At 40.2% G+C, this 57,671-nt stretch carries 50 protein-coding genes and 2 pseudogenes (2 of these 52 cut by a window edge); 45 read left to right on the top strand and 7 right to left on the bottom strand.

Annotated elements, in window-relative coordinates:
- The 6 genes and pseudogenes from sstT to LJE12_RS03200 all read left to right on the top strand — a co-directional run.
- On the top strand, positions 1-406 hold the final stretch of the coding sequence (gene sstT, locus LJE12_RS03225) for a serine/threonine transporter SstT (RefSeq protein WP_227226683.1). 821 nt of this gene lie to the left of the window's left edge; the window shows 406 of its 1,227 coding nt (coding positions 822-1,227); the start codon falls outside the window, past its left edge; its stop codon occupies positions 404-406.
- Between the two features lie 133 nt (positions 407-539).
- Positions 540-665 (top strand): annotated as a pseudogene (locus tag LJE12_RS03220) (sporulation transcriptional regulator SpoIIID); the annotation flags it as partial.
- Positions 666-720: 55 nt separating this feature from the next.
- Entirely contained in the window at positions 721-1,098 is a 378-nt protein-coding gene (locus LJE12_RS03215; RefSeq protein WP_008707145.1) for a TnpV protein, read from the top strand.
- A 130-nt stretch (positions 1,099-1,228) separates the two neighbouring features.
- The gene (locus LJE12_RS03210) at positions 1,229-1,597 is read left to right on the top strand and encodes a BlaI/MecI/CopY family transcriptional regulator (RefSeq protein WP_008707144.1); all 369 of its coding nucleotides are present in this window, start codon (positions 1,229-1,231) and stop codon (positions 1,595-1,597) included.
- A 4-nt stretch (positions 1,598-1,601) separates the two neighbouring features.
- The gene (locus tag LJE12_RS03205; RefSeq protein WP_331466060.1) at positions 1,602-3,632 is read left to right on the top strand and encodes a M56 family metallopeptidase; all 2,031 of its coding nucleotides are present in this window, start codon (positions 1,602-1,604) and stop codon (positions 3,630-3,632) included.
- Between the two features lie 30 nt (positions 3,633-3,662).
- Complete coding sequence (locus tag LJE12_RS03200) at positions 3,663-4,094, top strand: winged helix-turn-helix domain-containing protein (RefSeq protein ID WP_020993285.1); 432 nt, start codon at positions 3,663-3,665, stop codon at positions 4,092-4,094.
- A 30-nt stretch (positions 4,095-4,124) separates the two neighbouring features.
- Here LJE12_RS03200 and LJE12_RS03195 read toward each other — a convergent pair whose 3' ends face one another.
- Positions 4,125-5,168, bottom strand: coding sequence for a DUF6076 domain-containing protein (locus LJE12_RS03195; protein ID WP_025577902.1), 1,044 nt, complete (start codon positions 5,166-5,168; stop codon positions 4,125-4,127).
- A 316-nt stretch (positions 5,169-5,484) separates the two neighbouring features.
- On the opposite strand from LJE12_RS03195, the gene LJE12_RS03190 reads away from it, so the two are divergent.
- The 9 genes and pseudogenes from LJE12_RS03190 to LJE12_RS03150 all read left to right on the top strand — a co-directional run.
- A complete protein-coding gene (locus LJE12_RS03190; RefSeq protein WP_008707138.1) occupies positions 5,485-5,709 on the top strand; it encodes a helix-turn-helix domain-containing protein in 225 nt (74 codons plus the stop codon).
- A 180-nt stretch (positions 5,710-5,889) separates the two neighbouring features.
- On the top strand, positions 5,890-7,128 hold the full coding sequence (locus LJE12_RS03185; RefSeq protein ID WP_008707136.1) for a hypothetical protein: 1,239 nt from the start codon (positions 5,890-5,892) through the stop codon (positions 7,126-7,128).
- A 21-nt stretch (positions 7,129-7,149) separates the two neighbouring features.
- Positions 7,150-7,854, top strand: a complete 705-nt coding sequence (locus LJE12_RS03180) for a CHC2 zinc finger domain-containing protein (RefSeq protein WP_022388632.1) — start codon at positions 7,150-7,152, stop codon at positions 7,852-7,854.
- Complete coding sequence (locus LJE12_RS03175) at positions 7,763-9,112, top strand: virulence-associated E family protein (RefSeq protein WP_227226691.1); 1,350 nt, start codon at positions 7,763-7,765, stop codon at positions 9,110-9,112. Before LJE12_RS03180 ends, LJE12_RS03175 begins: the two co-directional genes overlap by 92 nt.
- Before the next feature lie 307 nt (positions 9,113-9,419).
- On the top strand, positions 9,420-9,596 hold the full coding sequence (locus LJE12_RS03170; RefSeq protein WP_022388873.1) for a hypothetical protein: 177 nt from the start codon (positions 9,420-9,422) through the stop codon (positions 9,594-9,596).
- Between the two features lie 128 nt (positions 9,597-9,724).
- Complete coding sequence (locus LJE12_RS03165) at positions 9,725-11,398, top strand: RNA-binding domain-containing protein (protein ID WP_022388874.1); 1,674 nt, start codon at positions 9,725-9,727, stop codon at positions 11,396-11,398.
- Between the two features lie 102 nt (positions 11,399-11,500).
- Entirely contained in the window at positions 11,501-13,153 is a 1,653-nt protein-coding gene (locus tag LJE12_RS03160) for a hypothetical protein (protein ID WP_227226681.1), read from the top strand.
- A 119-nt stretch (positions 13,154-13,272) separates the two neighbouring features.
- Positions 13,273-14,808 (top strand): recombinase family protein, encoded by a 1,536-nt coding sequence (locus tag LJE12_RS03155; protein WP_161233946.1) that lies wholly within the window; start codon positions 13,273-13,275, stop codon positions 14,806-14,808.
- Positions 14,795-14,944, top strand: a pseudogene (locus tag LJE12_RS03150) (sporulation transcriptional regulator SpoIIID); the annotation flags it as partial. The gene LJE12_RS03155 and the pseudogene LJE12_RS03150, both read left to right, overlap by 14 nt.
- Before the next feature lie 474 nt (positions 14,945-15,418).
- Here the strand turns inward: LJE12_RS03150 and LJE12_RS03145 are convergent.
- The gene (locus tag LJE12_RS03145; protein ID WP_227226680.1) at positions 15,419-16,732 is read right to left on the bottom strand and encodes an IS30 family transposase; all 1,314 of its coding nucleotides are present in this window, start codon (positions 16,730-16,732) and stop codon (positions 15,419-15,421) included.
- 312 nt (positions 16,733-17,044) lie between these two features.
- Here LJE12_RS03145 and LJE12_RS03140 point away from each other — a divergent pair, with 312 nt between their 5' ends.
- The 11 genes from LJE12_RS03140 (at position 17,045) to LJE12_RS03090 (ending at position 30,009) form a co-directional block, all read left to right on the top strand.
- Entirely contained in the window at positions 17,045-18,373 is a 1,329-nt protein-coding gene (locus LJE12_RS03140) for an IS200/IS605 family accessory protein TnpB-related protein (RefSeq protein ID WP_195277924.1), read from the top strand.
- 228 nt (positions 18,374-18,601) lie between these two features.
- Positions 18,602-18,853 carry a hypothetical protein gene (locus LJE12_RS03135; protein ID WP_055150349.1) on the top strand — a complete coding sequence of 84 codons (252 nt, stop codon included), beginning with the start codon at positions 18,602-18,604 and terminating at the stop codon, positions 18,851-18,853.
- A gap of 181 nt (positions 18,854-19,034) precedes the next feature.
- On the top strand, positions 19,035-19,871 hold the full coding sequence (locus tag LJE12_RS03130; protein ID WP_025577894.1) for an alpha/beta hydrolase: 837 nt from the start codon (positions 19,035-19,037) through the stop codon (positions 19,869-19,871).
- Positions 19,872-20,376: 505 nt separating this feature from the next.
- The gene (locus LJE12_RS03125) at positions 20,377-21,630 is read left to right on the top strand and encodes an ABC transporter substrate-binding protein (protein ID WP_025577891.1); all 1,254 of its coding nucleotides are present in this window, start codon (positions 20,377-20,379) and stop codon (positions 21,628-21,630) included.
- Positions 21,631-21,682: 52 nt separating this feature from the next.
- Positions 21,683-22,579: a carbohydrate ABC transporter permease gene (locus LJE12_RS03120; protein WP_025577890.1), complete on the top strand. Its 897-nt coding sequence runs from the start codon at positions 21,683-21,685 to the stop codon at positions 22,577-22,579.
- Positions 22,576-23,406 carry a carbohydrate ABC transporter permease gene (locus LJE12_RS03115; RefSeq protein WP_025577888.1) on the top strand — a complete coding sequence of 277 codons (831 nt, stop codon included), beginning with the start codon at positions 22,576-22,578 and terminating at the stop codon, positions 23,404-23,406. The genes LJE12_RS03120 and LJE12_RS03115 overlap by 4 nt, the downstream gene beginning before the upstream one ends.
- A gap of 27 nt (positions 23,407-23,433) precedes the next feature.
- The gene (locus tag LJE12_RS03110; protein ID WP_025577887.1) at positions 23,434-24,423 is read left to right on the top strand and encodes a LacI family DNA-binding transcriptional regulator; all 990 of its coding nucleotides are present in this window, start codon (positions 23,434-23,436) and stop codon (positions 24,421-24,423) included.
- Between the two features lie 50 nt (positions 24,424-24,473).
- Complete coding sequence (arfA, locus tag LJE12_RS03105) at positions 24,474-25,991, top strand: arabinosylfuranosidase ArfA (protein ID WP_025577886.1); 1,518 nt, start codon at positions 24,474-24,476, stop codon at positions 25,989-25,991.
- Positions 25,992-26,166: 175 nt separating this feature from the next.
- The gene (locus LJE12_RS03100; protein ID WP_195277925.1) at positions 26,167-27,669 is read left to right on the top strand and encodes an alpha-N-arabinofuranosidase; all 1,503 of its coding nucleotides are present in this window, start codon (positions 26,167-26,169) and stop codon (positions 27,667-27,669) included.
- A gap of 142 nt (positions 27,670-27,811) precedes the next feature.
- On the top strand, positions 27,812-28,084 hold the full coding sequence (locus LJE12_RS03095) for a DUF6171 family protein (RefSeq protein ID WP_008707104.1): 273 nt from the start codon (positions 27,812-27,814) through the stop codon (positions 28,082-28,084).
- The gene (locus LJE12_RS03090; protein ID WP_227226679.1) at positions 28,081-30,009 is read left to right on the top strand and encodes a glycoside hydrolase family 127 protein; all 1,929 of its coding nucleotides are present in this window, start codon (positions 28,081-28,083) and stop codon (positions 30,007-30,009) included. The genes LJE12_RS03095 and LJE12_RS03090 overlap by 4 nt, the downstream gene beginning before the upstream one ends.
- Before the next feature lie 96 nt (positions 30,010-30,105).
- Here LJE12_RS03090 and LJE12_RS03085 read toward each other — a convergent pair whose 3' ends face one another.
- Positions 30,106-31,029: an ArsR/SmtB family transcription factor gene (locus tag LJE12_RS03085; protein ID WP_227226678.1), complete on the bottom strand. Its 924-nt coding sequence runs from the start codon at positions 31,027-31,029 to the stop codon at positions 30,106-30,108.
- Positions 31,030-31,215: 186 nt separating this feature from the next.
- Here LJE12_RS03085 and LJE12_RS03080 point away from each other — a divergent pair, with 186 nt between their 5' ends.
- Both LJE12_RS03080 and LJE12_RS03075 read left to right on the top strand, forming a co-directional pair.
- Positions 31,216-32,172 carry a glycoside hydrolase family 43 protein gene (locus LJE12_RS03080; RefSeq protein ID WP_025577880.1) on the top strand — a complete coding sequence of 319 codons (957 nt, stop codon included), beginning with the start codon at positions 31,216-31,218 and terminating at the stop codon, positions 32,170-32,172.
- Positions 32,173-32,216: 44 nt separating this feature from the next.
- Positions 32,217-33,791, top strand: a complete 1,575-nt coding sequence (locus LJE12_RS03075; protein ID WP_227226677.1) for a glycoside hydrolase family 43 protein — start codon at positions 32,217-32,219, stop codon at positions 33,789-33,791.
- A 53-nt stretch (positions 33,792-33,844) separates the two neighbouring features.
- On the opposite strand, the gene LJE12_RS03070 is transcribed toward LJE12_RS03075, so the two are convergent.
- Positions 33,845-34,768, bottom strand: coding sequence for an ArsR/SmtB family transcription factor (locus LJE12_RS03070; RefSeq protein WP_227226676.1), 924 nt, complete (start codon positions 34,766-34,768; stop codon positions 33,845-33,847).
- A gap of 394 nt (positions 34,769-35,162) precedes the next feature.
- On the opposite strand from LJE12_RS03070, the gene LJE12_RS03065 reads away from it, so the two are divergent.
- The 4 genes from LJE12_RS03065 (at position 35,163) to arfA (LJE12_RS03050) (ending at position 40,154) form a co-directional block, all read left to right on the top strand.
- Complete coding sequence (locus tag LJE12_RS03065) at positions 35,163-36,557, top strand: ABC transporter substrate-binding protein (protein ID WP_025577875.1); 1,395 nt, start codon at positions 35,163-35,165, stop codon at positions 36,555-36,557.
- Positions 36,558-36,823: 266 nt separating this feature from the next.
- Entirely contained in the window at positions 36,824-37,723 is a 900-nt protein-coding gene (locus LJE12_RS03060; protein WP_330366414.1) for a carbohydrate ABC transporter permease, read from the top strand.
- A gap of 1 nt (position 37,724) precedes the next feature.
- Entirely contained in the window at positions 37,725-38,600 is an 876-nt protein-coding gene (locus LJE12_RS03055) for a carbohydrate ABC transporter permease (RefSeq protein ID WP_172678313.1), read from the top strand.
- A gap of 30 nt (positions 38,601-38,630) precedes the next feature.
- The gene (arfA, locus tag LJE12_RS03050; RefSeq protein ID WP_216460687.1) at positions 38,631-40,154 is read left to right on the top strand and encodes an arabinosylfuranosidase ArfA; all 1,524 of its coding nucleotides are present in this window, start codon (positions 38,631-38,633) and stop codon (positions 40,152-40,154) included.
- Positions 40,155-40,223: 69 nt separating this feature from the next.
- On the opposite strand, the gene LJE12_RS03045 is transcribed toward arfA (LJE12_RS03050), so the two are convergent.
- Positions 40,224-41,051: a MurR/RpiR family transcriptional regulator gene (locus LJE12_RS03045; RefSeq protein ID WP_055199871.1), complete on the bottom strand. Its 828-nt coding sequence runs from the start codon at positions 41,049-41,051 to the stop codon at positions 40,224-40,226.
- A 402-nt stretch (positions 41,052-41,453) separates the two neighbouring features.
- On the opposite strand from LJE12_RS03045, the gene nagB reads away from it, so the two are divergent.
- The 3 genes from nagB to LJE12_RS03030 all read left to right on the top strand — a co-directional run bounded on the left by nagB (position 41,454) and on the right by LJE12_RS03030 (position 44,228).
- On the top strand, positions 41,454-42,197 hold the full coding sequence (gene nagB / locus LJE12_RS03040; RefSeq protein ID WP_055199870.1) for a glucosamine-6-phosphate deaminase: 744 nt from the start codon (positions 41,454-41,456) through the stop codon (positions 42,195-42,197).
- A gap of 43 nt (positions 42,198-42,240) precedes the next feature.
- Complete coding sequence (nagA, locus tag LJE12_RS03035) at positions 42,241-43,344, top strand: N-acetylglucosamine-6-phosphate deacetylase (protein ID WP_227292076.1); 1,104 nt, start codon at positions 42,241-42,243, stop codon at positions 43,342-43,344.
- A gap of 182 nt (positions 43,345-43,526) precedes the next feature.
- Positions 43,527-44,228, top strand: a complete 702-nt coding sequence (locus LJE12_RS03030) for an N-acetylmannosamine-6-phosphate 2-epimerase (protein ID WP_227292073.1) — start codon at positions 43,527-43,529, stop codon at positions 44,226-44,228.
- Positions 44,229-44,409: 181 nt separating this feature from the next.
- Here LJE12_RS03030 and LJE12_RS03025 read toward each other — a convergent pair whose 3' ends face one another.
- Entirely contained in the window at positions 44,410-45,267 is an 858-nt protein-coding gene (locus LJE12_RS03025) for a MurR/RpiR family transcriptional regulator (RefSeq protein ID WP_227292071.1), read from the bottom strand.
- A 259-nt stretch (positions 45,268-45,526) separates the two neighbouring features.
- Here LJE12_RS03025 and LJE12_RS03020 point away from each other — a divergent pair, with 259 nt between their 5' ends.
- From LJE12_RS03020 to LJE12_RS02985, 8 genes are all read left to right on the top strand, one after another.
- Positions 45,527-47,086, top strand: coding sequence for an ABC transporter substrate-binding protein (locus LJE12_RS03020; RefSeq protein ID WP_119234974.1), 1,560 nt, complete (start codon positions 45,527-45,529; stop codon positions 47,084-47,086).
- Positions 47,087-47,201: 115 nt separating this feature from the next.
- Positions 47,202-48,164, top strand: a complete 963-nt coding sequence (locus LJE12_RS03015; protein WP_227292069.1) for an ABC transporter permease — start codon at positions 47,202-47,204, stop codon at positions 48,162-48,164.
- A 14-nt stretch (positions 48,165-48,178) separates the two neighbouring features.
- The gene (locus tag LJE12_RS03010) at positions 48,179-49,072 is read left to right on the top strand and encodes an ABC transporter permease (protein ID WP_082433155.1); all 894 of its coding nucleotides are present in this window, start codon (positions 48,179-48,181) and stop codon (positions 49,070-49,072) included.
- A gap of 11 nt (positions 49,073-49,083) precedes the next feature.
- Positions 49,084-50,112 (top strand): ABC transporter ATP-binding protein, encoded by a 1,029-nt coding sequence (locus tag LJE12_RS03005; RefSeq protein WP_055199864.1) that lies wholly within the window; start codon positions 49,084-49,086, stop codon positions 50,110-50,112.
- A 1-nt stretch (position 50,113) separates the two neighbouring features.
- Positions 50,114-51,127 carry an ABC transporter ATP-binding protein gene (locus tag LJE12_RS03000; protein ID WP_055199863.1) on the top strand — a complete coding sequence of 338 codons (1,014 nt, stop codon included), beginning with the start codon at positions 50,114-50,116 and terminating at the stop codon, positions 51,125-51,127.
- Positions 51,124-51,579: a YhcH/YjgK/YiaL family protein gene (locus tag LJE12_RS02995; RefSeq protein WP_055199862.1), complete on the top strand. Its 456-nt coding sequence runs from the start codon at positions 51,124-51,126 to the stop codon at positions 51,577-51,579. The genes LJE12_RS03000 and LJE12_RS02995 overlap by 4 nt, the downstream gene beginning before the upstream one ends.
- Positions 51,580-51,700: 121 nt before the next feature.
- A complete protein-coding gene (locus tag LJE12_RS02990; RefSeq protein ID WP_227292067.1) occupies positions 51,701-52,618 on the top strand; it encodes a dihydrodipicolinate synthase family protein in 918 nt (305 codons plus the stop codon).
- Between the two features lie 66 nt (positions 52,619-52,684).
- Positions 52,685-54,127, top strand: coding sequence for a hypothetical protein (locus tag LJE12_RS02985; protein ID WP_227292065.1), 1,443 nt, complete (start codon positions 52,685-52,687; stop codon positions 54,125-54,127).
- A 140-nt stretch (positions 54,128-54,267) separates the two neighbouring features.
- On the opposite strand, the gene LJE12_RS02980 is transcribed toward LJE12_RS02985, so the two are convergent.
- Entirely contained in the window at positions 54,268-55,146 is an 879-nt protein-coding gene (locus LJE12_RS02980; RefSeq protein ID WP_055199859.1) for an ROK family protein, read from the bottom strand.
- Positions 55,147-55,429: 283 nt separating this feature from the next.
- On the opposite strand from LJE12_RS02980, the gene LJE12_RS02975 reads away from it, so the two are divergent.
- On the top strand, positions 55,430-57,343 hold the full coding sequence (locus LJE12_RS02975; RefSeq protein ID WP_227292063.1) for a beta-N-acetylhexosaminidase: 1,914 nt from the start codon (positions 55,430-55,432) through the stop codon (positions 57,341-57,343).
- Between the two features lie 115 nt (positions 57,344-57,458).
- Positions 57,459-57,671 carry the 5' portion of a cytidylate kinase-like family protein gene (locus LJE12_RS02970; protein WP_227292062.1) on the top strand. Its footprint extends 444 nt past the window's final position, so 213 of the gene's 657 nt are visible here — the first part of the coding sequence; its start codon is at positions 57,459-57,461; its stop codon lies beyond the right edge, outside the window.

Below are 57,671 nucleotides of genomic sequence, written 5' to 3'. Positions count from 1 at the left end.
GATGGGACTGGACAGAGATACTTATTCTGTAACCATTCCGCTTGGTGCAACTATTAATATGGATGGTGCGGCTATCACTATTACGGTTATGACAATGGCAACTGCATTTACTCTTGGTATTCATGTAGATATTCCGACAGCAATTATCCTGAGTCTTCTTGCAGCTCTGTCAGCATGTGGCGCTTCCGGTGTAGCCGGCGGATCACTTCTTCTGATCCCGATGGCATGCTCTCTGTTCGGAATTTCAGATGACATTTCCATGCAGGTTGTTGCAGTAGGATTTATCATTGGCGTAGTTCAGGATTCTGTAGAAACAGCTCTGAACTCTTCTTCGGATCTTCTGTTATCTGCTTCCGCAGAATTCAGACAGTGGAGACTTGAAGGGAAAGAGATTAAATTTAAATAAGATTGCAATGAGCGAAACGGTCGTCCGGTATGGACGGCCGTTCTTTTATAAGGCACAACTATAAAAACGATTGCTACATATTCGGAAATTTCTGTGCATACACTGTAAAAACAGCGTCTTCGGAGGCTTATCCGTGAAAGATTATATCGAGGAGCGGGCAGTGGAAATTGCAAATTATATTATTGATACAAAGGCAACGGTGCGTCAGGCGGCGAAGAAATTCGGGATTAGTAAGAGCACTGTACATATGGAAGTAACAATATAGAACGGTTCGTTTGGGTAATAGAATAAGAAAAACCAAGGAGGAACGAACCATGAAGGATTTGAAAACAAGAATTACGGAGAATGGCATTGATTATGTACTTGTCGGGGATTATTATATCCCAGACTTGAAGCTGCCGGAGGAAAAGCGATCTATCGGTAAGTGGGGACGAATGCACAGGGAGTATCTGAAAAAGCAGTGCTACGGTAGATATTCCAGTTTACTGCTGACCGGAAAACTTTGGAGCTATCTGGAGGATTTGGACGAACAAGCGGAGGAACGGTTTACGTGTATTGTTGATCAGATGAAAGCGGCTGAGGGAGTGACGGAGGAATTGAAGCGGAAAGATGCTATGCTTTGGGTACAACGGTGTAATAATATTAGAAACAGAGCAGAAGAAATTGTACTGAACGAAATGGTTTATATTTAGTATGGAGCAGTCAGCCGAAAGGCTGGCTGTTTTTCTTTTCCTAGCGACAGAAAATGATTGACAATGTTATAAGACTGTGGTAGTCTGAAAACAAGAACAGACTACTGTAGTCTTATAGGAGGCGAAACAAGTGACAGAGGAAAATATCAAACTTTTTGATTCGGAATTAAAGGTAATGGATGTTCTGTGGAAGGATGGTGACGTGCCAGCGAAATATGTTGCAGATACTTTAAACAGAGAAGTCGGCTGGAATAAAAACACAACGTATACATTGATTAAGCGGTGTATCAATAAAGGCGCGATTGAACGAACGGAACCGGGATTTATGTGCCATGCGCTTATAGCAAAAGAACAGGTACAGGATCTGGAAACAGATGAACTTATTGATAAGATATATGATGGATCTGTTGACAAGTTGTTTGCGGCACTTCTTGGCAGAAAAAAACTTTCTATGGAGCAGATTAAGAACCTGAAGCAGATCGTCAGTGAATTGGAATGAGGTGATGTATATGAGCCTGCTGCAAATGAGTTTTCTGGGAACGGTTATTATTTTACTTATTGTGGTATTAAGGACTGTGCTTATCAACAGATTACCGAAGAAAACATTTTTGATTTTATGGTGGATTGCATTAATACGGTTATTAGTTCCATTTTCCATAAAATCAGTCACAAGTATTTATTCTCTGTTGCAGAGTATTTATTCTGATATAAACCCAGTGAGAACGGCGCAAACGACAACATTTTTACCCATTCATGGGAATATGCCTGAGATAGCAAATGGATTATCAGAGGCTATGGTACAGAGAACAGAATCCATTTCGATTTTGAGTGTAATATGGCTGGCAGGTCTGTTACTTTGTTTTGGATTTTTTGCGGTTTCCTATATAAAATGTTATCGGGAATTTCGATTTTCGCTGCCTGTTGAAAATGATATTTTGGAAGCATGGAAGGAAAAACATCCACTAAAAAGGAGTCTATCCATCCGGCAGACAGAAACCATAGCTGCACCACTTTCTTATGGTGTGATTCGCCCAGTTATTTTAATGCCGAAAAATACAGAATGGAAAAATATTTATCAGCTTCGTTATGTGTTGGAACATGAATATGTGCATATCAGACGGCTTGATATGCTTACAAAGCTGATAATGATTGCTGCAGTATGCATTCATTGGTTTAATCCTCTTGTGTGGGTAATGTATATTCTTTTTAACAGAGATTTGGAATTATCCTGTGACGAAACCGTAGTCCGTAGATTTGGAATGGATATAAAGTCGGTATATGCAACTGCTTTAATATCTATGGAAGAAAAAAAGAGCGGACTGACACCATTATGTAACAGTTTCAGTAAAAATGCGATTGAAGAGAGGATAAGAGCAATTATGAAGATAAAGAAGACATCTAAGTTTGCAGTAATTATAAGTGCAGTATTGGTAATTTGCGTGACAGGTGGATTTGCAACTTCCGCATCATCCTTGGAGAAAAAGACAGAGACAGCGCAAGAAAACGGTGAAACAACAGTTGCTTTAAACGAAGTGAATATCCGGGAAGATGAATCACTTTCAAGTTCGGATGTGGAATGGTGGACAGCAGAAGAGTATGCGAAATGGCTGGACGAGGAAAAAGAAGTTCTGCAGTCTATGATTGGTGAAAAAGCTTATACAGGCGGCGACGGATGGTTTGTATGGACACAGGAAAAGGTAGATGAGACGATTGCACTTTATGAGGATAATCTTCAAAAAATAAAAGATGGGATGAAGTTGTCGAAATCATCTGATGATGCAGTGGGAATTACAATGGCATATTCTCCGGAAAATATAGAATATGCGAAGCAGGAAGCAGAAACGGTCACCGAAAATAAAGACAGTAATGAAAATGTATTCAGCGAAGAACAGCTTTCTGAATATGCAAAAGCGGGAATAACTTACCAGAAAGAAACAGGATTTCTGATGTATGATGGAAAGACCATTGGATATTTCCGGGATGAGTTTAAGCCGGGTACTTATACAATAAGTTCCAAACGTGGAGGTACGCTTCGAGTTGAAGTGCAAAGGGAAAACTATGGCACCATCACAGACGTAAAGGCAGAACCGTTATCAGATGATTTTTGGTCAGAACCGGCAGTATTGGTTGAAAGTTCCGGCGGAGAAGCTGTAACTGCAGATGAAATGAAAGGATCTGTTTTTGAAGAAGGAGGAAGTGAGAACATAGCGGCTGATGACATGGGCGAATATAGCAGTGAAGAGGGAAAAGGTCTTAATATTGCTGTTCCACAGGAGTATGCTGATTATGGAGTATCTTGTGATGCTCAAGGAAACTGGGTTTATAATGGTAAGATTATAGCAGATTTATATGATGAGGGAAGGGGAATCTTTTCTAACAGCAACGGAACTATGTACATTGAAGTAACGAGAGACAAAAGTGGAAAGATCAGCAGCTTTCAAAAAGTAAGCAAAAATAGAATGCAGGAATTATTTACTGAATTTAATCCGGAAGCGGAAACATTTGATGGATATACTTCAGAGGCGAAACATTAAGTTAGTATTAAATGAAACGAGGACGATTAGGTGGGAAAAATATTGCTGGTATCATTCGAGGGAGCTGAGGAAGATTTGGTAAATTCTGTTATTTCTGTGTTAGATTCCGGCAGAGAGAAATTTCTTTTTCAGGAAATACAATTTCAATCGAAAATATGGCATAAGGGTATAGCGATTGATTTGAAACGGAGAGAAGTCGTTCGTGATAATAGAAAAATAGAATTAACTTACACCGAGTTTGAAATCCTGCAGTTATTAGCACAAAATCCAGGAAGAGTATTTAGTAAAGAACAGATTTATGATATAGTCTGGAAAGAATCCTATTTTGGCGATTACAATATAGTAATGAGCCATATCAGTCATATTCGTGAGAAAATAGAAGATGATCCGGGTAACCCGGTATATATTCAAACCGTCTGGGGTGTAGGATACAAGTTCAATGAGAAGGCAGGCAGCGAGTAAATTCGCTGCCTTTCCTTTACAGGGATGGATTCAGATTTTGCTGAGTTTTAAGATAATATTGCTCTGCTGATACAACCAGTCTGTGAATTCTGTCGGACTGGTTGCTCCTGCCTTTACAGCTTTCTTACGCTGCAGAGCTTCTTTCTTAAAAAGGTCAAACGCATTTTTCATTTCTTCCAGGCGTTCAATCGGAAAATTAGCAGTTTTTTGGGACTTATTGATTTTATTACGCCAATTCTGGCATTCATTTTTATAAAGCAGATCATAGTTATTTTCTCTGGCTCGTTCATCAAACTCCCTTTTGTTTTGAAGTGCCTGTGCTTTACGGCACTTATCACTGCACAGTTCATAACGCTGGCTTTTTGCCAGAAAATATTTTCCACAGACTTTGCACTGACGGAAACAAAGGCCCCAGTCATTCAGTCGATTCAAGTAATAAGTGATAAGCGGATAAAAAGAGCTATAGGCAGCTACGCATTCTGTTCTGCGCCTATTATCCGGAAACCAAAGTTCAAGTCGAGTGATTTCAGCAGGAGTGTTGCGGAAATAAAGACTGCCAGTATGAAAACGTTCTGGTTTTCCGGTATCAGAATTAAAATTCATGACATTTTCTGTTTGGAATGCCTGAGTCAAAATTTGGATTTTTTCTATAAAACGATCACAGGCAGTATTACGGTCACGATATTCCCTTGTAACAAGATATTCATTCCAAATACGGAATGTAGCATACATTCTCACCGGATCACCGGTGAGATATTTTTTTGCCAGAAAATCACCAGCAGTCTGTTCCAGTGCAGGCTGTTTCCAACGGTTAGTGTGCAATGCATCACGTAGGGGAGCAAGTCCATATATATTCCAGTTCTTTTCTTTATCATATTCAAAATCTATCAGAAAACGTCCTAGAGGACGTGTTATATCATATATGACATCGTTATCTTTATTTCCGTCCAGTCGAAAACGGATTTGCTGTTCCGTTCCGATTAAAATTCGCTCCTTCATTTTGTCTCTATCCAATGCCAGAACGAAGAGGATGTGGTCGTAGCAAGGTTCTTGCCTTATAAATTGATAAGCCATTTCTATTTGCTCCTGTTTTGTATGGTAATTTTAAAAAATATAATATTAGTTACATTTATGGTATCGCGAAAGTATTGAAAAGTCAAGATGAGATTGATAAGATACGATTGAATGGTAATTTCGTACTATGCAGTGTACTTTGACAACTTTATGACCGTCTAACCTAAGATAAACCGCCATGACCTTCGATAAAAGAAGTGAGCGCATCCGAATGGATGACGTGTTGTATGCCTTGACAGCAGTATGACTCAGGAAACAGGAAAGAGAAAACGGCAATGAGAAGCTAAAAAAATGAGATCAAAAATGGAGGAACAACATGAGTGAAAATAAGAGATTAAACAATTATGATGAACTGCCTCTTGTACTGGATGTGGCTGATATTCAGCGGATTATGGGGATTTCCAGAGTAACGGCTTATGAACTGGTTCATACACCCGGTTTTCCGGCATTTCGAAGCGGCAGATTAATTAAGGTTAGTAAAATTGCTTTTTTCGAATGGATGGCAAAGGGGAATGGAAGGGTGCCGGAGAATAGTAACTAAATCTGGAGCAGAGCGGAGAGCGAAGTCTTTTGTGCAGGTTAAGGGCGGCAGCCATTGCCCAGTGAGTTGATGCGTGCGTCTACTCGTACTGGGTATTACCTGACGCAAATTCACGCAGGTTTGCAGCTTCGCTGCCTTATTTAATTTGGAAAAACGTGAAAAAGGAGGGCAAGAAAATTATTGAAAGCAACAAGACACAATGGACGCTCCGGGAAAAATGGCACTTATAATCCCAGGCATAATGATCGCCGTTTCGACTTGGAAAACAGTGAACATATTGATGCTGGAAGAGTCAGAGAAAATATTTACTGGGACTGTTACCGTGGCTATACCACAATGCAGAACAGGGAAGAAGATTCTCAGGATATCAGTTTTGAGAAAATTGAATGTACTTTTTATCAGGAACATTATGGAAAATATATAGAAGCGCAGAATGAAAGAAATGCAAGAACCCGTCATACAGAGCGTAACCGATCTGTGGAAGATTTACTAAAGAACAATAAAACCTGTCCAGAGGAAACTATTTTTCAAATAGGAACAGTAGAAGAATCTGTTTCCTATGAAATATTACTTGCGGTCGTACAGGACTTTACAAAGCAGTTCACAAATCGGTTCGGTTCTCATGTCCATATTCTGGACTGGGCACTGCATTTGGACGAAGGAACGCCGCACATTCATGAACGTCATGTTTTTGATTGTGAGAATAAGTACGGGGAAATCTGTCCCCAGCAGGAAAAAGCACTGGAAGAATTAGGGATTGCACTTCCAAAACCGGATAAACCTAAAGGCCGCAATAATAATCGAAAGCAGACTTTTGATGCTATTTGCCGGACAATGCTTTTTGATATAACTCGAAAATACGGGTTGCATCTGGAAGAAGAACCGTCTTATGGAGGGCGAGATTATCTTGAAAAGCAGGATTATATCCTGTTTAAGCAAAAGGAACAGATGAAAAACCAGACAGAAATACTGGATACACTTACTTTGAAAATTGAAGAAGTAGAAGCTTTGATCGATGAAGTTTCAGATATTGCTTACGACAAAGCTGTGGAGGTTGTGACGGATGAGGTCAGAGTGGAAACCCATAAAGAAGACATTCGTCTGGTAGAACAGTCAAAGGCGTGGGTGCTTTCCCCTGAGCGCAAGGCTTCCCAAAAAGAAAGAACTTATGCTGTAAGTCGATTGGACGGAGTAATTACCAAAATTACAAAAGCTATGCAGACAGCAGTTAAAACAATCCAGACCACGCTGATAAAACCGGAAGTCAAAAAGGTGAATACCGAACAGATTAAGAAAAAAGCCAGAAGTTCCATTCTGGATAGGCTGGCAAAAGCAAAAATTACTGCGGAACAGGAGAACCGAGAGCGATGGGAACACGAAGGAAGAACTAAATTGGGAAGGAACGATATGGAGTTGTGATGTAAAGAAAAGAGGAAAAGGATGAATATATTTGAAGCAGTTAAACAGTCTGTGACTACCCGGCAGGCTGCAGAAAGCTATGGAATACGGGTAAACAAGAATGGAATGGCGGTCTGTCCATTTCACCGTGACAAGAATCCAAGCATGAAAGTGGACAGGCGTTTTCATTGTTTCGGATGTCAGGCAGATGGGGATGTGATTGATTTTACGGCACACTTGTACAATTTAAAACCAAAAGAGGCGGCAGAGAAATTGGCAAGAGATTTTTCTATACATTATGAGAACATGGGGCACAGCCCGCCACAGAGAAAACAAATCAAACGACAGCTAACACAGGAACAGAGGTATCTGCAGGCAGAAAATAGATATTTCCGTGCACTGGCAGATTACCTGCATTTGTTGAAACAGTGGAAAGAAGAGTGTGCTCCGAAACAGGTGGAAGATGTCTGGCATCCGCTGTTTATGGAGGCATTGGAAAAAATATCAGAAACAGAGTACCTGTTGGATACATTATTATCAGGCACATTAGAAGAACGAGTTGCCGTAGTGGTGGCTCATGGGAAGGAGGTGACAGCAATTGAACAGAGAATTTCAGACTTTATCACCACAGACACGACAGGAATTGTGCGAAGTGATGGATATAATGGAAGCGGAGTTGACAGTAGAGGAAATCAGAGAACAACTGGAAATGACACAGAAGGGTGCTGTGAAAAACAATCGGCATAACTGTAAACTAATTTTAGAACATGATCCTCTGTTAAAAGGTGTATTCCGGTATAATATTTTGACTGAGCAGACAGACCTTGTAAAACCTGTGTGGTGGGAACGGATAAGCCCGGCATTCACAGATATGGATTTGAACTATATTATGCTTTATCTGGAAGAAACGTATGGTTTGACGATGGATAAGGTTGTGCAGAAAAGTATTGTCCATCAGGCAGATCGGAACAAATATCATCCTGTCCGGAATTATCTGAATAGTCTGCAATGGGATGGACAGGAGCGTATCCGCTATGTGCTGCATCATTTCTTGGGCGCACCTGTGGATGAGTTGACCTATGAAAGTATGAAAATATTTTTGCTGGGAGCTATTGCCCGTGCGTTCCGCCCTGGAATTAAGTTTGAATATATGCTCTGTCTGGTCGGTGGTCAGGGCGTAGGAAAATCTACATTTTTTCGATTCATGGCAGTAAAGGATGACTGGTTCACCGATGACATCGGCAAACTGGATTCGGAAAAAGTTTATTGTCAGCTTCGTGGTCATTGGATGATTGAAATGTCTGAAATGGTCGCAACGGCACGCTCTAAGAGTATTGAGGAAACAAAGAGCTTTCTGAGCAGGCAGAAAGAGACTTATCGGGATTCTTATGCAGTATATGCTCTTGATCGTCCGAGGCAATGTGTATTTGGAGGAACATCCAATATAAAGCGATTCCTGCCTTTTGACCGTACCGGAAATCGAAGATTCGTTCCGGTTCAGACGAACCGGGCAGAGATGGAGGTTCATATCCTCGAAAATGAGAAGGAATCCAGGCAGTATATTGATCAGGTGTGGGCGGAAGCAATGATGTTGTACCGTAATGGGAATTTTAAATTGGCGTTTTCAAAGGAAACAGAAGCACAGCTTGATAAATTGCGGCAGGAGTTCATGGCGGATGATACGGAAGCCGGAATGATACAGGCATGGCTGGATGAACATGAGGATAGGAAAGTCTGTTCATTGATGCTGTTTAAGGAGGCACTGGACAATCCTTATATAAAGCCGAAGAAGGCGGAGACAGACCGCATCTGTGAAATCATGAATACAAGCATTGTGGGTTGGAAACAGGGTACGATGACAAGGTTCAAGGATTACGGTACACAGCGTTCGTGGGTATGTGTAAACGAAAACTGTAAACGAGACACAAAAGACTTAAAAAATGAAAATGACTGGTACCCGGTTACTGAGGAGGAAGCCCGGCAGATGGAGTTACCCTTCCGGTAAAACGCCAGTCAGGTTTACGGTAGTTGGCGTGTTGTTTACGCTTTTATCTATGGTTATTGCTTTGACTTGTAGAATTTGTAAACAATAAACAGATATATAAGAGTAATTTGGTATTGAGGAAAGAAAACTGAAAAAACAAAAAGAATTAGATTTTTTGGAGTTTGTTTACAGCGGTGGTTTACAACAGGGATGCCCCTTTGACCGGCATCTATTTAAGTTGAACAGGAATAGCATTTGGCAGGACTATTTCAAAAAACATTTTCATAGTTATGGACAAAGACATACGGGAGGAGGTGGAAATTCCGCTATGAAAAAGAGAAAACTTAATTATCGATTCCATAATCCAAACACAGCGGAAGTGACCGCCGACTATCTGTTAAAGATATTGATTGAAGCAAATGCAAGTAAGGTGGAACAGGCAATACAAGAAGCAGCGGATGAGCTTCCCAATGAACCAAAACATGATGGAGGGTATCCTGCGTAGCGCGTGGGATGCCTTTTATTTTTTTGCTATTGCTTGTGTTCTGTCTAAAAATCAGTTAAAATTAGTTCTAGAAAGTCATAGATTAGTCATAGAATTTAGTCATAGAAAATTTTGAAAGGCGGAAGAATATGATATATACGGATAGCCAATTAAAAGAAAAGATTGTTCGCATGATAGAATCCTTTGAAAATGAAGTTGTAGAATTTAAAGAAGCACGCACAAATTATTCATTCAATGACATTGGCAAATATTTTTCTGCACTTAGCAATGAAGCAAATCTTCGGGGATTACAGGAGGCGTGGCTGATTTTCGGAATTTCGGATGATAAACGATATGTAGGAACGGAATTTCGGAAACAGGGAAGTCTGCAAAGCTTGAAAAAGGAAATCGTAAATGGAACTAATGAACGATTGACATTTTTGGAGATATACGAATTGACAATGGAAAAATGTCGAGTGATAGCATTTCAAATTCCTCCAGCTATTAGAGGGATTCCGACAACATGGCAAGGGGCAGCGTATGCCAGAGAGCATGAATCTGTATCGCCGCTTCCGATGAATAAAGTAGATCTACTTAGAAATCAGATAGGAATGGATTGGTCAAAAGAAATTGTAGAAGATGCTACCATAGAAGATTTGGATGAAGAAGCGATTAAAAGAGCAAGAGAACTTTTCTCAAAACGTCAGAGTGATCGAAAAAAAGCACAGGAAGTTTTAAAGAAACTGTCTGATATTGAGGTTTTAAATAAAGCTGGTATTACAATAAAAGGAAAAATAACCAGAACGGCGTTATTGTTATTAGGAAAAAGTGAGGCTAAATATTTCTTTGATGGCTTTATTCCTAGAATTACCTGGACACTTTATAATGCAGATAATTCGGTAAAAGCTTATGAACATTTTGATATACCGATGTTAATGGCAGTGGATAAGGTATATTCCAGGATCAGAAATGTAAAGTATCGCTATATTGCCGGACAGCAGACTTTGTTTCCGGATGAAGTAGATCAATATGAACCAGAGCTGATCAAAGAGATTATTAATAACTGTATTGCTCATCAGGACTATCGCTTGCGTGGAAAAATCAACGTAGAGGAATTTGAGGACAGACTGGTATTTATCAATGAGGGGGCTTTTATACCAGAAACTATTGAACAAGCACTGGAACCGGGATATAAACCACCGTATTATCGAAATGTGTTTTTGTGTAACGCAATGGTAAATCTGTATATGATTGATACAAATTCAATGGGAATACCAATGATGTATCAGATACAGCGTGATAAATGCTTCCCATTGCCGACATATGATTTGAACACAATTAATAGAGTTACAGTGACTGTGTACGGAAAGATATTGGATAAGAATTATACTCAGCTTTTATATTCCAATGAAGATTTAGATATGAGAACTGTATTTTTGTTGGATAAAGTTCAGAAACAGGAAGTAGTTTCTAAAGAAAGCTTTAAGGATTTGAAGAAAAAAGGTCTTGTGGAAGGACGTTATCCTAATGTTTTTGTATCTTTCAAGGTGGCAGATATTGTCGGACAGAAAGCTGCTTATGTTCGAAATAAAGGGTTAGATGATGATATTTGCAAGCAGTTAATTATAAAAGCACTTCAGTCAATGGGAGAAGCCAGCAAAAGAGATTTAATGGAAGTACTGGAAAAAGCATTGCCAGAAGTACTTAGCGATGAACAGAAATCGAAGAAGGTTTCTAATTTGTTACAGGCAATGAAAAAGGATGGAATTGTTGTTACAACAGGAACTAATAGGTATGCAAAGTGGTACTTGATAAAAAAATGATTGATTTACAAAAATGCGAGGGGGATGAAAAATGAAATATATTACACAAGATTGGACATCTACTAAGGATGGATATTTATTTTTGTTCAAAGACTACAAGAAATGTTGTTTCATTATTCAGATGATATTGTTAAAGCGCCTGTTCATAATACACAAACATTATTAGAAGAATATGTTGATACTGAAAAAGATGTGGTGAAAGGGAGTATTAAGCAATATCAATTAGATATAATTGCAAAAGAGATTAAGTCGAGTTTAATGACAGACGTTATTGTTCGAGAGTTGTATAAATATGAAGTTATTGAAGAGATGGCAAAATTTTTAGATAAAGATCAAAGAACAGCGGTACATTATATATTCAATAAGATACCAAAGAAAAAGTACTATGAAATATGTTGTAAATACTTGAAAGAAAATTTGTCGGAATCAAACCGTAAAACAGAAATTGAAAAAGGACTTCGTGCTTGGCTTGCTTTTTTGCTATGGCATGGATATTCATCGGAATATATATATAGATTCCTGAGAAATATATTTGAGGAAAGTATAAATGATCCAGAAAAAAAAGCACAGATTTTTTTGAATAGGTTTGATTTTGAAATTGGTAAATACAAAGTGTACTTTGTTTTTTATGAAAAATTAAAGCCATATCAAAAGTTGTTAAATGAAAGATTGCATATTTCGTTTGAAGATGATGGTTGCTTTAAACAGATTAAAAGAAAGCAAAAGTCCTTTATAGGGGTTATGGAAACAAAGGCATATGATAATTATTCAGCAATGAAACGAGCGTATTCTGCATTAGAAATTTTTTTGAGATATTTAGAAGTTTTTTTGAATGATAATATCAGTGTAATAGGTAAAAACGGATTGGTAATTCGACAAGATACCCAAGAGGGAATAATTCTTCCCGTAAAAGCGTTTGGGTATAAAAGTATCAAGCCTGAGCCACGAGAAAATTTTAAAACTGAAATAGATACAATTGTTTTGGGATGCCAAGAAAAAGGAAAGGAAACTTATTCTCAGCTTAATAAGATTGTTGATTTGCATAATGCGGCATTAAATCAACAAGACTTAAATGATGCATTTCTTAATTTGTGGTCAGCGTTGGAGGTTGCAAGTGTTACAGATAGTTCAAAATCCAAAATTGAAAGCGTTACTGATAATATAGTTTCCATTCTACAAAATGACTATTTCGAATGCATATTTTCTAATATACTTGACGATTTGAAAAATAATTTAGGTAATCGAAAAGTAAGTTTGTTGCTTAAAGATATAACAGAATTCGATAAAGAGATTTGTAAAATCGCAGGCTTTATATTTCTTGAAAAATATGAGAAATATCGAGAAGATTATTTTGCGAATGAGCTTAAGTATTATCCCAATATACGTTATAAAATATATAACTTATATGAGCAAAGAGAAAATCGCGAAAAATTATGGCATCTTTCCGAAAAGTATTGTCAAAGAATTGAATGGCATCTTTATCGCTTATATAGGCTTAGAAATGCTATTGTTCATGCAGGGGAAAGCCATAAACGAATACAAATGTTAGGAGAACATTTGCATATCTATGTGGATCGTGTAATTCTTGAGTTGATGGTTAAATTAGCAAAAGATAAATGCCTTGGGACGATACAAGATGTTTTTACAGATACATATTTGTTATTGAATAAAAAGAAAAAAAATTTAAAAGAACCAGGTAATGTTGATGAACAATCCATTATGCTATTGTTAGAAAATTTTTTTATCGAAGAGTAATGCATATAAGGAATATTCTGAAGAAAGGGTATTCCTTATTTTGCTATTTACAATTATATTTTAGATGGTACAATAAAGTTGTAACAGAACGACTTAAATATAACAGAAAGGTATTAGATATGAATATAGCTGCTTATTGTCGTGTCTCCACTGATAAAGCTGATCAGCTCAACAGTCTGGAAGCTCAAAAGCAATTTTTCTCTGAGTACACCCAGCGTACTGGTGACAACTTAGTTAGATTATATGCAGATGAGGGTATTTCAGGCACGAAAATAAAAAATCGAAAAGAATTTTTACGCATGATGGCTGATGCTGAACATGGACTATTTGATATGGTAGTAGTAAAGGACATCTCTCGCTTTGCCAGAAATACTGTAGACCTTCTGCAGAATGTCCGCAAACTGAAAGCATTAGGAATCGAGACACAGTTTTTGACGGCCAACATGACCAGCATGGGAAACAGTGAATTTGTTCTGACAATCTTCGGTGCATTGGCGCAGGAAGAAAGTGCCAATACTTCAAAGCGTGTGAAATTCGGCAAGAAAATGAATGCTGAAAAAGGACGAGTTCCGAATATTGTGTACGGATATGATAAAACCATTGGAGATTACTTTAATTTGGCAATCAACGAGGAAGAAGCAGCTGTTATCAGGCAGATTTATAAATGGTATATCGAAGAAGGATATGGTGCCGCCAAGATTGCAAACATGCTGAATGCGAAAGGTATCCGAACAAAGCGTAATTGTCAGTGGAGCCAGAATGCGACGTGCCGGATTTTAACGAATGAACTTTATACCGGAAAAATTATCAACGGCAAGCAGGAAGTAGCTGACTTCCTGACTGGACAGAGAACGGAAAAAGACGAGACGGAGTGGATGGTAACAGAACGTCCGGAACTGCGGATTATTGAGCCGGAAATGTATGAAAAGGCACAGGAGATTTTGGAGTGCAGAAGCAAGACTTTTAAATTAACAAAGGAACGGCAGAGCAATAAGTATTTGTTTTCTACTCTGATTAAATGTAAGGAATGTGGCTGGTCATTTCGACGAACTGTTCGTACTTATAAGAATACTTATATTCGCTGGGTATGTTCCGGTCATAATGGACGTGGGGCGGATAGCTGCCCGAATGCTCAGACAGTGGACGAGGAAGAGTTGATTGAAGTTCTGTCCGAATACTTTTCCGAGCTGCTGAAAGCAAAGAAAAATGTAATTCGTCACGTAACAGGCGAATTCCAGAGGGTTTACAAAGCCAAGGATGAGAACCTGAATTACGAAAAGGAATTGAACGCACAGCTTCACAAGCTTCAAAAAATGCGTCAGAAATACATGGATATGTACACCGATGACCTCATTACACGTGAGGAACTGAATGAAAAAATCGGCGGCACAAAACAGGAAATCGAGCGTCTGGAGAATGAGTTGAAAATGGTTGCCTATCACCTGACAAAAGGTGAACAACTGGAAACAATCTTGAATCGCACGTTTAAAGAGATTGAAGATATTTCCGATGTTCACCAGATGACCAATGCACAGCTTAAACGGATTATCCAGAAAATTGAAGTAGACAAGGATGGTAACGTAGATATTTACTTACGAATCTTCGGTGATTTAGGCTTAGATGAAACCGTTCTAATTAGTGACAACCAAACATAAGGACTGCACTGACCGTCTCAGCCAGCTCAATCCGGGACTGGCATGTGAAGTGAGACAGGTTCTGGATGTGAACAAGCAGGAGCGGCATATCAGAGGCGGGCTCGCTACCAGAGAAAAATATTTACATCAGCATTAGAGCGTGTTTAAAAAATCATTCCCACAAATTGTGACGTATATTTTGTGAAAAGCCTTTTTCAAACATGCTCTAAGAGCGTAAAAGAAGCTGCTGTCGGATATGACAGTAGCTTTTTTTAGGTATTTTTACTGCTGATTTTTGTTTTACATAGTATATAATGAAAAGCATATTGTTTGGGTTTGTAAAAAATTATTTGCTCCAGATTTCAAGCGTTTTTAACAATTTTTCTTTGATACTTAAATGAAAAACTAATTTCCAGCTGTGGATTATACCTGTAATTCTGCAGGATTAATTTCCACTTTACGTCTTAACAAGTTCATATATTTGCTTTATAATGAGTCCATAAGCACCCAGTTTTAATGTTTTTTTACATGCTAAATGGGCATCTGAAAATAGTATGCAGGACTAAATTCCACATGCCTTATGTGTAAGACTAAATTCTGGTGCAGCGAAATCTGCCTGTGCTTTACTGTTTTATTTTATAAGTTTCGGACTAAGCATAACGTCATCAGGTTCGATTGCCTTTAATCCTAATGATTTATGCAGCTTGTTGTCCAAGAGTAAAAGAGAGAGTTCATATGGACTGTGTCCATTAAAACTGTCTCTTTTTTCGTTATTTATGTGATTCATCATAAGCCTGACTTTATCGTCATTTAAATCAGCGAATGAACTGCCTTTCGGACATATATAGCGGATATACTCATGATTCTTTTCACAGGCACCTTTTTGCCAAAAGCTGTATGAATCACAGTAAAAGACAGTAGTACTTTTACTTCCGTCACAGAATTCCTCCATCTCTTTTCGGGCGGAGAATTCAGAACCTCCATCCGTAAGGATCACTGGAAAAAGCTTTTTGAATGCCTCCTGTCCCAAAACTGTTTCCAGCCATACAAAGACCTCCAGGACGCATTCCTGATCCTGATATTCCAAAAGGAACATGAGCATAAGATTGCAGTTGCGGAATGTAAAGGTTAAGATAGATCTGCTTTCGCCTTTCTTACCTTCCACACAGTCCATTTCCACGACATTGGTATCTGGATGCTCCTTCATATAATTCTGAAAATCTTCGTAGTTATGACCTTGGCGGTAAGAACGGTCTTTTGATCCTGCCTTCGTAGGTTTCCTGCGCTTTTTATAGCGCACAGAACGTCTTAAATCACCATTGCGGATATCAAATACACAATCATTAATGTAAGAGTAAAGTGTTCTTCGGGAGCAGCCTAATTCCTCTGCGTGGGTAGCATAAATGTGTCCGATGGACTGGTGTTTATCCCTGATCAGCGGGACCAGTAAATCGTTCATGGACTGAATGCTTTCGGGAGTCTGATTGATACCAACTCTGCTATCAACAAGCACACTGCGATATTCATCATGAGCATACTTGGAAGAATAAAACATTCTTGGCATGAGACAATGGCTTTTTTTAGCGCATCCATTACATACATATGGCGGCTTTTTAAGCTTTTCACATTCCGCCGTTTCATATGCAGGACATACATCTATACAACGCATATTTTGCTTTTTACAGATTTTACACATAGTTCCACATTGCTCATCACAGAGACAGGTCATTTTACATTTTTTTCGATGAATGCAGGGAGGATTGGTATAACTTGGATCCGGACGCTCTTTGACACGTGCATGAAGACGTACTTCCTTAGATATTGTTGAGGAATCTTTGCCTATGATTCTTCCAATTTCAGCAAAGCTTTTATTCTCAGTAAGAGCTTTTTCAATCTCAACACGCTGCTCAAATGTTAAATGTTTCCGATTGCCTTTATTATTCATATTTATCTCCAATCTGCACAGGCAGGCAATCAGTTGCAAGTACAGTATACATAGCAATGGTTATCAACGACAATATATATGTGCAGAAGTAATTTCTATGAGACTGGAATTTACTCTTGCCAACTGGAAGTTAAAAATACATTTAAGTCAATTTTTCTTTGATGAGTTAGACACGCAAATTTTTTATAAAAACAGAACAAATGTTTGCAAGAAGCGATTAGATATGTTAGAATATAGTTAGAGAGTTAGAGATGAAACAGTATAAGATAAATTGGAGCAAGGCAGATAATTGTCTGACGGGGAGGAAAAGGGATGCAGGTTTTATCCAGTTATGGCGTAGAATTACGAAAACAGAATATTCCAATCCATCAGACCCTGGAAATCTACCGGTCTGCGGTCAGTTATCTGACAGAAATATATGGGCAGGTGTGGGAAGAACTGGAACAGATTTCCGATAGCAAGAGACGCTTCAATGCCGCGGAGCATCTGGTACATACCACGAAAAAGAATTCTGCACGCTTTGATTTTGATCTTCGCTTCCCGAAGATGCCGTCCTACCTGAGACGAGCCGCAATCCAGCATGCATTGGGAAGTGTATCTTCTTACGAAACACGGATGGATCTGTGGAAAAAGTCAGGAGAAAAAGCAGGGAAACCCAGACTGGCGTATGAGAATTATGCCATGCCTGTTTTTTATCGTGATGTAATGTACAGGGAAGGAGAAGAAGGAAAAGACGAAGCATACCTGAAACTGTATGATGGCCATGACTGGAAATGGTTTTGTGTGCGTTTAAATCATACGGATATGGAATATCTGCGCAAGAACTGGTCGGGGAAAAAGGCATCAGCCCCGACACTGGAGAAAAGATACCATAAATATTTCCTGCGTTTTTCTTATACGGAAGAAGTAACACTTACAAAAACGCCGGTAAAAGAACAGATCATCTGTAGTGTGGACTTGGGAATCAATACCGATGCGGTCTGTACCATTATGCGGGCAGACGGAACTGTCCTGGGAAGAAAATTTATCGATCATCCCAGTGAAAAAGACCGGATGTACCGCACACTGGGACGGATCCGGAGATTCCAGAGAGAGCACGGCTCTGCGCAGTCACGGGGAAGATGGGCATATACGAAACGTCTGAATACAGAGATGGGAAGAAAAATTGCAGGTGCGATCGTAAAATATGCCGAAGAAAACCATGCGGATGTGATCGTATTTGAATATCTGGAAATGCAGGGGAAGATATCCGGAAAGAAAAAGCAGAAACTGCATCTGTGGAGAAAACGGGATATCCAGAAGCGTTGTGAACATCAGGCACACAGAAAAGGAATGCGCATATCCAGAGTCTGTGCATGGAATACAAGCAGGCTTGCGTATGATGGTTCTGGAAATGTATCCCGTAACCCGAAGAATCACAGTATTTGTGTATTCCAGACAGGAAAACAATATAACTGTGACCTGTCGGCATCGTATAATATCGGGGCAAGATATTTTATCAGAGAACTTTTAAAACCCCTTCCGGTAACGGAAAGGTCTTTGCTGGAGGCAAAAGTCCCTCCGGTAAAGCGTAGAACCTCATGTGTTTATGCAGATCTGAAAGAACTTCATTTACAAATGGAAATCTTAAAGGCAGCATAAATGCAGGCAGATATACAGCGGACTACCTGCAATGTGGGAACCTGCCATATCTGGCATGGAAAAATGCGCATAACTGCGCTGGCCTAAGTTACAGGCGTATCCGCCGATATTTAGTCTGACGCCTAAAGCGTCTGGAAGCACGCGACTTCAGTCGTGTAAGGATAAAATTTTTAATTCACAGGTGCATTACCAAAGGTAAAAGCTAATATGTCTCAAGGAATTCCCCAAATGATAGAAATTGCTACTGAAAAGAGATGGAAAGAAGATTTCGAAAATAAGCACAAGAAAAAAGCCGGAAATGGTTGGTTTCGATATAGTACACGATTTGCTCTACCTGTTATGAATGAGAAAGGTGATATTTTGGATTACAATGTATATCAGGCTGTGCTAATAGTAAGATATGCAGCGGATAAAAAATTGTATTTGTACGATATACAAAACATTAAAAAAGAAACGAGATACCCATCCTGGACTGAATAGTCAGATAGTCAGAAACCCATTTCTTTGAATAGATTATAATATATTGTTTATGGAAATGCAAGGGGAAAAATAGTACTGAGAAAAGAAGCTACTGTCGGATATGGCAGTAGCTTTTTTCAGGTGTTTTTTGTATAATAAAATGCTGTAAAGGCTTTGCAAAAACATAAGGGAGGATAAGAAGATGGCATTAATGGAAGTGAACTTCTTTTCAAAAGCACTGATGCGTCCGGTAACGATGAATGTAATCTTGCCGGTTGATAAAGTGTTTTTTGGAGAAGAAACAGAAGAAGAGAACAAACCGTTTAAGACTTTGTATTTGCTTCACGGAGTAATGGGGAATTACACAGACTGGGTAACAGGAACATGTATTAAGCGATGGGCAGAGGAAAAGAATCTGGCAGTAGTTATGCCATCTGGAGCAAATATGTTCTATATGGATCATCCGAATGCAAATGAAAACTACAGTGAATTTATCGGAAAAGAGCTTGTAAAGATTACACGAAGAATGTTTCCGTTATCTCACAAAAAAGAAGATACATTTATTGCCGGGTTATCCATGGGAGGATACGGTGCGATCCGAAATGGTCTGAAATACCATGACACATTCGGATACATCGCAGGTCTTTCTTCTGCTATGATTCTTGAAAAAATGAGGACAGCAGATGACAGTTCTCCTATGTTCTTTGAGAAAAAAAGCTTTCTGGAGAATGTATTTGGAGATCTGTCCCGGATCAAAGACTGTGAGATCAATCCGGAATGGATTGCCGAAAATATGAAAAAAGATGGAATCCCATTTCCGCATATGTACCTTGCCTGTGGACTGGACGATCCGCTTCTTCCTCCGAACCGTAAGTTCAGAGATACCATGCAGAAACTGGGTGTGGATGTAACTTACGAGGAAGGTCCGGGAGCACATGAGTGGGATTTCTGGAATCGTTATATTAAGAGAGTTCTGGACTGGCTGCCTCTTGATAAGGATAGCAAGGAAGGGATGAACAGCGGGAACGTAGGATTGTAAATTACAGAACATATTTTATTAAAATCTCTGAGGTTACAATAATCTCAGAGATTTTTTGCCAGAAATATTTTAGTATGGGTAAAATAACTGTGAACATAAAAATATACAAAAAAGCAAAGATAAAAATATATAAAATACCGAAAAAATAAAATTGTATTGACAATAATATGTGAAAGATATAATATATTTCATGTAGAGTACACGGGTACGCAAAGCAAAAACATACATATAATGAAGAAAGCGAAAACCTATGTGCTGGAAAATATGTATTTGAACAAAAAATACCCCACATAACTTCACCTGCTACCAACAAATGGAGAAATACATGGGATATTTTATGGAAAATAATTTTATCACAAGTCTAAATATTTGTAAATAAATTTTCCTGACAGAACTTATGCATATTTTCGTAACTCATATGACTGGAACTGAAAAATGTTTATCCAGTTAAAAATTAGTAAAGCAGATTTTATATAACTGCGTAATTAAACAGGAGGTACGAATAATGAAAAAAAGGTTACTTAGTGGTTTACTTTGTGGAACACTAACAATGTCTCTTCTTGGAGGGACTGCAATACCAGTATTGGCAGATGATGATCAGACAATCACAATGTGGACAGTATTTACTGGATCAGATGGAGATATCCTGAGAGAAATTGTCAAAGATTACAATGAGAGTAACGAAGATGGGATTAAAGTTGATATTGATATCATGGATGGAAGTACTCTTCAGGCAAAACTTCCTACAGCAATATCTACCAATACAGCTCCGGATTTTGTTTTGATGGGAATTGAATATATTTATCAATATGCAAATAATGATATGATTATACCATTGGATGATTTCTGGGAAAAAACCGGATTGGATGAAAGCAACTATTTGGAAAATGTTGTGGACAAATCAAAAGTAGATGGAACTTTATATGGTGTTCCGATGCAGTATAATCTTCAGTATCTCTATTATAATAAAGATTTATTTGAGGAGGCAGGGCTTGATCCAGAACAGCCACCGACAACAATGGAAGAATTAGCAGAAGATGCAAAGAAATTGACGAATCCGGATAAAAATCAGTATGGTATTGGTTTTCCTACAGACTATGCATCCTATTGTGAATATTTATGGTCAAATGGTGGAGATGTAGTAAGTGAAGATGGAAAAGAAAATAATCTGAATTCGGAAGCTAATATTAAGACCTTGGAATGGATTCAAGATTTAGTTTTGAACGAAAATGTTTCTCCTCAGGGGTTAAAAGCTGCTGATGCAGATACCATGTTTCAGTCAGGACAGTTGGCAATGTATACCAGTGGACCATGGAATATTAATGGATTAAAACAGTTGGGGGTTAATTTCGGAATTACTGCAATTCCATCGGGTTCAGATGGAGCTTATGCCCCTGAAGGCGGTTGTGCATATATGATTCCAAAAAGCGTAGATGATTCCAAGAAGGATGCGATTTATAAATGGATGGCATATTGGCTTTCTGACGATGTATTAAAAGAATGGTCTACAAGAAATGGATTTCCGGTATGGTCTAATTCACTGCTGGAAGATGAAGATATTAAATCTGATGAGATCTTAACAGATGTATCCGATGCATCTAAGATTGGACGTAACTGGCATCTGAATCTTGACTGGGGAAGTCAAATTGATCAGAATGTTATGCAGCCTATGATGGAACAGATATTATCAGGAACCGATGTATCTGAGGCGCTTCAGACAGCGTCAGATACTTTAGATGGTATTATTGCAGAAAAGTAGAATTCAAGAGCTGTTGCAGTAATGCAATAGCTCTTTTTATAGGAGAGCGAATATGAAAAATAGAAATAAATATCATGCTCAAAGTCAGAAACAAGCATATCTTTTTCTGGCACCGTCTATGTTAATACTTACAGTTTTTGTCTTTATTCCTCTGATTGGTGCACTGGTGATCAGTGTTATGAATATTGACATTTATATGAACAATATTTCTTTTGCAGGATTTGGAAATTATTTAAAAATGTTTCATGATAGCAGAATAGGAAATGCTACATTTAATTCATTTTATTTTGCACTGGCAGAAGTACCTCTTCAGGTTTTTATGGCATTATTAATGCTTATGTTGATGATAAAAAATAATCGTTTTCATAAGTTTCTAAGAACAGTATTTTATCTTCCATATGTATGCTCAATGACAGCGATTAGTATCATGTGGTCAATGCTGTTAAATACAAATTATGGTATGTTACCATATTTATTTAAACAAATTGGTGTTGACTTTCCAAATGTTCTTACAAGTACTACATGGGCAATGCCAGTAGTGATTCTTATTACAGTATGGAAAAACTTTGGATATACACTTACTCTTTTATCTGCTGCGGCACTGGGAGTATCAAATTCTTTATACGAGGCTGCTGAAATGGATGGAGCTACAGGATTTCAGAAATTTATATATGTAACGATTCCTGGAATCAAACAGACTATTAATTTTTGTATTGTTACAACACTGATTACCGCTCTTCAGGTTTTTGATCAGGTATATGTTATGACTAAAGGCGGTCCATTGTATAAAACGGAAACACTTGTAAGTTATATTTATAATCAGGGATTCCAGGTGGCTCCTTATGATTTAGGATATGCGTCTTCTATTGCTGTATATCTGTTCCTTATGGTCGCTATTATTACCTTTGTTCTCAGAAGATTTGTATTAAACAGGGGGACAGAAGAATGAAAATAAAGAAAATAAAAGTAAATGAAATAGTAGGAACTGCAGTTACAGTTTTAATTGCTGTGTTGATTTTATTTCCTTTGATCTGGTTGTTGGTTTCATCTTTTAAATCAGACGCAGATGTAATTAAATGGCCGCCAATATTTTTTCCAACACAATGGTTGACGGCACAATATAAATATGTAGTAGATGCAATTCCTATTTTATCCATGCTGAAAAATACAGTTGTTTTTTCAGTAGGAGTAACTGTAGTCAGTCTGTTTTTTGACTCGATGGCAGCCTATGCATTTTCAAGGATGCATTTTAAAGGAAAGAATCTTATTTTTGGAATTATTCTTCTCACAATGATGGTTCCTTTCCAGATTATTATGATTCCTCTTTACATTGAAGAATATAAATTTAAAATTCTTGACACTTATTTGGGATTGATTTTACCAAGAGCCTCTAGTGCATATGGAATTTTTATGTTAACATCATTTTTTGAGAACATTCCTAAATCACTGGATGAAGCGGCAAGAATTGATGGTATGAAGGAAAAACAGATTTATAGCAGAATCATATTACCGCTTGCCAAACCGGCATTTATAACTCTTGGAATTTATCATTTTATGAATAACTGGAATGATCTGATTTATCCAATGATGCTCACCAGTTCTGTAGAGAAGAGAACACTATCAGCAGGACTTGCAATTCTTGTGGGAAGTAATTCCATTAAGTATGGACCAACGCTTGCAGCAACTGTAATATCTATTGCACCATTAATGATACTATTTCTGTTTTGCCAGAGATTTTTTATGGAAGGAATTGCTACATCTGGAATGAAGGAATAAATTAACACAGGTTGAAAGGGAAAAATTATGGGGATTACAACAAAAGAAATAGCAAAAATATGTGGAGTATCCAGAACTACTGTACACAGAGCTTTAAATAATACAGGACGTATCAGTGAAAAAACAAAAAGGATGATATTGGAAACTGCTGAGAAAAATGGATATCGTCCAGATCTTTTGGCTACAGGGCTGGCAAAGGGAAAGACATATTATATTGGTGTTGTTGTAATGGATGTTAATAACCGTTATTTTTCTCAGATGTTAAGTGCATTAGAGATAGAAGCCAGAGAAAGAGGATATTTTATTAATATTACTCTTCACCAGAATGACAAGGAAATAGAAAAAGAACAGCTTTGTAAACTTGCAGATTATCATGTAGATGGCATTATACTGTCTTCGGTTAATAAAGGAGAAGAATATAAAAAATTTATAGAGAGCCTAAACATTCCAGTGGTTACGATTGATAATAAAATCGCAGATAAGATACCATTTGTAACAGTAAATGGAAGAAGTGCAATTTCAAAAGCTGTTTGTGAAATAGCGGAATCTGGATATGAAAAAGTAATATTTGTATGTCCTCCTTTGGCTGAAAAGAATCTGGAGAATATATATGTACATGAAGAAAGAACTGCGGGTTTTAAAGAAGCGGTAAAAAAAATTCATGGGCTGGAATATGTGATTATTGGAAACTGGGATTATCAGAAACAAGCAAAAAAAGAGTTAGAAAAAAGTGAGAAAAAAACAGCATTTTTATGTACCGGGGACATGTTTGCTTTAAATCTTATACGTATGTTTGAAAAAAATGGAAAACGTGCTGGTCAGGATTATGGAATCATGGGATATGATAATATTGATTTTTTGGAATATGTAACTCCTCGTCTGACAACGATAGATAATCACGTGGAAAAGGTCGCGGAAGAAGCATTTAACTTACTACTTCAGCTCATGGAGAACAAAAATGTTGCAGAAACAGAGAGAATTTTGGAAACAGTGACAGTACAGGGAGAAACGATATAATTAAGTGAATATATTGTAGAGGCTCCTGAAGTCTGTCTATAAGGAGAATTATGAAACATATAATTATTACAGTAAATAGTAAATTTAAAAAAAGCGAGATAGACAGCAGAATTTATAGTTCGTTTGTAGAACATATGGGAAGAGTGGTTTATACAGGCATATATGAACCAAATCATCCAACAGCAGATAAGGATGGATTTCGTCAGGATGTATTGGAAAAAGTAAAAGAGTTAGGAATTACAATGGTGCGCTATCCTGGTGGAAATTTTGTTTCTAATTATGACTGGAAAGATGGAGTAGGTCCCAAGGAAGAAAGACCTAAGCGCCTGGAACTGGCATGGCGTGCTGTTGAAACCAATGAAGTTGGAATCAATGAATTTATGAGATGGGCAAAAAAAGCAGGAGTAGAGCCGATATGTGCTGTAAATCTGGGAACAAAAGGAATTGAAAATGCAGCTTCCTTTTTAGAATATTGTAACATGCCTGCAGGAACGATGTACAGCGATATGCGGGTAAAACATGGTGTTTCGGAACCATATAAAGTAAAATTGTGGTGTCTTGGAAATGAAATGGATGGAGACTGGCAGATTGGACATAAGACAGCAGATGAGTATGGGAGACTTGCAGAAGAAACTGCAAAAGCAATGAAATTAATTGACGAAAATATAGAATTGGTTGTCTGCGGAAGTGCAAAATCAGATATGCCGACATATCCTGAATGGGAAGCTACAGTACTGGAACATGTATATGAAAATGTTGATTATCTGGCATTACATCAATATTATGGTGGACAGGAAATGGGAACAGCCGATTTTCTTGCTCAATCTGTAGATCTGGATTGTTATATTGACACAGTTAGTGGCGTTTGTGACTACATAAAAGCAAAGAAACGTTCAGAAAAAACGATGTATATTAGTGTCGATGAGTGGGGAGTGTGGGCGCCAGAAGGAAAAGTAGCTCATCCGGAAATAGAAGAAAAACCATGGCAGATAGCTCCTCATTTGAGTGAACAGGTATACACAATGGAAGACTCACTACTATTCGCAAGTATGCTGATGAGTTTTGTCCGTCATAGCGACAGAGTAAAAGTTGCCTGCCAATCTCTTTTAACTAATATCAGTGCAACGATTATGACTGAAAAAGGTGGAGAAGTATGGGTACAGCCTGTATTTTATCCTTTTTCTTATATGTCAAAATATGCAAGAGGAACAGTGATGGAAGAAGTATATGAAGGTCCTTCCTATGACTGCAGCATTGCAAAAAATGTTCCATATGTGGATACAGTAACGGTATATAATGAAGAATTAGGTGAGATTGCAATTTTTGCAGTCAATAGAGCAGAAGAAACTGTATCTGTTTCAGAAGAACTTCAGGGGTTTGTATTAGAGGAAATAGCAGAACAGTTATATATGACTTCTGGAAATCGCAAAGATACAAACTTAGAGAATCATGACAAAATAAAACCGTATGAGATAAATAATGCTGAGATAGCAGGGGATAATCTTAACTTTGAAATTGAACCGCTGTCATGGAATATGATAAGAGTGAAAGTAAAAAACAAAAATTAATAAATTTATAAGAGACTGGCGCACTAGGAAATTATTAAAGCGAGAGTCTCTTTTTTTCTGTAAAAACATATTGAATGTCATGTGGAAGTTGTGTATAATGAAAGTACAAAATAAGGTATATTATTTTAGATAAAAGTAAAATAAAAACTCAAAATCATAAACTGTGGAGGTAAAAATGACTAAGCTTGTAATCAATCCATCAAAGAAACAGAGCAAAATCAACAAAGAGATTTACGGACATTTCTCAGAGCATCTGGGAAGATGTATCTACGAAGGAATCTATGTAGGCGAAGATTCCCAGATCCCGAATAAGAACGGAATGCGTACAGACGTAGTAGAAGCACTGAAGCATATCAGGATTCCGGTACTTCGCTGGCCGGGTGGATGCTTCGCAGATGAATACCACTGGAAAGACGGTATCGGACCAAAGGAAACACGTAAAAAAATGATCAATACACACTGGGGCGGTGTGGTAGAAGATAACAGCTTTGGTACACATGAATTTTTTGAACTCTGTGAGCAGCTTGGCTGCGAAGCTTATGTTAATGGTAACCTGGGAAGCGGAACAGTTCAGGAAATGTCTGAATGGGTAGAATATATCACATTCGAGGGTGTTTCCCCGATGGCTGACCTCCGTAAGAAAAACGGACATGAGAAACCATGGAAACTGGATTTCTTTGGAGTTGGAAATGAGAACTGGGGATGTGGCGGAAATATGAATCCTGACTTCTATGCAAATGAATACCGCCGTTATCAGACTTATGTCCGCAATTATCATCCGGATCACCCAATCCACAAAGTCTGCTGTGGTGCCAATGTAGATGATTATGAATGGACATCTGAAGTATTAAAGACTACACATAATCATTGCCTGAAAGAACTTCACGGAAATATGGATGGTCTTTCTCTTCATTATTATGTACATCCGGAAGGATGGGAGATCAAGGGAAGTGCTACAGATTTTGATGATAAGGTATGGTATAAGAGTCTGAATAAAGCGCTCTTTATGGAAACTCTGATCGAGCGTCACGGACATATCATGGACGAATATGATCCAGAGAAAAAAATCGGCATGATCGTTGATGAATGGGGTGCATGGTACACAGTAGAACCGGGAACAAACCCGGGATTCCTGTATCAGCAGAACACAATGAGAGATGCCCTGATCGCAGGTATCACTTTGAATATCTTTAACAAACACAGCGACAGAGTAAAGATGGCAAACCTTGCGCAGATCGTAAATGTGCTTCAGTCCGTTATCCTTACAGATGGTGCTGATATGATCCTGACACCAACCTATCATGTATTTGATATGTACAAATATCATCAGGATGCAATGCTTGTAGACAGTTCTATCGAAACAGAAACCATCGGTGTGGAAGAAGAGTGGCAGGTACCGAACCTGACAGAATCTGTATCTGTAGCAGAAGACGGAGCTGTACATATCACATTGACAAACCTGTCTCTGGATAAAGATTATGAGATCAGAACTATCCTTACAGACTATCAGGTAAATGAAGTCAAAGGTGAGATTGTACACGGCGAAATGCACGAAATGAACACCTTCGAAACACCGGACCAGGTACGTGTAAAAGAATTTAACGAAGTAGAAAAAACAGCAGAAGGAATCAAATTTACAATTCCTAAATGCAGTGTTCTTCATCTGGAAGTAAGATAATTACAGTATTTTTAAAGATAAAGAGTTTCGTATAAATGAAAGATTAATAAACTTTACAGATTCACAGAAAATGCCGCTTCTGACAAAACAGGCAGGTATTTTCTGTGAACATTTATAATGGAAACAAAAAGGAGACTAAGGTATGAACGGGAAGCTGCGTGTGTGCAGAAAATGTCTGCCCGGACAGAAGAATGAAGAGGCTTTTTATGAGGATCTGTCACGCTATATTCAGCGTATGGATGAAGAACTGAAAGTAGATCAGCAGACATATGAGAAAAGGCTTGGCATATGCAGCTCCTGTGAACGATTGATGAGTGGGATGTGCAGGCTCTGCGGATGCTTTGTGGAACTGCGGGCTGTACAGAAGGTGCGAAAATGTCCGGATCTGCCGGCAAAATGGGAGGCGCAGAAATGAAAGACGGTTTAAAAGAAGGGTTATTAAATAAGGTAAAAGTAACGGATAAATTCTGGCGAGGATATCAGGAACTGGTAATGGATACAGTGATTCCTTATCAGGAGAAAATATTAAATGATGAGATTCCGGGAGTGGAAAAGAGCCATGCACTGGCAAACTTCCGTATTGCAGCAGGACTGGAAGAGGGTGAGTTTTACGGAATGGTTTTCCAGGACAGCGATGTTGCCAAATGGCTGGAAGGCGTGGCGTATGCACTGGAAGTCCGCCCGGATACTGAACTGGAAGAACGTGCAGATAAGGTTATTGAAATTATTGAAAAAGCGCAGCAGGATGACGGTTATCTGAATACTTTTTTCACGATCAAAGAGCCGGAACACCGCTGGCAGAACTTACAGGAATGCCATGAATTATACTGTGCCGGACATATGATGGAAGCAGCGGCGGCTTATTATGAGGTGACTGGAAAAGACCGTCTGCTTCATGTGATGGAGCGTATGGCAGAACATATCGAGAAACGTTTCGGAACAGAAGAAGGCAAAGAACCGGGCATCCCAGGACATCAGGAAATTGAGCTAGGGCTTCTGCGTCTCTATGAAGTAACCGGAAAAGAAAACTACAAAGATCTTGCCAGATATTTCATCGAACAGCGTGGAAAAGATCCGGATTACTTTGTCAAAGAAAAAGAAAAAAGAGGCTGGGTTCACTTCGATATGGATGTGAATAACAGAGAATACAATCAGGCACATGCTACTGTCTATGAGCAGAAAGAAGCAGTAGGACATAGTGTCCGTGCAGTTTATATGTACACTGCCATGGCAGAACTGGCTTCCATTTACAAAGATGAAAAACTCTATCAGGCATGCTGTGATCTCTGGGAGAACATGATTCAGAAGAGAATGTATATCACCGGAGGAATTGGCAGTACCGTAGACGGAGAGGCATTTACCATTGATTATGATCTGCCGAATGACACCGTTTATGCGGAAACCTGCGCATCTATCGGGCTGGTATTTTTTGCAAGAAAGATGCTTGATAATGTGATGGATGGACGCTATGCAGATGTGATGGAACGTGCACTTTATAATGGGATCATCAGCGGAATGCAGCTTGACGGAAAGCGGTTTTTCTATGTAAATCCACTGGAAACAGAACCTGGAGTCAGCGGGAAATTATACGGATATAAGCATGTTCTGCCGGAGCGTCCGGGCTGGTATACATGTGCATGCTGTCCTCCCAATGTAGTCCGTCTGCTGATGTCTCTTGGTAAATATCTGTGGAGTGAGACAGAAGATGGAGTTTATTCTCATATCCCGGCAGGTACAGAAGCACACTTTGATAAGATGGATGTAACTGTAGAGAGCAACTATCCGTGGGATGGCAGAGTGATCTATCATGTAACTGGAAAAACAGAGAAAGAAACCATTCTGGGAATCCATATCCCATCCTGGGTACGCCCGGGTTCTGTTCAGGTGCGTATAAATGGAAAAGTGAAAGATATCACTGCAGATGTGGAAAAAGGATATCTGATCCTTAAGAGAGTGTGGGAAAATGATGAAGTAGAACTTGCTTTTCCGATGAAGATCCGCAAGATTTATGCAAACCTTAAAGTAAGGGAAGATGCCGGCTGTGTAGCATTTATGCGCGGGCCGATCGTTTATTGTTTCGAGGGTGTGGACAATCCGGGCCTGCTTCAGTCTTACCACATCTTTGAAGATGCAAAGATGGAAGAGGAAGTCTGCAAAGAAGGCCTGCTGGAAGGCTGCGTCCTGCTTAAAATCAAAGCACGTAAGCTGGAAACAGTGGGAGATTCTCTGTACAGTGATATTGCACCGGTGAGAACGCTGACAACACTGACAGCAGTGCCGTATTACACATGGGGCAACCGCGGAGAAAATCAGATGAGAGTCTGGATGCGCGGAGAATAACCGGAGAATCAGATGAAATATAAAACAAAAGCAAGGAACTATGTGGCAAAACACATCGGTTCCTTGCTTTTTGCTGTTTTCAGATATTCTGTAAAATTATACATTTGGAGTATAATGCACTTTCACATTAATATCCTGATTATAGTTTCCGAAATCTTTTCCGAAGAGTGTCAGACCGCCAATATTCTGAGATGGTTCATCTACCTGAAAACGGAATACCATATCATCCTGAGAGGTAAAAGTGAGCTGCTGTGTATTCACATCAGAGATCTTTAATCCATCGATAAAAGTACCGTGACGGTCAATGACAAGCATCTTCAGAAGACCATACTGATTCCAGTTCGGGAACCACCAGTCGGGAGTGAACATACCGTGGACATCACCGAAATCTCCGGGGCTTGTCCAGGTTCCGACCTTTGTATTATTCAGGAAAAAGGAAATATCAGAAGGCCAGTCACTGTTGACTCCGGGAGCTTCTGAACTGATTTCAAAGGAGAGTGTCAGCCGGTCAATCTTCTGTCCCGGAGGCAGCATATTTGGAATGCGGTAATCAATAAATCCCCGTCCAAACCATAAAATCTTTGCATCTACATGGCTCGGATGAGCAAAATAACGAGGATCATCTACCTCACCGATGAGATTATCGGTAGTAGACAGCCCACAGGTTGGATAGACAGAATAATTAAAGTAGTTGCCGATCGGAATGTCAATAGAGTAACTGTCCTCAGCCGGGCTGTCATTGTTAGAGGCAATATCAACCAGGATCTTGTCAACATTAATGCGACAGACCTTCTGGTTTCCGTGGCCGGAATGCTCTGGAAGAATTGCGAGAATTCCGGATTCTTCGAGTTTCTTTACATGGCTGGTCAGGGCACCGTTGGTAATCCCCAGACAGGAAGCCAGTTCATTCATATTCATTTCCTGATGCTCAAGGAGAGTCTGGATCAGCCGTATGCGGATGTCAGAACCAAGAGCTTTGAAGACAGGGACCGCCTGCTCCAGACTTTTAATATATAACATAACGGATTTCCCTTTCTGTTAAAAATGATTTTACAGCGTTTACGGTAGATTATAACGAATCTGCAAAAAATGTGCAACGAAAAGAAAAAAATATAGTTGATATTTTCTGAAAAATGCAGTACAATTTTAAATACATAAAAAATAATTTATATAAATCTAAAATAAAAACAGACAGGGGGACACACAATGAGTGAAGAACTTAAGTATAATGAGCCATGGATTCTGCAGAGAGCAGATCCATATGTTTATCGCCACACAGACGGAAACTATTATTTTACAGCATCCATACCGGCCTATGACCGGATTGTACTGAGAAGAAGCGAAACTCTGGCAGGACTGAAAGATGCGGAAGAAGTGACAGTCTGGGAGAAACACAAAGAAGGAATCATGAGCGAACATATCTGGGCGCCGGAGCTTCATTATCTGGACGGAAAATGGTACATCTATTTTGCGGGCGGAGATAAAGATGATATCTGGGCAATCCGCCCTTATGTGCTGGAATGTGCAGATACAGATCCGCTTACAGGAGCCTGGACAGAGAAAGGCAAAATGGGACGTGCGGATGCAGATGAATTTTCTTTTGAAGCTTTCTCTCTGGATGCAACAGTATTTGAAAACAAAGGAAAACATTACTATGTATGGGCTGAGAAGGTAGGGGTCGGCAAGCAGATTTCCAACCTTTATATTGGCGAAATGGAAACTCCGTATAAACTGAAAACCGTTCAGGTACTTCTCACTTCACCGGATTATGACTGGGAAAGAGTTGGTTTCTGGGTGAATGAAGGACCGGCAGTTATTCATCATGACGGCAGGATTTATCTTACCTATTCTGCATCTGAGACAGGTGCTGCATACTGCATGGGAATGCTTACAGCAGATGAAGATTCTGATCTTCTTGACCCGAAATCCTGGACAAAAGAACGTTATCCGGTTCTTCGTACAGATGAGTCCAGAGGAATCTATGGACCGGGGCATAATTCCTTCACTGAAGACGAAGAAGGAAATCCGGTCATGGTTTATCATGCGAGAACAGAAGCAGAGATTGAAGGGAATCCGCTGTACAATCCAAACCGTCATGCCATGCTGATGAAAATCCGCTGGGATGAAAAAACGGGTGCACCGATATTTTCTTACGAAGATTAATGTAACCTGAGATGGGATAATATTTGGAAAACAGGAGAACTGGTATGAGAAAAAAATGGGGAATGATCCTGGGGCTGACAGGAATGATGCTTCTCGGAGCACAGAGTATATATGCTGCGGAAGCTGCTGATGGCACAGCAGAGACAACAGATGCGGCAAACGAAAAAGAAACAGCAGGCGCAGATGATATTGAGAGCAAGATTAAGAAAGGTGGCTTTACTGCCGGAGCTTCCGTGCATGATCCATCTGTCATCAAAGACAATGACACTTACTATATCTTTGGCTCCCATATGGAATCTGCGAAGTCCACAGATCTGAGAAACTGGACCGGTTTTTCCTCCGGGGTCAATGCAGAGAATAAGCTGTTTGACAATCTTTTTGACGGAGAAGAAGACGGCGATCCGGCAGCGTTTACTTATGTAGGAAAGAACGAGGAAGGTGGTTATTCCGTATGGGCGCCGGATGTCATCTATAACAAAAAAATGGGAAAATATGTGATGTATTTCTGCACCACATCTTCTTATGTGAAATCCAATATCTGCTTTGCAACAGCAGACGATATTAAAGGTCCGTATCACTATGAGGATACATTCCTGTACTCTGGTTATAGCTATCATGATGTTAAGGAAAGTAATATCGAAGAACTGATGGGAACAGACCCAAGGCCATATACAGCAGCGTCTTATGACAATAATAACTGGCCAAACTGTATTGACCCGGATGTTTTTTATGATGAAGACGGGCGTATGTGGATGGTCTATGGCTCCTGGTCCGGCGGTATTTTTCTGATTGAAATTGATGAAGAGACCGGCTATCCGATTTATCCGGAAGCAGACGAAGAAAATCATGTGGACAGCTATTATGGAAAGAAACTTCTCGGTGGTTATCACAACTCCATCGAAGGTCCGCATATTATGTATGATGAGACCAGTGGATATTATTATCTGTTTTTGTCCTATGGAAATCTGCAGGCAAAAGGAGGTTATCAGATGCGTCTCTTCCGCTGTGACACTGTAGACGGAACTTATACAGATGCAGCAGGGAAGGATATGTATTTATTTGTGGAGCATAAAGATCATGGACTGAAAATGATGGGAAATTATACATTTCCAAGTCTTACTCAGACCTATATGGCACCAGGCGGACAGACTGCATTTGAAGATGAAGATGGTAAATTATACCTGGTCTATCATCAGCGTTTTGCTAAAACCGGAGAACTTCATGAGCCTCGTGTACATCAGCTGTTCCGCACAAAAGACGGATGGCTGGTTGCTGCGCCATTTGCCACAGACGGCGAGACATTGAAAGAGGATGGATATTCCGGAGATGAAATCCAGGGTACTTTTTATCTGGTAAATCATGGTACGGATATTTCGGACAAGGTACATAAACCGCAGAAGATTCAGCTTAATGCAGACGGAACAGTTGCCGGAGAAGAACTGAAAGGCAAATGGGAAGCAGAAGAATGCACACCATATATTGATGTGACTCTCGGTGAAAATACTTATACAGGAGTTGTCCTGAAAATGACCGATGAGGCAGGCAATGATACGATGTGCTTCAGCGCTAAGGGTGACAATAATGAAACTATATGGGGCGTGAAATATCTGTTGCCATAAATGGCTGTGGGAGTATCAGGAGCAGTATATAAATCTGAAGTCAGGCGGAGAAATCAGATGTTTTCGGGATGATAACCGATGGTAATCCGTATATGCTGGTTATAATCTCCGAAACCTGCACCAAAAAGAGTACACCCGCCGGGATGTTTGGCGCCCGGCAAAACAGAAAAACGAAATTTCATAACAGACTGATCAGTGAGTGCAAGCTGTCTGGTGGAAACATCAGACAGCTTTTCTGCGTCCAGAAAAGTGCCTTCAGGGGTGATCGTCAGTTTTTTCAGCAAACCATACTGATTCAGAAAAGAAAACCACCAGGAAGGATTGTATTTTCCTCTGCGGTCCCCATAATCACCAGGGCTGGTCCAGGTGCCAAGGATTACACCGTTCAGGGAAAAGGTAATATCAGAAGGCCACACATTACAGAATCGGGGGGCTTCGGAACTGATCTCAAAGGAAACTGTCAGTTCTTCAATCACGCTGTGATCAGGGATGAAATTGGGCAGTATATACTCCAGATATCCGGTGGTGAACCAGACGATCCTTGCCTGGCGGCTGCCTGGGTGTATGAAATACCGTGGCTGATCCAACTGTCCCACAAAAGAAGTAGAAGTTGCCATACCACAGGTGGGAGTTACCGAGAAATCAGAAAAATGTCCCACGCCGATTTCTGCACTGTAAGTCTGCAGATCAGGACCGTAAAGCGCCATATTTACCAGAAGCTGATCCCAGTCTTTTATAAAATAGCAGCGTTTCTGTGTTCCGTGTGAGAGAGATTCATCCCTGAATTCTATCAGCCCGGCTTCGGCCAGAAGATTAAGGTGAGGGGACAGGGTTGTAACGGGAATTTTCAGGTTTTGTGCAATTTGTTTAATATTCAGACCTTCTCTTTCTTGGATCAGACGCAAAATTTGTACACGGACAGGGGAACCGAGAGCTTTGAAGATGGCAAGACCATCGGAAACAGAACAGGATTTCATGTAAAAACCTCCTTTTGACTGTATTTACAGGTATATAACACTAAATAAGAATTTTTAGAAAAATACGTTTTGATTAGTTATTTTACCATAAAATTGGTTAAAAAAATATAGGGAAATAGCAAAAAAATAGATAGATTGATGAATAAATAACGGGCATTTATTTTAGATAAAACTAAAATAATAAAAATAAATCAAAAATATATTGACATTTACAGGAAAGAATTATATAATATCAACATAAACCGGAGCTGAAAATAAAAAAGTTGTGCAAAATGACCATAACAAAAAGATGGACTATATATTTTAAAAAAATACGAAATGATTATGGGGTTTGTACAATGGCATCATTGAAACCGGAAGAGCGCAAAGAAATGCAAAAAAGGAGGATCTTTTTATGAAGAGAAGAAAATTGTTCGCGTTACTTATGACTGCGGCTATGGCAGTGTCCAGTATGAGCATGGCAGTGAATGTCTTTGCAGAAGAAGACACAACAGAGGAAGCTGCTGAGAGCGAAGAACCGGCTGAAGGAGAGCCTACAGCAGTAACAACCGTAGGTCCTGATGATGGAACAAAATTCGAGATGTGGTCATTCGTAGACCTGCATAATGAGTTTTATGGTCAGATGGTAGATAAGTGGAATGAAGAGAATCCGGACAAACAGATCCAGATTACATTCAGTACATATCCATACTCTGATATGCATAACAAATTAATGATGTCCTTACAGGCAGGATCCGGTGCTCCTGACCTCTGCGATATCGAGATCGGACAGTTCCCGAACTATTCCGGTGATGACAGCCCTCTGTATTCCATGAATGATGCACTTGCTCCTTATGAAGATACAATGGTGCAGTCAAGACTTGATGTTTATTCCAAAGCTGACGGAACAAGACTTGGTGTTCCTTTCCATGTAGGTGCAACTGTTATGTACTGGAACGCAGATCTTCTTGAATCTTATGGATTAGATTACAAATCTGTAAAGACATGGGATGATTATACAAAACTTGGTGAAGAATTAAAAGAAGCTTCCAACGGTGAAGTGTACTTAACTTCTGTTGATACAGGCGGTGTTGACTGGATGTGGCTTGCAATGGCTGAGAATGGTGAAGACTGGACAGGCGGTCCGGACGGAACTGTAAACGTACAGCTTGATTCTGTAAAAGAAATGCTCACAATGCAGCAGAACTGGTTAAACGATGGAATCGCAATGGTATCCACAGACGGACATGTTGACCTTGAAGCTGGTTTCTCCAACATCATGGAAGGTAAAATTGCTTCCTTCCCGAAAGCTATGTGGTACATGAGCCGTTTCAAAGATTACATGCCGGAGATGGAAGGCAAATATGACATCACAACATGCCCTGTATTTGAAGAAGGACAGAAATGCTCCGTTGGTATCGGTGGTACAGGTACTGTTGTAACAAATCAGTGTGAGAATCCTGAACTTGCAGCTGAATGGCTTGCATGGGCTAAATGCTCTGAAGAAGGTGAAAACCTGATCTGGAACGAACTTGGATTTGACGTCTGCAACACAGCATTATGGTCTGACGAAGATTTCGCATATGATGAATCCAATACTTATAACACATTCTTCCGTGTAAAACCATACGAAGTTCTGAATGAACTTGCTGAAAACGATGCAATCGGAACTATTTACACAACAAAGAACTCTCCGACACTGAACGATTACATGTGTACAACAACTCTGAACAATGTATTAGAGGATGGCATGGATGTAGATGAAGCGCTTCAGGATGCACAGGATTATCTTGATTTCGAATGTGAATAATAAGATGATAATAGTTCACTGATCAAGTGAATAATGAACGGTTACTGCAGTGACCGAAATGATATGGGAGGCCAGGGAAACGCATTCCCTGACCTCCTTTACTGTTATCCTGGTGAGAAATGAGATTTTCACAGGATGTGGAGTCTGATTTCTTTTCAGGATAATGGTAATAAGAAAAAAAGAAATTATCTGTAACTGTTCAGTAAACCATGATTCCATATGATGCTGAAAAGTTACTGCTATTTTTAGAAGAGGAGGAATTCATTGTGAATAAAGTGAAAAAGATGCTCTATTCTCAGAAGGTGGCACCCTACGTATTCGTAATTCCGTTTGTTATCAGCCTTCTGGTATTCTGGTTATATCCGCTCATCAGTGGTATTGTAATGAGTTTTCAGGATATTTCATTTGGCGGTTCTCAGTGGGTTGGTCTGAAGCATTATCAGAAACTGGCTTCCGATAAGTTCTTCAAGACAGCTGTATTTAACAGTGTGGAATACATGCTTCTGACACTGCTCCTGCTGATTCCGATCCCGATGATGCTTGCAGTACTGATGGAAAGCCGTCTTACCAAAGCCAAAGGTGTATGGAAAGTGATCATGTACATTCCGGCACTTACATCTGTAGTTATTTCCGGTATGTTATTCCGACTGATGTTCTCAGAAGGTGATAACGGACAGATGAACCAGTTAATGCATTTGCTTGGAAATGCCAGTATCCCATGGCTGAAAGAAAAGACTACCGGATGGATAGCTTTGTTATTACTCTGTATGTGGAGATGGACAGGTGTTAATATGTTGTACTTTATTTCCGGTTTAAAGAGTATTGATACATCTCTTTATGAATCAGCAGACATCGACGGTGCCAATGCAAAACAGAAATTCTGGTACGTGACATTGCCGCTTCTGAAACCGACAACTATCTATGTTATTACAATTTCCGTATATGCCGGTCTGTCCATGTTCCTTGAGAGTTTCATGTTGTGGAATGGTAACTCATCACCGAAGAACATTGGTCTTACTATCGTAGGATATCTGTATAAACGTGGTATTGAGAAAAACGATATGGGTTATGCGTGTGCCGTAGGTATGGTACTTCTGGTCATTGCCCTGGCTATCAATGTTGTCCAGCTTGTGGCAACAGGAACATTCAAGAAGGAGGAAAAGTGATATGGCAAAAACAGCAGCTCAGCCAAAGACAATGGAATCAAATCATAAAGTTGCGTCTGTATTATCCACAGGGCTTTTCGCTATCCTCTGTGTGCTGATCGCATTTCCGCTTCTTGCAGGTTTCTTCGCTTCCTTCCAGGAAGGCCGTGAAGTGGTTATGAAAGGTATGTCCCTGAATCTTGATTTTTCCAAGATGCATCTGGATAACTACAAATACCTGTTTTCCGGAAATGAGGATTCCCGAAAATATTTTATGTGGTATAAAAACAGTCTGATCCTGACACTGATTACAGTAGTTCTGACACTGCTGGTATGCTACTTCATCGCATACGGTCTGACCATGTACAAATTTAAACTTCAGGGATTTTTATTCTTCCTGGTAATCGCAACTATGTGTGTTCCTTTTGAAATCCTGATGCTTCCTCTGTATAACGAAGTTACATCTCTTGGGATCATCAATACAAGAGCCGGTGTTATTCTCCCCGGACTATGTGGTGCGTCGACGATTTTCTTCTTTAAACAGTACATGCAGAGTCTTCCGAAAGAGCTTCTGGATGCAGGTAGAATCGACGGATGCACAGAGTATGGTATCAGTGTTAAGATTATGATGCCGATCACAAAACCTGCATTTGCTTCCATGGCAATCCTCTGTGCAATGGGTTCCTGGAACAACATGTTATGGCCGATGCTGGTATTCCGTGATACAAGCAAATTTACACTGCAGATCGGTCTGAACACACTGCTTACACCTTATGGAAATAACTACAACCTTCTGATCGCAGGTTCCATGTTTGGTATCCTTCCGATCCTGATCATCTATCTGATCTTCCAGAGATATCTGATCGATGGTATGACATCCGGTGCTGTCAAAGGTTGATAATTTATAAGAACGGAGGTTCAAAACATTATGGCGAAACAGGCAAAAATGGTAGTGGACAAAGCATTTTCCATTTCCAAAATCGACAAAAGAATTTACGGTTCCTTTATTGAACATCTGGGAAGAGCTGTATACGACGGAATTTATCAGCCGGGACATCCGCTTTCCAATGCTGATGGATTCCGTAAAGATGTCATTGATCTGGTAAAAGAACTGGATGTACCGATCGTACGTTATCCGGGCGGAAACTTTGTATCCAACTTTTACTGGGAAGACAGTGTGGGACCTGTTGAGGAAAGACCTCACAGACTGGAACTTGCATGGAGAAGCCTGGAAAAGAATGAAGTAGGACTTCATGAATTTAAGAAATGGGCAGATGCAGCTAACTCAGAGGTTATGATGGCAGTCAATCTGGGAACAAGAGGAATCACAGATGCCTGCAATCTTCTGGAATACTGTAACCATCCTGGCGGAACCAAATACAGTGATCTTCGTATTAAACACGGACAGAAGGATCCATATGGATTCAAAACTTGGTGCCTTGGAAATGAAATGGACGGTCCATGGCAGATCGGTCACAAGACAATGGATGAGTATGGAAGACTGGCAGAAGAAACAGCCAAAGCAATGAAACTCATCGATCCGTCTATCGAGTTCGTTGTATGCGGAAGTTCCAACAAAGATATGCCGACCTTCGCACTCTGGGAAGATCATGTACTGAGCCACACTTATGATTATGTAGATTATTTATCCCTTCATACATACTATGGAAACCGTTCTGATGACAGCAACGACTTCCTTGCAAAATCCGATGACATGGACGAATTTATCCGCACCATCATCGCAACCTGCGACTATGTAAAAGCGAAAAAACGCAGTAAAAAGAACATGTATCTCAGCTTTGACGAGTGGAATGTATGGTATCATTCCAATGATGCTGACAACGATATCACAGAGAACCATCCATGGCAGGTGGCACCGCCGCTTCTTGAGGACATCTACAACTTCGAGGATGCCCTGCTGGTAGGTCTGATGCTGATCGTTCTCATCCGTCATTCCGACAGAGTAAAAGTAGCATGCCTTGCACAGCTCATCAATGTTATCGCACCGATCATGACAGATCCGAATGGCGGCGGTTCCTGGAAACAGACAATTTTCTATCCATTCATGCATGCATCCAAATATGGCCGTGGTGTTGCACTCCAGCCGGTCATCTCTTCCACAGAGCATGAGACAAGCGGACATGGAAGCATCACAGATATCGAAGCAGTTGCTGTTTACAATGAAGAAAAAGAAGAAGTTACAATCTTCGCAGTAAACAGAAACCTGAAAGAAGACGTTGTGCTCAACACAGACGTAAGAAGTTTCGAAGGCTACAGAGTTGCCGAGCATATCGTACTTGAAAGCGATGACCTGAAAGTAGTCAATGCATTCGGACAGGAAAACGTAAAACCAAAAACAACAGAGCAGACAACCATGGACAATGGCGAACTGACAAGTATGCTTCATAAAGCATCCTGGAACGTGATCCGTCTTGTAAAGGATAATAAATAAGAATTATAGAATCCCCTTTAAGTGGACCTGGTAAATAACCAAAATCTGCTTAAAGGGGATTTTTAAAGTCTATTTGATCAGAAAAGGCTGAAGCGTCTGTATCGTATATTCATGCAGCGCTTCTTTTTTGCTTCTGTCAATCTGCAGATAATGAGCGTAAAGCACATCCAGAACCAGCAGGATCGGAAACTGTGGGGAAATGATATTTCCATATTCCAGATGCTCCATACTCGCAAAGATCAGTGTTTCATCGCAGAACTCCTGATAGGATTTGTCCTGCCTTGCAGTCATAAGAAGGGTATAGGCACCTCTCTGATGAGCGGCTTTCAGAGAAGAAATAATATCAGCCGTCTGTCCGCTGACACTGATTCCGATCACCAGACAGCTCTCATCCAGAATCACAGAATTTACTTTCATAATGTGGCTGTCCGTAACCGCCTCAATATTCAGCCCAATGCGCATAAAACGCAGTTTCATTTCCTGCGCGACAAGTCCGGAACTGCCTCTTCCATAGACATACACCCTTGGCCTGGACACAAGCAGTTTGGTGATACGCGCAATCTGTGCTTTGTCCAGAAGCGCATTCGCCTTATTCAGAAGTTCCTGATAAGTATTAAACTCAGAAATTTCGAAGTTCGGAACATTCTCCTCTGTTTCCGGAGTAAGGCTCTGCTTATATTCATAAATAAACTCCCGATATCCGTGAAAACCACATTTCTGGGCAAAACGGGAAAGAGAAGCCTCCGATACATAAAGGATTCCCGAAATATGTCTGGAGGAAAGGTCTTCTTCCTCTGTATTGTGCATAAAGAAATCTGCGATCGTTCGTTCCAGTGGTGTAAATGTATGGTAATAAGATTCAATTAATGGAATAATTTTTCGTTTGCTTAATGACATGAGCTGGCATATCCTTTCTGTATGTTTGAACTGAAAGCAGGGTATCGGTGTATCAATCTGAAATATTACTTTTATTATAATACCTTGAAATTGCTTTCTCAACCTGAGATGTAAATAATTTCGCTGTAATATAAAAAATAAGAAAGTAATTTCAAAAACAAAGAAAAACAGATGCTCAAAAATAACGGAAAGAACAGGGAATGAAAGAAGATTCTAAAACCATGACATTTATTGAAAATAAATTCACCCCGAATTATAATGAGTTCAACTAAAAAACAGATAGCAGAACGGACAGAAAGACAACGCTGAAAACGCAGTTATTTTTTGCTGAAACGCAGACATGGGGTAGTGCGGACAGTAACAAATCTGTCGGAACGTGTTATAATGAAAAGGAGAAAAACAATGATTATTTATGCAGGAAAAGATTACAATGACGTGAGCAGAAAAGCAGCCAACATTATGTCTGCCCAGATTATTATGAAACCGGACGCAGTTCTTGGTCTGGCTACAGGTTCCACACCGGTGGGAATGTACAAACAGTTAATTGAATGGTATAAAAAAGGTGACCTGGACTTCGCCAAAGTTACTTCTGTAAACCTTGACGAATACAAAGGACTTTCCGGAGACAACGACCAGAGCTACCGTTATTTTATGAACACAAACCTGTTTGACCACGTAAATATCGACAAAACAAAAACTTATGTACCGAACGGACTGGAAGAAGACAGCGAAAAAGCATGCGCAGATTACAATGCGATCATCCGCAGTGTAGGCGGCGTAGACATGCAGCTTCTGGGAATCGGCGGAAACGGACATATCGGATTTAATGAGCCGGGAGAAGCTTTTGAAAAAGAAACTCACTGTGTAAACCTTACAGAAAGTACAATTAAAGCAAATGCAAGATTCTTCGCAAGCATGGATGAAGTTCCGAAACAGGCTTACACAATGGGAATTAAAAGTATCATGTCAGCAAAGAAAATCCTCCTGATCGCAACCGGAGAAGCAAAAGCAGATGCACTTTACAAATCTCTGTACGGACCGATCACCCCGAATGTACCGGCATCTATTCTGCAGCTTCATCCGGATGTAACCGTTGTAGCAGACGAAGCAGCATTAAAACTGATCCGTGAAAAAGGACTTCTGTAAAAATAATCTTCAGAATTAGCATCACAAAAGGAGCGAAGAAGAAATGATTATTAAAAATGGAAACGTATTTCAGGAAGATGGAAGCTATAAAGTAACAGATTTATATATAGAAAATGGCAGGATCGCAGCTTCCGAAGACGAAGTAACAGATAAAACCCAACTGGATGCAGCAGGTCTGAAAGTGCTGCCTGGACTGGTAGACATTCACAGCCACGGTGCAGTCAGACATGATTTTTCAGATGCAGATGTGGATGGACTGAAAATCATTCTTCAGTATGAAAAATCACAGGGAATCACTTCCTACTGCCCGACATCCATGACCCTTCCGAAAGAAGAACTGCTGAAAATTTTCCAGACAGCAAAAGATGTAGAACAGGACGAAACCTGCGCAAGAATCGTTGGCATCAACATGGAGGGACCTTTCCTTGACCCGTCCAAAAAGGGAGCCCATGTGGAAGGCTATATTCGCAAACCGGACATTGAATTTTTCAGAGAATGCAATGAGGCAGCAGGCGGACTGATCAAACTGGTAACTCTCACTCCGAATATGGAAGGCTCAGAAGAATTTATCAGGGAGTTACATAATGAGGTAGTCATTTCCATCGGACATACAGCAGCAGACTATAACTGTGCTGCAGAAGCCATGAAACAGGGTGCCCTTCATGTCACACATTTATACAATGCCATGAATCCGATGGGACACAGAGAACCGGGAGTGATCGGAGCAGCGGCAGATAATGAAAACTGTATGGTAGAGCTGATCGGAGACGGAATCCATATCCACCCGGCAACTGTCCGCAACACTTTCCGCCTTTTCGGAGACAGCAGAGTCGTTCTCATCAGTGATTCCATGATGGCAACAGGCATGGAAAACGGAATCTACGAACTGGGCGGCCAGGAAGTAACCATGAAAGACCGCAAAGCAACACTGGCAGATGGAACCATTGCCGGTTCAGCGACCTGCCTTTTCGGATGCATGAAGAGCGTCATTTCCATGGGAGTACCGGAAAGAGAAGCCATCCTTGCCGCAACAGCAAACCCGGCGAGAAGTATTGGAATTTATGATGAAGTAGGTTCTCTGACCCCTGGAAAACGGGCAGATATTGTTCTGACGGATGAAGAACTTAATATTGTGAAAGTACTGTAGAGATTACAGAAACACAGGTAAAAGTCTGGAAGATATGACAATAGATTAATAAAAATAATAATTATTTTTAAATGTTATTAATATTGAAAATTATTTTCTTTGTGTTATAATGAGCCCATAGATGAGGACAGTATTAAAAGTTACGAAATCGATAATAGAGAGAAAGAAAAGAGGGAGAAGACATGACAAAAAAAGAGCTTCTGGATGCAATTCATGGACAGATGATCATTTCCTGTCAGGCTGTAGAAGGCGAACCATTATATGTGGAAGAGAAATCCATTATGTATTTAATGGCACGCGCTGCGAAACAGGCAGGCACACCTGCAATCCGTACCAGCAGCATCCGTGATGTCATCGCGATCAAAGAAGAAACAGGACTTCCTGTCATTGGTCTGGTTAAGATTCAGTATCCTGGATATGAAGGATATATCACACCTACCATGAAAGAAGTTGATGACCTGGTAGCAGCAGGTTCTGATGTTGTGGCACTGGACTGCACACTTCGTAAACGTGGAGATGGCACAACTGTCAATGAGTTTATCGCCCAGATTAAAGAGAAATATCCGGACATTATCCTGATGGCAGATATTTCCAATTATGAAGAAGGTGTCAACGCATGGAAATGTGGCGTAGATATCGTAGGAACAACCATGAGTGGTTATACCGACTACACATCCAAAAAGGACGAGCCGGATTACGAACTGATGGAAAGACTTGCAAAAGATATTGACATTCCGGTTATCGGTGAAGGAAAGATCCACTACCCGGATCAGGCTGTAAAAGCACTTCAGACAGGTGCATGGGCAATCGTAGTAGGCGGAGCAATCACACGTCCTCTGGAAATTGCACAGCGCTTCCAGAATGCGATCAAAGAAAGCAAATAAATCGGATAAAAAACAATGAAAATTCTCCCCGGATCTGGATTTCGGATAAAACAGAGGGAGAAAGAATTACGGAAAATAAAACATCAAAGGGGATGTAACAGATAAACCTTTCAGGAATATCTGCTGCATCCCCTTTTTGTATCCGCATAACGGAAAATGACAGAAAGAAAACTTCTGTTTTTTATAAAAGTTTATTTGCAATCGCATGAGCTGTTGCAGAACGTGCAGCAGAACGAGCTTCCGGCTTATGACAGCAGAATCCGTAGAACATACAGTCAATAAGAAATAACTGACCTACTTTTGCTGCAACGGAACCGGACTGTAAAGGACTTTCATTACAGCCACACTGCAATACAACAGTGGCAAACTCTGCTCCCGTTGATTTCGGAAAATGAGTGACCAGGATCACGGGAACCCCACGCTGGGAAGCAATGCTTAAAGTATCACACATATCTTTGGTAGAACCGGAGTAAGAGAAAAACAAAATCGCATCCTTGGAATCTGCCAGAGAAACTGCGCTTGCCTGCATATGAGAATCGCTGATATGTATAAAGTTAGGAGCAGCAGTTGAAAAACGGGCCCATGCTTCCATTGCCATGACCATACTTCCGCCCTGTCCGAAACAGTAAATACGGCGTGCTTTCGAGAGAATCGATACTGCCTGAGTCATTGTTTTTTCATCAAAAAGTTCATAACTTTCATTCAGAGAAATAATGTTGGCAGCATGTACTTTGGCTGCTATGGTAGCAATAGAATCTTCCGAAGATACAGGTTCAGCGGAATTGCCGGAATCTCCTAAGTCGGTCGTGCGGTCAGCCTGTGCTAATGCCAGTTTAAATGCATTATAACCGGAAAGGCCAAGGCCACGGCAGAAACGGGTTATGGTAGCTTCAGATACATCGCAGTTTTCGGCAAGAGATGTAATGGAAAGATACTGTGTCTCTGCTGTATGAGAAAATACATAATCTGCCAGCTTTTTTCCGGATTTGGTAAGAGAATGGTATTGTTCAGTTATGGAATCAAGAATATTATCTGCCATGAGAAAACCTCCGTAGAATGATAAAAATATTATAAAACAAGATTTTATGGGATGCAAGGCGATATCTTTTTAAAACAGGCACAAATTTTTATAAAAATATTAAAATGAAAATTATTTTTATGGAAAGTGCACAAAAATAAAAATTATTTTCATCTATTAATTAGATTGAAAAAATATTTCGAAATTGATATACTCAGTCCAGATAAAAACGAGAAAGAAATTCAAAAAGGCAAACATAAAAGAAAAGGAGATCAGACATATGAAAAACAAAGTGACAGCGTTATTACTGGCAACAACAATGGCTATTTCAGGAACAGCAGGAGCATTTACCGTATCAGCAGCAGAAGCAGCAGACAGCGGAACTTTAAAATTATCTGTAACTACAGGTGATGGTTCCACTTCTGATGATAAGATTCCAACACCATGGTACAACAGACTTCTGGCAACAAACTTAATGTTCCGTTCCTTATTCCTGGCAGACAGCAATCTGACAAATGCACAGCCGGATCTGGCAGATTCCTATGAAATCAGCGATGATAAACTGACTTATACCATCACACTGAAAGATGGTCTGAAATGGTCAGATGGTGAAGATCTGACAGCAGAAGATGTAAAATTCTCTATTGAGACAGCATTGAAAGCAGCAACTATCAACTCTATTTATACTTCTGCATTTAAAAATATTTCAGACATGAGCGTAGACGGAAATACAATTACATTAACGCTTTCTTCCCCATACGCATCCATGATCGATGTACTTGCACAGTTTGCAATTTTACCGGAACACTGCTTGAAGGATGCAGATCCTCTGAAACTGGAATCTGATGCATTCTGGACAGATCCGGTATGCTCCGGTATGTATACTCTTGATGAGCTGAATGTAGGCAACTACTTCACATTAAAGAGAAATGAAAATTACGAAGGGGAAGCACCTAAGATTGCCAATGTAACCTGCTACTTTGTATCTGACTATATCACAGCAGCGCAGGCCGGAAATGCTGATTATGTATACGGAAATGCAGCAGATATGGTAGAAGCACTGGAAGGTATGGATAATTATACAGAGCATGAAGTTGATGTATTGTTCTATAAATATTTCATCTTTAACATGAAAGGTGCAGATGGAAACGTAAACGAAGCAATGGATAATGTTGAAGTTCGTAAAGCACTGGTAGAAGCTATTGACCGTGCAACACTGGCAACTTTATATCCGACTGCAAAAGTTCTCAACAGTGGTGTGCCGAATGATAACGAAGCATACAACGGATTTGAATATACCTTTGATGCTGAAAAAGCAAAATCAGATCTGGAAGCAGCAGGATACGATATGAGCCGTACCTTAAAAATCTGCTACTATAACAATGACCAGACTTCCATTGACCTGATCAACACTGTTGTATATTATCTGGAACAGACCGGAATTACTGTTGAAGCGACATTGTCCAATGATGGAACAACAGACCTGTTTACAACCCGTGACTATGATATCGGATTCAAAGGAAAGAGTGCATTTTCCATCGACGAATGGTACACAGAATATATGAGTACAGATGGACTGTTTTCAAATATCTTTGGCGGTGGTACAGAGTTTGATGATCTGGTAGCTGATCTGTTCAAGGCAACAGAAGAAGAGGAAAGAAATACCGTTCTGAAAGAACTTCAGGATAAAGAGCAGGAAATGGTTTACAAAGTTCCGGCATTCACAGTAGGTACTTATGTATTCACAAGTGACAATGTAAAGATTCCGGACGGCGTAGAATTCTGTAATCCACTTTACATGAGTGATATTGATTTTGCAGAGTGGGAAATAGCTGAATAATTCCTGTTCCGGCAAAAGCGCAGTGATGCTGGATAACAAGTGATCCAAAGGGGGAGAACCTTTCATGTTTCTCCCCTTTATCATTCAGAAAGATAAGTGCAGATGAGGTGATATAGTGTTCAAATATATTGTAAAAAAAATTCTTATGATGATTCCGATGCTGCTGCTGATCAGCTTTATTGTATATTTCGGTCTTCAGCTTACAGGAATCGACCCGATCAACTTTATGGTAAGCCCGGAAATGCTTTCTTCCAATAAAGAAAATGTAGAAGCACTGAGACAGTCTCTTGGATTAAATGATCCGATGATCGTTCAGTATTTTCGCTGGCTTGGCAACTGTCTCCATGGAGACTTCGGATATTCTCTGAAAGAAGGAAGCTCCATCGCTTCTATTATCGCAGTAAGACTTCCATATACTTTTGAACTTGCAGGATATTCTCTGATTTTTTCCGCAATCATTGGTGTTGGAATTGGTATCATTTCCGCAGTGCGCCAGAATGGTATCATTGATTATGTGGGACGTGTTCTGGCAGTGCTTGGACAGGCAATTCCACAGTTCCTTGTAGGAATTATTCTGATCCAGATTTTCTGTATTAAACTGGGCTGGTTCCCGTCAAGCAACCGTGTCAGTCCGGATGCCACAAATGCAGCACTGGATGCGTTTAAGCATTTATTTTTACCGGTACTGACTCTGACAATCGGTATGGTTGCCGTACTGATGCGTTATGCCAGAAATACCATGCTGGATGTACTGAACAGTGATTATATTAAAACTGCACGTTCCAAAGGAATCCCGGAATGGAAAGTATATCTGAAACATGGATTCAGAAATGCCATGAAACCGGTTCTGGTTATTCTGGTATTCCGTATTCCGATGCTGGTAGGCGGTTCCGTTGTCATTGAAAGTGTATTTTCCTATCCGGGAATCGGACTTACCATGACCAATGCGATTGTTTCCGGTGATTATCCGGTGGTACTGGTAACTACCCTGATTATTGCAGCAGCCATGCTGATCTGTTCTTTCATGGTAGATGTATTGAATGCCCTGTTAGACCCACGTGTACGTCTTGGCGAATAAAGAAGGAGGAGAAAATGATGAGTCAGTCAGCAGTAGATATGAAAAAAGAGAAAAAGACCGCAGCTTCTTCTCTCTTTAAAAAGAATGTAAAGAAATTTATGAATAATAAACTGGCCCTTCTGGGACTGCTGGTTATTGTTATTATGACCGTAGCCTGTATTATCGGCGCAATTGCAGGTGTAGATTATGTCACTCCGCATCTTCCGGATATGAAGAAAGCACCGGGAAACGGATATCTGTTCGGAACAGATACTATGGGACGTGACCTGTTTGCCCGTGTTCTGATCGGAGGCTGTTATTCTATTCTGATCGGTGTTTTCTGTGCAGTGCTTAGTTCTGTGATCGGAGCAATCCTTGGTGCGATCGCAGGATATTTCGGAGGAAAAACAGATGCAGCAATCATCCGTATTTCTGAGATTTTTCAGGCATTTCCGCAGCTCGTACTGGTTATGATGCTGGTTGCCATTGTAAATAAACGAGGACTTGGAAATTTATTATTCATCTTTGTATTTACCGGATGGATGACCACATTCCGTATGGTACGAAATGAGTTTGTATCCATTAAAGGAGAGACTTATGTAAAGGTATGTGAAGCATTTGGCATGAGCCGTATGAACATTATGTTCAAACAGATTCTTCCGAATGTAATGAGCCCGATCATTGTTTCCACTACAACAAACGTAGCATTTTTCATTCTTCAGGAGGCAGCCCTTTCCTTTATCGGACTTGGTGTTGCGGACAGTACACCTACCTGGGGAAATATTCTCAATGCTGCGAAATCAGTATCTGTCGTAACAAACCAGTGGTGGATATGGGTATTCCCGGGACTTGCCATTACTTTATTTGTTCTTGCAATCAATTTCCTGGGTGATGGTATCCGAGATGTCATGGATGCCAAACAGCAGTAAGGAGGAGCTTCATGGATAACCAGAAAATCATATTAAACGTTGAAAATCTTAACACAACGTTTGTATCTGATAAAAAAGAAATTAAAATCGTAAAAAATGTTTCCTTTCAGGTAAAACGAGGAAAAACACTTGCTGTTGTAGGAGAATCCGGATGCGGAAAGAGTGTGACCATGAATTCCATCATGCGTTTTACCGGAAAGAATGCAATCGTAAAAGCAGACAGTATTCAGTATAATGCGCTGCATGATGGAAAGGTGACAGAGTATCATCTTGAAAGTATCACTAAACCGAACGGACCGGAAATGAGAGCATTAAGAGGACCGGACTTATCTATGGTTTTTCAGGATCCGATGTCAAGTCTGAACCCTGTTTATAAAGTGGGTGATCAGGTAGCAGAAGGACTTTTACAGCATAACAAAGGAATGAAAAAAGCAGAAGCAAGAGAAAAAGTTCTGGAAATGTTCCGCAAACTGGGAATCCCGGACCCGGAAGAGCGTATTGACTGCTATCCTCATCAGTTCTCCGGTGGCATGAAGCAGCGTGTGGTAATTGCCATTGCCATGATCTGTAATCCGGAACTGATCATCTGCGATGAACCGACAACTGCACTGGATGTAACCATTCAGGCACAGATTATGGAACTGCTCAAATCCCTTCAGGTAAATGAAGGAAAGTCCATTATCCTGATTACACATAACATGGGTCTTGTGGCAGAAATGGCAGATGAAGTCTGCGTTATGTACATGGGTCGTGTTGTAGAATTTGGAAGTCTGGAGGATATCTTTGATCATACCAGTCATCCTTACACAAAAGCACTTTTACGTAGTGTGCCGGTACTTGGTCTTGGAGATGATCAGAAACTGGAGACAATTCCGGGAGTTACTCCAAACCCGGCTGATCTGAAAGAAGGATGTGAGTTTGCAGACCGTTGTTCTGAGTGTATGGAAAAATGCCGTAAAGGAAAAATTCCGGCATTTGAAGTCAGCCCGGGACATAAAGTCCGCTGCCTGAAATTTGATTCTTATCCGGAGGTGAAATAAGATGGAAACGGAAAAGAAGGAAGTAATTTTTAAAATCAAAAATCTGAAAACCTGGTTTCCTATTACAAAAGGATTCATGAAAAAAGTAGTAGGAAATGTAAAGGCTGTGGACGATGTCAGCATTGAGGTTTATAAAGGTGAGACGCTGGGAATCGTAGGAGAATCCGGCTGTGGAAAATCAACTTTTGGAAAGACCGTTATGATGTTGGAGAAACCGACAGGCGGCGAGGTTTTATTTAACTATAACGGTGAGTATAAAGACATTACAAAATTCAACAAAGATGAAATGTTTGAGTTCAGAAAAAAAGTACAGATGGTTTTCCAGGACCCGTATTCAGCATTGAATCCGCAGAAAAAGATATATACTTCTTTTGAAGAACCTTTAAAAACACACGGCGTAGATTCCGTAGAAGAGCGAGAAAAGATCATGAACCGTGTATTAAAAATGGTTAATATCCAGCCAGATTACCTGATGCGTTTTCCACATGAATTTTCAGGCGGACAGCGTCAACGTCTGTGTATTGCGAGAGCACTGGAAGTAACACCGGAAGTTCTGATCTGTGATGAACCGGTATCCGCACTGGATGTTTCTATTCAGGCGCAGGTGTTAAACCTGATGAAAGAAATTCAGAAGGAATTAAATCTTACTTATCTGTTTATTGCACATGATCTTTCTGTCGTTCAGTATATGTCAGATCGTATCATGGTTATGTATCTTGGAAAGATTGTGGAAGTGGCAGATTCCAAAGCTTTATATGATGAGCCGCTTCATCCGTATACAAAAGCATTGCTTTCTGCGATTCCGGTGGCAGATATTCATCACAAAAAGAAACGCCAGGTACTGGAAGGAGAGGTACCAAGTCCTATTCACAAACCAAGTGGCTGTGCGTTCCACAACAGATGCCCTTACTGTATGGACATCTGTAAAAAAGAAGATCCTGTTCTTCGTTACCATGGAGCTGACGGACACATGACTGCATGTCATTTATATGATGGAAGTGAGGTAAAAGCATGATTTATACAGATTTAAATAATCTTGAACGTTATCTTGGGATGGGAAAACATCTGGATACAGCAATTCATTATATTAAGGAACATTCACTGAATGATCTGAAAAAGGGACGCAATGAAGTTGACGGAGATTTTGCATTTATCAACTGCTTTGAATATGAAACATTACCAGAGGAAAAAACAGCTTTCGAAGCACATGAGAAATATGCAGATATCCATATGGTGATTTCCGGAGAAGAAAAAATGGGAGTCAGTGATATGTCTCTGATGACAGTAACTGCTAAAGATGAAGAAACAGATTCCATCGAATGCCATGGTCCGGTGGAACATTACATGGATCTGACACCGGGAAAGGTACTGATCGTATTTCCGGAAGATGCACATAAAGTAAAAATTATGAAAGACCAGATTTCACAGGTAAGAAAAGCAGTTGGAAAAGTACTGGTCACAGAGTAAATAAAATTGTTTATTCAAATTGGACAGAGGAAAAAATAATCTGTCCGTGCGAATATAGTAAGATCAAAATAAAAAAGAATATCAAAAAGGGAATATGGTAGATAACAGGAGGACTAAGAAAATGAAAGATATTACAAAATATCAGGGAATTATTCCGGCTTTTTATGCGTGCTATGATGACAATGGAGAAATCAGCCCGGAGAGAGTAGAAGCTCTTACCAGACATCTGATTGCAAAAGGCGTGAAAGGTGTTTATGTAGGTGGTTCTTCCGGTGAGTGTATTTATCAGAGCGTTGCAGACAGAAAACTGGTTCTGGAACATGTAATGAAAGCAGCAGAAGGAAAGCTGACAGTGATCGCACATGTGGCATGCAACAATACGACTGACAGTAAAGAACTGGCAGCACATGCAGAATCACTGGGCGTTGACGCAATTGCTGCAATTCCTCCGATTTATTTCCATCTGCCGGAGTATGCGATCGCAGAATACTGGAATGATATTTCCAGTGCGGCACCGAATACAGACTTTGTAATTTATAATATTCCTCAGCTTGCAGGAGTAGCATTGACTATGCCTCTTTTCCGCGAAATGAGAAAGAATCCAAGAGTAGCAGCAGTGAAAAACAGTTCCATGCCTGTACAGGATATCCAGATGTTTAAAATGGAAGGTGGAGAAGGTTTTGTTGTATTTAACGGTCCGGATGAACAGTTAGTGTCAGGTCTTGCCATGGGCGCTGATGGAGGAATCGGCGGTACTTATGCAGTAATGCCGGAACTTTATTTAAAAATCAAAGAGCTGACAGATGCCGGAAAAGTAAAAGAAGCCAGCGAAATCCAGTATGCAGCAGATGCGATCATTTATGCAATGTGTGAATGCCATGGAAATTTATATGCGGTTATGAAAGAAATCCTTCGAATCCGTGAAAACCTGAACATTGGCGGCGTAAGAAAACCATTACCGGAAATCATCCCGGAGGATATGGAACAGATTAAGAAATGTGCCGGAATGATTGACGAAGCGATAAAAAAATACTGCTAATGAAGAATCGTAACTGTTTAGTAATTTTACAGTTACCCAAACTCACAAAAAGGATGGGCTTAATCTATGAAAACATTTCTGAGTGCTGACAGGAGATTTCTGAATCCTCAGGCAATGGAAAATGTGGAACTGAAAGCAGCTGTTCCGGCAAAAGATACAGAAAATAATCCGTTATTCACTCAGGATATGCCCTGGGAAATCAGGATTGATAATGGATATCCCAATGTAATTTATGACCGCAGAGAACAGATTTTTCACTGTTATTATACATTATTTACAGAGGATAAAGATACAGAAGGCACTACTTTGCAGGAGCGTACACAGAGAAATTACAGACCGAGAATGGATCGTGTAACTTCTTTGGCATACGCCCGGAGCAAAGATGGAATCCACTGGGAAAAACCTTCATTGGGTCTTGTAGACTGGCGTGGAAGCAAAGAAAATAATCTTCTGTTCCGATATGCGCATGGAACAGGGGTTATGCTTGATGAGCGGGATAAGAATGCCGGACGTAGATTTAAAATGGTGACCAAAGTGGATATTCCGGGACATGGAGCGCATATGGCGGTCGGTTTCTCTGAGGATGGAATCCACTGGGGAGAACTGATTCCCTGGCCGGAGTATAATCCACAGGCAGACAGTCATAATTTTCCATTCTGGAATGAAGAAGAGCAATGCTATATGTTGGTTTCCCGCATATGGAAAGACGGAATCCGTGTGACGACCATCAGTCACAGCCAGGATTTTATCCACTGGAGTGAACCCGTAGAAACACTTCGGGGGCGAGGATATGAAAACCAGATTTATTCGATGCCTGTATTTAAAACACATGGATTATATCTGGGTCTGGCTTCGCTGATCCATGAGGGTGACAGAAACGAGAAAAATTTCGACTGTGTGGATTGTGAACTTACCTGGTCTGCGGATGGTAAAAAATTTGATTTTGCAGCAATGGATCAGGCGGTTATTCCAAGAGGTGACGGGCATTATCCGGATGGAGAATTTGATAATTCCTGTATCTATGCATCATCACCTGTGACAGACGGACAGAAAGTATGGATTTACTACATGGGTGGAAATGGACAGCATACAAATTTCCGGGAATCTTCGTTGGGAAGAGCATACTGGGAAGCAGATAAATTTGCCTGCTGGACAGAGAAAAACGAGGGAATGGAGAGCATTCTGACTACGACTACTCTGATCTTAGGTGGAAATTATATAGAAGTGCTGGCAGATGAAGCTGATGCAGAGAAAGACTGGGAGCTTATGGCTTCAGTACATCCGGTCTGGACAGAAAATGCTTATGAAGGACTGGGAATGGAAGATGCTGTGACAGAAAAATCCGGTCGCTGGATTCGTATTTCATGGAAAGGGAAAAAACTTCCGGATAAAAGTGGATGTATTCGATTTCAATTTAAAAATCTGAAAATCTGGGCTGTTCGTGGAGAGCTGGAATATAAAGGCCATCGTCTCTGGGAAGGTGCAGATATGGAAAATGAAGGAATGTAAATAAAAAGTTAATATCCTGACAGATAAGAGGCATTTGAGTTTCATACCTGTCAGGATATTTTTTATGTTTATAAGTTTTACGGAGAGGATATATTTAAACTCTCCGCAGTGGAGAAACCAAGAGCTATAATCGAACCATTTCAAAGTTTCTGTGAAGCAAGATAATAAGCTCCCAGAAGCCCCGCAGAGTTTCCGAGTTCTGCGCTGGAAATCTGTACATGTGCAAAACTGGACATAACCATCTGTGGGATTCGCGCGTGAATCTGTTCCAGAATGTAAGGCTGGACCATGATGCCGCCGCCGAGAACTACGCAGGAAGGGTTAAAAATATGGATCAGGGTTGCAAGACCAAGCACGATCTCATCAATCCATTTATTTACGACTGCTTTAATTTCCGGGCGTTCCAGATTGGCGAAAATCTGGCGGCCGTTGGTAAGAGACGGGTCTACAGCGGAAACCATTTTTACCAGGGCAGTAGCGGAAGCGTAACGTTCATAACATCCGTCAAACGGGTCTGTACCGGCGAGCTTTTCTTCTGCGTGTGTGATGATGGCACCAAATTCTCCCGCTGAGAAGGAAGAACCGTGGTAAACCTGTTTATTTTCAATAATCGCACCACCGACACCGGTTCCATAGGTGAGGCAGAGGAAAGAATCTTTTCCTTTTCCTGCACCGAAGATGGCTTCTCCGAGTGCTGCGCTGTTGACATCATTTTCTACTGCGACAGGAACATGGAAACGCTCCTGAAGGATTTTCTGAAACTGTGTACCTGTGTAATCCGGGATGTTGCTGTTGGCATAAATGATATACCCTTCTTCCGGGTTGACCTGACCGGCGGTGCTGATGCCGATGGCATCAAATGGGAGGGACTGCTCTGCGAGAGTGCAGATGGTTTCGAGGATGTGAGGGCCGCCTTTATAAGCTTCAGTAGGACATTCACTGGTTTCCATAAGGTGTCCGTCCTGACAGATTCCATATTTGATTGCGGTTCCGCCGATGTCAAAAACTAAAATTTTCATAGGGTACTCCTTTCGGTTTTTTGATAGTGGGATTGTGATAAATGGAACAGTTGTTTTAAAATTAGTATAGCATATAGGGGAGATGAAGTCATTACAAAATGAAAAGAAATTTCTATTTTGATGAATAAATAAAATAATTTTCTTAAACATGAGGAAAAAGGAGAAAAATTTATATGACATTTTTTGCAAAGAATAACCAACCCGGGATATTGGAATGTAAGTGATGTGGGTATATAATTAAAAAAATGGATTACCATGAGTAAATGAACAAGGAGAAGGATGTATGGGTGTGAATTTTATATTGCAAGGGGCAGAAGCAAACATCAGCAGGATTAAGAAGGGAACGGAAATCCTACAGGAAGAATGGAATAAGACAGAGCAGAAAGTGGGGGATGTTTTTTCTGATGTCAGAGTAACTGTAAAGTTTCATGAGGGGATGGAACTGGAAGTGAAACGAATGAAGGCAGATGTGGAAATTGACTGCCACGAACCAGCTCATTTTTTCAGAGGACTGAACTGGGTACTCAATCATCTGGAAAAGGCAGAAGGAGAAAGCGAGAAAAAGGAGAAGGCTTATTTTGCAGGAAACGGACTGATGCTGGACTGTTCCCGAAATGCGGTATTTACTGTGGAGAAAGTAAAAGCAATGATCCGCATTCTGGCAAAGCTGGGACTGAACCGGCTGTTACTTTATACAGAAGACACGTATGAAGTGCCGGAGCTTCCGTATTTTGGCGTTTACAGAGGAAGATACAGCAGAGAAGAAATCAGAGAGATCGATGAATATGCGCAGATATTTGGGATAGAACTGATTCCATGTATTCAGACACTGGCGCACCTTCATAATGCCCTGAAATGGCCGGAAGCACAAAAAATTATGGATACGCCGGACATTCTGCAGGTAGGAAAAGAAGAGACTTATGAGTTCATTGAGAAGCTTCTGACAGCAATAAAAGACAGCTTCCATACAAGAAAAATCCATCTGGGAATGGACGAGGCAGTGCAGCTTGGACTGGGAAATTATCTGAAAGAAAATGGCTATAAAAACAGTTCTGAACTGATTAAAGAGCACTGTGCGAGAGTTCTGGAAATCTGTCGCAAACTGGGACTGGAGCCTATGATCTGGAGTGACATGTACATCACTTCCAATACCGGAAAAAGTTACTACGAAGTACCGGAAAACGCCGATTGCAGTGACTGGAAGAAACCGGCTCCGGAACTTGGTCTGGTATACTGGGACTATTATAATGCGGACACAAAAATTTATGAAAAAATGCTCAATGTACATAAACAGCTTTCCGATAAAATCGTATTTGCAGGCGGATGCTGGATCTGGAACGGGATTGCGCCGAACTATTCCAGAAGCTTTACCTGTACGAAAGCGGCACTTGCCACCTGTAAGAAATATGAAGTTCCGGAAGTGTTCTGTACAGCGTGGCTGGACAATGGTGCAGAGACACCTGTGGATGCAATTCTGCCGGGAGCTGCATTGTTTGCATACTTGGGATTTCATGAAGAATTTGACGAAGCAGCATTGGAAGACGAGTTTCAGGATGCTGTGGGAAGCAGCCTGAAAGAGTTTCTGAAACTTGATAAATTTGACCAACTGTTTCTGGGAGATCAGGTGAATATGAAGTCCGAAAATCCATCCAAATATTTGCTGTATCAGGATGCGCTGCTGGGAATTTTTGATTATCATCTGAAGGATGCGGGGGCTTCTGAGTATTATAAAAAGCTGGCAGAAGAACTGAAAAACAGTGCGGAAATATGTAAAAATCACGCAGAATTTTTCGAGTATTATCATTGTCTGGCAGAGGTTCTGGCGCAGAAAGCAGATCTTGGATCAGAGATAAAAGCGGCATATGATGCACATGATTTATCCACACTGAGCCGGATTTGTGAGGAAATCATTCCACATCTTACAGAGAACCTGTGGAAATTAAAAGAGCTCAGAGAAGACCTGTGGATGGCAGATGCGAAACCATTTGGATATGAACTGATCGATCTGAGAATGGGTGGTGTGATCACCCGTCTGGACAGCACCAGACGCAGACTCCACAACTATGTGGAAGGTAAGATTTCCAGACTGGAAGAACTGGAAACAGAGAGGATTTCGTACTTTGCAGAAGGAGAACCTGCAATCGAAAATCACTGGCAGAGAGCAGTCAGCGGGGCAGATTTTACGGATACAATTTAAAAAAGGGTATTGAAAAACCAAAAAATGATGTTATAATACATTCAACGACAACGGAGTCATTGCAGTAATGCAATGGCTCTTTTTTGTTTCCATTTTCAGGAAGGGAGAAGGGTCTATGGAGAATTATGTGATCACGATTGCGCGTGGATTCGGCAGTGGTGGTAAGGAAATTGGAAAAATGCTCTCCAAAGAACTGGGGATTCCGTGTTACGAAAACCAGATTCTGGAGATGGCATCGGACTACAGTGGAATTGATAAGGATGAATTTATGCAGGTGGATGAGAAGCTGAGAGGCACCTATATTTCCAACTGGCTGGAGAAAGTTCCG

Source organism: Blautia sp. DFI.6.71 (genome assembly GCF_020593585.1).
Classification (GTDB): Bacteria; Bacillota; Clostridia; order Lachnospirales; family Lachnospiraceae; genus Blautia_A; species Blautia_A wexlerae.
Note: the sequence above shows the minus strand (reverse complement) of the source record. Positions and strands in the feature narration are given on the sequence as shown.

Bases quoted from the DNA above. Each gene is read 5' to 3' on its own strand.
- LJE12_RS03215 (WP_008707145.1), top strand. From the start codon at position 721: ATGAAGGATTTGAAAACAAGAATTACGGAGAATGGCATTGATTATGTA.
- LJE12_RS03205 (WP_331466060.1), top strand. From the start codon at position 1,602: ATGTATATGAGCCTGCTGCAAATGAGTTTTCTGGGAACGGTTATTATT.
- LJE12_RS03195 (WP_025577902.1), bottom strand. From the start codon at position 5,168: ATGGCTTATCAATTTATAAGGCAAGAACCTTGCTACGACCACATCCTC.
- LJE12_RS03190 (WP_008707138.1), top strand. From the start codon at position 5,485: ATGAGTGAAAATAAGAGATTAAACAATTATGATGAACTGCCTCTTGTA.
- LJE12_RS03180 (WP_022388632.1), top strand. From the start codon at position 7,150: ATGAATATATTTGAAGCAGTTAAACAGTCTGTGACTACCCGGCAGGCT.
- LJE12_RS03175 (WP_227226691.1), top strand. From the start codon at position 7,763: ATGGATATAATGGAAGCGGAGTTGACAGTAGAGGAAATCAGAGAACAA.
- LJE12_RS03170 (WP_022388873.1), top strand. From the start codon at position 9,420: ATGAAAAAGAGAAAACTTAATTATCGATTCCATAATCCAAACACAGCG.
- LJE12_RS03165 (WP_022388874.1), top strand. From the start codon at position 9,725: ATGATATATACGGATAGCCAATTAAAAGAAAAGATTGTTCGCATGATA.
- LJE12_RS03160 (WP_227226681.1), top strand. From the start codon at position 11,501: ATGTTGTTTCATTATTCAGATGATATTGTTAAAGCGCCTGTTCATAAT.
- LJE12_RS03155 (WP_161233946.1), top strand. From the start codon at position 13,273: ATGAATATAGCTGCTTATTGTCGTGTCTCCACTGATAAAGCTGATCAG.
- LJE12_RS03145 (WP_227226680.1), bottom strand. From the start codon at position 16,732: ATGAATAATAAAGGCAATCGGAAACATTTAACATTTGAGCAGCGTGTT.
- LJE12_RS03140 (WP_195277924.1), top strand. From the start codon at position 17,045: ATGCAGGTTTTATCCAGTTATGGCGTAGAATTACGAAAACAGAATATT.
- LJE12_RS03135 (WP_055150349.1), top strand. From the start codon at position 18,602: ATGATAGAAATTGCTACTGAAAAGAGATGGAAAGAAGATTTCGAAAAT.
- LJE12_RS03130 (WP_025577894.1), top strand. From the start codon at position 19,035: ATGGCATTAATGGAAGTGAACTTCTTTTCAAAAGCACTGATGCGTCCG.
- LJE12_RS03125 (WP_025577891.1), top strand. From the start codon at position 20,377: ATGAAAAAAAGGTTACTTAGTGGTTTACTTTGTGGAACACTAACAATG.
- LJE12_RS03120 (WP_025577890.1), top strand. From the start codon at position 21,683: ATGAAAAATAGAAATAAATATCATGCTCAAAGTCAGAAACAAGCATAT.
- LJE12_RS03115 (WP_025577888.1), top strand. From the start codon at position 22,576: ATGAAAATAAAGAAAATAAAAGTAAATGAAATAGTAGGAACTGCAGTT.
- LJE12_RS03110 (WP_025577887.1), top strand. From the start codon at position 23,434: ATGGGGATTACAACAAAAGAAATAGCAAAAATATGTGGAGTATCCAGA.
- arfA (WP_025577886.1), top strand. From the start codon at position 24,474: ATGAAACATATAATTATTACAGTAAATAGTAAATTTAAAAAAAGCGAG.
- LJE12_RS03100 (WP_195277925.1), top strand. From the start codon at position 26,167: ATGACTAAGCTTGTAATCAATCCATCAAAGAAACAGAGCAAAATCAAC.
- LJE12_RS03095 (WP_008707104.1), top strand. From the start codon at position 27,812: ATGAACGGGAAGCTGCGTGTGTGCAGAAAATGTCTGCCCGGACAGAAG.
- LJE12_RS03090 (WP_227226679.1), top strand. From the start codon at position 28,081: ATGAAAGACGGTTTAAAAGAAGGGTTATTAAATAAGGTAAAAGTAACG.
- LJE12_RS03085 (WP_227226678.1), bottom strand. From the start codon at position 31,029: ATGTTATATATTAAAAGTCTGGAGCAGGCGGTCCCTGTCTTCAAAGCT.
- LJE12_RS03080 (WP_025577880.1), top strand. From the start codon at position 31,216: ATGAGTGAAGAACTTAAGTATAATGAGCCATGGATTCTGCAGAGAGCA.
- LJE12_RS03075 (WP_227226677.1), top strand. From the start codon at position 32,217: ATGAGAAAAAAATGGGGAATGATCCTGGGGCTGACAGGAATGATGCTT.
- LJE12_RS03070 (WP_227226676.1), bottom strand. From the start codon at position 34,768: ATGAAATCCTGTTCTGTTTCCGATGGTCTTGCCATCTTCAAAGCTCTC.
- LJE12_RS03065 (WP_025577875.1), top strand. From the start codon at position 35,163: ATGAAGAGAAGAAAATTGTTCGCGTTACTTATGACTGCGGCTATGGCA.
- LJE12_RS03055 (WP_172678313.1), top strand. From the start codon at position 37,725: ATGGCAAAAACAGCAGCTCAGCCAAAGACAATGGAATCAAATCATAAA.
- arfA (WP_216460687.1), top strand. From the start codon at position 38,631: ATGGCGAAACAGGCAAAAATGGTAGTGGACAAAGCATTTTCCATTTCC.
- LJE12_RS03045 (WP_055199871.1), bottom strand. From the start codon at position 41,051: ATGTCATTAAGCAAACGAAAAATTATTCCATTAATTGAATCTTATTAC.
- nagB (WP_055199870.1), top strand. From the start codon at position 41,454: ATGATTATTTATGCAGGAAAAGATTACAATGACGTGAGCAGAAAAGCA.
- nagA (WP_227292076.1), top strand. From the start codon at position 42,241: ATGATTATTAAAAATGGAAACGTATTTCAGGAAGATGGAAGCTATAAA.
- LJE12_RS03030 (WP_227292073.1), top strand. From the start codon at position 43,527: ATGACAAAAAAAGAGCTTCTGGATGCAATTCATGGACAGATGATCATT.
- LJE12_RS03025 (WP_227292071.1), bottom strand. From the start codon at position 45,267: ATGGCAGATAATATTCTTGATTCCATAACTGAACAATACCATTCTCTT.
- LJE12_RS03020 (WP_119234974.1), top strand. From the start codon at position 45,527: ATGAAAAACAAAGTGACAGCGTTATTACTGGCAACAACAATGGCTATT.
- LJE12_RS03010 (WP_082433155.1), top strand. From the start codon at position 48,179: ATGATGAGTCAGTCAGCAGTAGATATGAAAAAAGAGAAAAAGACCGCA.
- LJE12_RS03005 (WP_055199864.1), top strand. From the start codon at position 49,084: ATGGATAACCAGAAAATCATATTAAACGTTGAAAATCTTAACACAACG.
- LJE12_RS03000 (WP_055199863.1), top strand. From the start codon at position 50,114: ATGGAAACGGAAAAGAAGGAAGTAATTTTTAAAATCAAAAATCTGAAA.
- LJE12_RS02995 (WP_055199862.1), top strand. From the start codon at position 51,124: ATGATTTATACAGATTTAAATAATCTTGAACGTTATCTTGGGATGGGA.
- LJE12_RS02990 (WP_227292067.1), top strand. From the start codon at position 51,701: ATGAAAGATATTACAAAATATCAGGGAATTATTCCGGCTTTTTATGCG.
- LJE12_RS02985 (WP_227292065.1), top strand. From the start codon at position 52,685: ATGAAAACATTTCTGAGTGCTGACAGGAGATTTCTGAATCCTCAGGCA.
- LJE12_RS02980 (WP_055199859.1), bottom strand. From the start codon at position 55,146: ATGAAAATTTTAGTTTTTGACATCGGCGGAACCGCAATCAAATATGGA.
- LJE12_RS02975 (WP_227292063.1), top strand. From the start codon at position 55,430: ATGGGTGTGAATTTTATATTGCAAGGGGCAGAAGCAAACATCAGCAGG.